The organism is Kutzneria sp. CA-103260 (assembly GCF_018263855.1).
In the GTDB taxonomy this organism is placed as follows: Bacteria; Actinomycetota; Actinomycetes; order Mycobacteriales; family Pseudonocardiaceae; genus Kutzneria.
Genome location: NZ_CP073318.1, coordinates 3,963,679 through 4,019,455, shown reverse-complemented (window position 1 = coordinate 4,019,455; position 55,777 = coordinate 3,963,679). Strand labels below are relative to the sequence as shown.

The following is a 55,777-nucleotide window of genomic DNA, read 5'->3' as shown; positions in this document are numbered from 1 at the left end:
GAGCAGTGCGAGCGCCGGACCGAGCAAGGCCAGGCGCGTGCGGACGGCGTCGGAGGTCAGGTCGACGCGTCCCAGGGCCATGCCGGCGACGACGAACGGCATCCAGGTGATGGCCGGGTAGGTGCCGGTGAGCAGCAGGCCGACCAGGCCGTCGGACGGGTCGGGTTCGAGGGCCGACCGGATCGCGAACGAGGCGAGCGGGCCGGCGATCGCCAGCGTCGCGGCGGTGATCGCCAAGGCCCTCGCGCGCAGCCGGATCAGCGGCAGTGCCAGCAGAAAGTAGACGCCGTAGTAGGCGATGATCACGTCGACCGGCGTGTCGAGCATGGTCAAAACCGTGCCCAGCCCGAGCAGGATGACGGCGCGGATCACGATCCGCGCCATCGCCTGCCGGCCCGCGACACTCGTCCTGGGCTGCTGGCGTCCGGTCATCAACGCCAGCGACACCCCGGCCAGCGTGGCGAACAGGGCGGAGGAGCGGCCGTGGGCGAACTGCATCACCGCGCCGAGGAAGCCGCCCGCGGTCGCGGGATCGGGGCCGACGTGCGCGGCGAACATGCCGAACACGGCCAGTCCGCGGGCGAGGTCGACGCCGGCCAGTCGGGACGTCGACGGGAGGGGAAGCTGTTGCTGTGACACAGCATCAGCATCGTCGGGACGGGCGGTTCGCGACCATCCCTCAGGTGGCCCCGGATTCCCGCCGACCGGATGGAAGATCGACCATCGGCAGCCGCAGCCGGAGGGCGAAGCCGCCGTCGCCGGTCGGGGCAGCGGTCATGGTGCCGCCCAGCAGCGCGGCGCGTTCTTCGAGCCCCACGAGGCCGTGCCGGGCGCTGGGCAGGGTCAGCGTCGGGAGCCGAGGCGGGGTGTTGGAGACGGTGACGGTGAGATCGTTGTCATCACGGGAGAATTCGACGGTGGCAACACTGCCGGGGGCGTGTTTGCGGACGTTGGTGAGGGCTTCCTGCACGGTGCGGTAGATGGTCCGCTGAGCCAGGGCGTCCAATTCGGACGGTGCGCTGCCGACCATCCGGGCCGGGATTCCGCTGCCGTGTACCAGGTGTTCGAGGTCGGACAGGGTGGGCTGCGGACTGAGCTCGCCCCCGGCGGTGCCGGAGGCGCGGAGCAGGTTGACCATGTGGCGCAGTTCGTCGAGGGTGTCCACGGAGAGTTGGCGGATGTTCTCGGCGACGTTCCTGGTGGCGGGTTCGCGGGCGCTGACCTGGAGCGCGCCGGCCTGCACGGCGATGAGGCTGACCTGGTGGGACACGACGTCGTGCATCTCGCGGGCGAGTTGGTTGCGCTCCTTGGCCAGCACGGCCTGTGCGTCGAGTAGCCGTTCGTGCTCGCGGGCCTGCACGATGTCGCGGTGGGCCCGGACGAACTGGCCGAGGAAGATGGGCGCGGCGGCGGTCATCGCGGCGTAGATGACGGCGAGCACGGTGTCGCTGGTGACGATGTTCAGGTCTGGCCCGGGAAAGAGATAGCCCAACGCCCCGAGGACGCCGCAGCCGGCCAGCAGCCAGCGGTCGGAGTTCCGCACGGCGACGGCGTAGAGGGCGACGAGGGTGGCGATGACCGAGCCCACGACGGCCAGCGCCGGCAGGGTCAGCAGGAACACGGCGACCGGCCAGCGGCGGCGGACCAGCAGCGCGAGGACGGCGACCACCACGCTGAGGATCTGCGGCCACGACGCCGAGACGTTGAGGGCCGCGTCGACGGCGGCCAGGCCGAGCGCGGCGGCCTCGCCGGCCAGATACCGGTTCACGGCTGGATTTCCAGCGACAGTCATGCCTGCGGCCCTCCCGGAGTGTGCCGGTCCCCAGTCTCTCCGCCCGCGCGCGGGCCCACCATCCGAGGCCTGGCCGGGGACGCCGACCACCTGGCTGGAAAGGACCCGCCGGGTGGCGGGCATCCCCGGCCGGGCATCCGATGCCCCGACCCGCCGTCGGCGCGGAGCATTGGCGGGGACGGAAGGAGTCCCATGGAGAGCAACGACCAGCAGCTGATCCTCGGACTGGCCGAGCGGCTGCGGCAGGCGCAGCCGGTGCAGAAGGACCCGCAGCCGGCGGAGCTGATCGCCCGGCACATCGCGTCCCAACCGGACGCGGTCTACCTGCTCACGCAGGCCGTGCTGGTGCAGGAGGACGCGCTTCGCGCCGCCCAGGCCCAGATCGCCGACCTGAACGCCCGGCTCGCGCCGCAGCCGCAGCCCGGCGGCGGTTTCCTGGCCGGCATGTTCGGCCGCGGCCAGGCCCCCGCCCCAAACTCAGCCCCTGCGCCGGCATCCGCACCCGCGCCGTATGCCGCACCGGCCGAGGCCCAGCCGGCACGATCCGGTGGCAGTTTCCTCAAGACCGCCGCGGCCGCGGCGGCCGGTGTCGCCGGTGGCGGGCTGCTGTTGCAGGGCCTGACCGGCGCCTTCAGCGGCCATCAGGAAGCCGCGCCGAGCCCGACCCAGCTGGCTGACGCCGAGTGGGAGGAAGAGTCCGACCAGTGGTGAGTGTGATTGCATGGGGATGTGGGGGATGAGCCGCGACACCGCCGGTGGCCGAAACGCGTCCTGATCGCTGGGCTGGTGGCGTTGCTGCTGGCGGTCGTGGTGACGGGCGGAAGCGTGGCGTGGGCCTACACGGCCTCCGCCGGCCATCGCCACGACCCGGCGGACGCGCCCAGCGCACCGGTGGTGATCGTCTTCGGTGCGGAGGTCGGGACGCCGTTCCTCGCCGGGCGGCTGGCGGCGACGGCCAACCTGGTGAAGGCGGGCAAGGCGGCGTCGGTGTTGGTGTCCGGCAACGCCAACGGCACGTCCGGCGACGAGACCAGGGCGATGACCGCCTACCTCACGGCCAACGGCGTCGCCCCGGCCAGGATCATCGTGGACGGCGACGGCGTGGACACGTACGCCACGTGTGCCCGGGCGGTCCAGGTCTTCAAGATCCGACGCGCGTTGCTGGTGACGCAGGCGTATCACCTGCCGAGGGCGGTGGCGCTGTGCCGGAACCTGGGCATGGACGCGGACGGCGTCAAGGCCACCTGTGACTGCGGCGGCCTGCTGCTGTTCCGGAACGAGGTCCGGGAATGGCTGGCCACGGTCCTCGCCGCCAAGAACGCGATCTCGCCCCCGTGACAAAGGGGATCGCCCAGCCGGTGGGGGACCGGCCGGGCGATCGAGTCGGCGGTGCTGCGGGGTGTCAGCGGCCGCCGGGCGTGAAGGCGTAGAACGTGGTGCTGTGCACGCCATGGGGGTAGAACAGGTTCTGGTAGCCGTTGCCCCAGTACACGGTTCCGTCCACCACGGCCGGTCCGGCGTTGGCCGAGCCCTGCCCCTGGTAGTTCCACAGGATCTTGCCGGTCGCCCCGTCCAGCGCGAACATCTTGCCGCTGATCGAGGTGGCGTACATGACGCCGTTGGCCACGGTGACCGCGCCGGGTGTCTCGTTGGCGGACGGATCGGCGGTCTCCCACAGGATCTTGCCGGTCTGCGCGTCCAGCGCGGCGAAGAAGCCGTTGCTGGTGGTCTGTCCGTTCATCAGGGTGAACGGCACGTGGTTGGAGTTGGCCTGGGACAGGTAGATCCGCTTGTTGTCGGTGGCCGAGCCCCACTCCACGCCGCCGTGCAGGCCGGCCGGGCCGACCAAGGTCTGCCACAGCACCTTGCCGGTGCCCGGGTCGACCTGCCAGTAGTCGCCGTTCTTCTGCCCGGCGGTGACCACCTCGTGCGGCCAACCGTCGGGGCCGGTCGGGAACGCGATGTGCATGCCGTCGGCGAAGTCGCTGTCCAGCCCCGGGTTGGGCGGGCAGTTCTGCGGCGGCTGGCCCGGGTTGCACGCGGCGGTCCACGTGTCGAACATCTTGGCCCCGGCCTCCCACACCGGCGTCCCGTCGGACATCCGGAAGGCCAGCATCGAGTCGATGTGGTCGTCGGGCGACAGGCACTGCTGCGGGGTGCCGCCGGCCGTCTGGCAGTCGGACACGCTCTGCGGCACGCTCAGGTTCTGGCCGGAGCCGATGTAGACCAGTCCGCGGTATGGGTCGACCACGGGCTCGCCGCCCCACACGCCGCCGCCGGAGTAGCCGCCGGGCTGGCCGCCGTTGTCCGGCACCGTGTACCGCTGCCACAGGATCTTGCCGGTCGACGCCTGCACGGCGAGCAGGCTGCCGCGGAAGGAACCGAACGGCAGACCGGGAACGGTGGCGGTGGCCGCCTGCTTGGACGAGACGCCCACGTACAGCACGCCGTTGAAGATGGTCGGCGACTGGGTCATCACCGCGGCGAAGTTGCTGTCCGCGGTGGTGATCCACTTCAGCGCGCCGGTGGTGGCGTCCACGGCCATCAGGTGCGTGCCGTTGGAGAAGTTGGCCGCGTTCTGGTCGCCGATGTAGATGGTGTTGCCGTACACCAGCGGGCTGGTCCGGGACAGGCTGCCCGGCAGGCCGTTGTAGTCGCTGATCTGCTTCTGCCAGATCAGCTGCCCGGTGTGCCGGTTGAGCTTGTACAGGTAGCCGGCCCAGTCCGGGAAGATGATCGTGTCACCCACCACCGCCGGCGTGGCCGAGACGTCCCCGTGCGTGGTGAACGTCCATTTCGGGGCCAGGCTGCTCACGTTGCGGGTGTTGATGTCGTGCTCGTACGGGTTGTTCCTGCTGTTGAACAGGTCGTGGCCCGAGTAGGTCCAGTCGGGCGTGCCCAGGTCGAACGCCGCGTAGGGCGGCGGGACCGGGTACCCGTGCGCGGAGGCGGGGGCGAGCATGGTCAGCATGCCCACCGCCGCCGCAGCCAGCACCACGAGTCCCCGGGGTCGACGTCGCCTGCGGCGCGGTACTGACGGGTCGCGCTGCATCAATCCTCCTCTGCCGGTCCGCTCCGGCGCCCAGTCAGGCGCCGACGCGAGAAGATGCTGGCAGTGGGCGATCAAAGCGACATGAATCCGCCGCTGGCGCCTACAGCGGCGGCCATTCGCCGCCCTCGGTGCCGCCCTGCGGCCCGCCCGAGTCCGCCATGGCGACGGTGGCCGAGGGGTGCGTGGCGACCTGCGCCTGGGTCACGGTGGACACCGCCAACAGGGCGAACGCCAGACCGAGCACGATGTTCAGCGGCTTCCACATGGTTGAGGCACCTTTCGTTGCGACAGCCGTCATTCGTTGACACCCGCGATCCACTGGCCGTCGGGTCCCGACCGACCCCGCGCATGGCGGTAGGAAATCTGCAACAGCGTCCACACAACACCGAGCTCGGCCTCGTCACGCGGCCCGAACAGCAGGAACGGGCCGGACGACACACTGGGCTTTCCCCAACCTGCCGTGCTGGCCGCCGACGCGTAGGCCGACGGCAGCGCGATGTGCAGGCTCCCGTCGTAGCTCGGGTGCAGGTGGGCGAACTCGGTCACGGCGATGAACGCCGTGAGGGGTCCCTGCGCCAGCTTCGGGGCCAGGTGCAGCCCCTCACTGCCCGGCACGCAGGCGGTGGCCGGCCGGACCAGCACGCCGCGCAGCCCGCGGGCCAGCAGCATGAGCCGTTCCCGCAACCACCGCGGCGCGTTCTGGGTCAGCTGCTCCTGTCGGCGCTCGTCGGAGACCAGCGGCATCGGGCCCTCGCGTCGGGGCAGCTCGCCCGGCGTCACCGCGGCCTCCTGATGTCGGGTGGTCCCATCCCGTTCTCCCCCGCCTCCGGCCGGTGTCGTGCGAACACCGAGAACAGTGCCGGGCCGTGCTCCCGGTTCGTTCCCGTGCCGATTCCGCCCAGCTCCCGCCGTTACCGGGGACCGGCGCGGTACCGGCACGGGAAGGGCGGCTCGCACGATCGGCGCAGTGACCGGACTCGCCGACCGGAGGAGCTGCCGTGCTGGAATTCACCTTGCTGGGCCCGGTGGGGGTCCATGGCGCCGACCGTCCGGTCCAGCTGACCTCGGCCAAGATCAAGCAGGTCCGCGCGCTCCTGTTGGTGGACAGCCCGCGGGTGGTCGACGTCGGCCGGATCGTCACGGAGCTGTGGCCGGTGCGGCCGCCGAAGTCGGCGCTGAGCACCGTGCACACCTACGTCTATCTGATGCGCAAGCAGCTGGCCGAGCACGTCGAGGACGTCAACCGGCTGGTCGCGACCGTGAGCAACGGCTATGTCATGACAGTCGATCCGCAGGCGGTCGACGCCGGCCGGTTCGAACGGTGTGTCCGCGACGGCCGTGTCCTGCTGGACGGGGGCCGGGCGGCGGAGGCGTCGGTCAGGTTCGACGAGGCGCTGGCCATGTGGCGGGGATCCGCGCTGGCCGACGTTCGTGGGGGACCGATGCTGGACGCCGAGGCCATCCGGCTGGAGGGCCTGCGTGAGGCCGCTCTGGAGTTGCGGGTCCAGGCCCATTGGACGAGGCCCTGGCGCTGTGGCGCGGCGAACCCCTGGTCGGGGTGCCGGGTCCGTTCGCCGACCGGCAGCGGCTGCACCTGGCCGAACTGCACGTCAGCCTGGTCGAGGAACGGGCCGATCTCGACCTCGCCGCCGGGCGGTTTCCGGCCGCCGTGGCGCTGCTGCGTGATCTCGCGGCGGCACATCCGCTGCGTGAGCGCTTGCAAGGGCTGTTGATGCGTGCTTTGCATGGCGCCGGACGGCAGGCTGACGCGCTGGCCGCGTTCCGCGACACCCGGCTTCGCCTGGCCGAGGAGATCGGCATCGAGCCGTGCGCCGAGCTTGCCGCCCTGCACCAACAGATTCTCAGCGGTGAGCTCTCGATTGCCCGACAGGGCACGGACGTTGTCGACGAGCCGCCGGACCGCTGGGCCACGCTGCCGGTTCCGGCCCAGCTGCCGCCGGACATTCCGGACTTCGTCGGCCGTGACGGCGAGATCGACGCCTTGTGCGGCATTCTGACCGACCCCGGGCGAGGTACGCCCGCGGTGGTTGCCATGACCGGCATGGCCGGCGTCGGCAAGTCCTCCCTGGCTCTGCACGCCGCGTACGCGATCGCCGACCGGTTCCCGGACGGCCAGCTGTTCGTCGACCTGCGCGGCCACGTCGAGGGCATGGACCCGCTGGATCCGATGGACGCCCTCGAACAGCTGTTGGGGGCGGTCGGGGTCGGCGGCGACCAGATCCCGGACGAGCTGGCCGCCCGCTCGGCGATGTGGCGGACGCGGATGGCCGGCAAGCGAATGCTCGTGGTGCTGGACGACGCCGTGGGCATCGGCCAGCTCCGCCCGCTGCTGCCGGGCGCGGCCGGCTGCCTGCTGTTGGTCACCAGCCGGGCCCGGATACCGATCTGGACGGCGTGGTGCCGATCTCGCTGCGTCCGATGACCGACGAGGAGTCCGTCGACCTGCTCGGCCGCATCATCGGCAAGGCCCAGGTCACCGAGTCCGCCACCGAGGTCCGTGAGCTGGTCGAGGTGTGCGGGCACCTGCCGCTGGCGCTGCGCATCGCCGCCGCCCGGCTCAAGAACCGTCCGATGTGGACTGTCGAGGACATGGTGCGGCGGCTGCGCAAGGAGGACGACCGGCTGGACGAGCTGGCCACCGCCGATCGCAGCGTGTCGACCACGATCGAGATGTCCTACCAGCGGCTGCCGATCGGCACCCGCCGGCTGTTCCGCTATCTGGCCATGACCTTGGGCACGGACTTCGGCGCGCACGCGGCGGCCGCCATCGCGAACATGCCCCTCGGCCTGACCGGACGGATCCTGGAGGACCTGCTCGACGCCCACCTGTTGCTCCAGGTTCGATCAGGAGCAGGACGCACTGTTCGCGGCCATCGCGCTGGTCGCCGAGCACGGGCTCGACTACCACGGCAGCCACCTGCCCCGCGCGATGGCCAGCTACCTGCAGATCCGCGGCCGCCTGCACAACCACGTCGACATGCTGCGCGTGGCGCTGGTGGCCGCCGCCCTCAGCGGGGACCGCTCCATCGAGGTGATGAACCTCAGCGCGCTGTCCTCCGTGCAGTGGCAGATGGGCAAGGTCGGCGAGGTGTTCGCCAACATGCGGCGGGCGCTGTCGATCGCCGAGGCGTCCGGCGACCGCGAGTCGGAAGCCGTGTGCCTGAGCCGGATCGGCCTGCTGTCGCAGAGCGTCGGCCGGTACACCGAGGCGTTGTCCCATCTCGAACGGGCGCTGGTGGCCCACCGGGAGACCGGCAACCTCTTCGAGGAGGGCGTCGCGCTCAGCACCTTGTGCGTGGTGCACCTGGCCCTGGGCCGTGACCGGGTCGCTCGCGATGTCGGCCGTACAGCCCTGCTTCTGCACGAACAGCTCAACCACGGCGTCTACATGGTGACCACGATGGAGACGATCGCCGCCGCCGAGCTGGAACTGGGCGACTACGCCGCCGCCACCGATGTGCTCGCCCGCGCCATGCGCACCACCCGCGACATCGGCTTCCGCGCCGGCGAGGCCATGGTCCTGATGCGCCAGACCGACGCCGACCGTCGTATGGGCCGGCTGGACGACGCCCTGGAGCACGGGGTGCGGGCGCTGGAACTGCTCTGGACCATTCAGCGCCCTGCCGTCGAGGCCGAGGCGATGAACATTCTCGGTGCCGTGCACCGGGAACGGGGCGAGCTCACCGCCGCGATGTCCCACTATCGCAACGCCGTCGAGCTGGCCGAGCGGATCCAGTGCCGGCTGGAGCTGGGCAAGGCCCTGGCCGGCGTCGGCGATGTCCTGGCCCAGCTGGGCGACCTGGATGAGGCTGCCGAGCAATGGCGTTATGCCCTGCGCCACCACGAGGCCATGGGCACACCGTGGGCGGAGACGTTGCGGGACAAGCTGAATCCGGCCGACCCGGCCGCTGAGCGCGAAGGGGCCTAGGGGAACAGCAGGGCCGCGGCGGTCTCCCACTCGTGCACCAGGTCGACGGCCTCGGGCGTGCGCAGCCACTGGTCCTGCAACCCGTCCATCATCGCGATGATCTGGCGGGCCAGGGTTTCCGGGCGGTCGGTGACCTCGGCGGCCAGCGCCGTGAACGCGGCGAGCGCGTTGCGCTGGCGGTTGGCGAAGTGCTCGTGGGCGGGATGGCTCGGCGTCAGCGATTCGGCCTTGAGCACGGCGAACAGGCGCACGATCTCCGGCTGCGTGGCGTTGCGACGCATGGTGGCCAGGCACAGCTGGCGCAGGTCGACGCCGGCCGGCCCGCCCTCGGACCACTCGTCGGGCATTTCGGCCTCGCTCACGCCCAGGTGCACGCGCAGCGACCGCGCGTCCTCGACGTCCCGATGCTCCAGGACAGCGACGAGTAGCCCGGCCTTGGAACCAAAGTGGCGGAGCACCCCGGGCACGGTCAGCCCACACCGGTCGGCCACGTCCTGCATGGACAGGCCCCAGAAGCCGCACTCGGCGATGACCGCGGCCGTGATCTCCAGGATCTGACGCCGTCGCTCGGCGGCGGGCAGGCGCTGCTGGTCCCGGCGGTAGGACGCGGCCATCGGCCTCCGTTTCGCAGGTGGTCGGTGCGAGCTTACCCGCCGATCCCACCGGGCGGCCGGCGGGATCGGCGGGGCCGGTCAGGGATAGACGGCCGCGAGACGGTCCACAATGGAGGGACGCTGCCAGGTCGCGGCGTTGCGGTTGAGCAGGCCGAACTGGTCGTCGCCCACGCCCAGGGAACCGTTGTCCCACACCATGGTCCGCTGTCCGAACTGCTTGGCGTAGGACTCGATGTGGGTCTCGTAGTTGGCCACCTGGTCGGCGTTGTCCCCGCCGTTGTACGGCTTCACGGTGGCGCCGAACTCCGTCCACACCACGTGGATGCCCCGGCTGGTGAACAACTGGTTGGCGTGGTTGACGTCGCCGTCGGGCAGGTAGTTCATCGAGCCGTCCCACGTCAGGTAGTTCGGCGCGGTGGCCGAGCAGAAGGCCCACGGATTGTAGGTGTGCACCGACACCGCGACGTGACTGTCGTTGGGCACGCGGAGATTGTCCGCGCCGGCGCCGGCATTGGCCCCGTACGGCGTCACCAGCAGCCACCGCGTGGCGTTGGCTCCGCCGGTGGCCCGGACGTCGTTGACGAAGTCCTGGTTCAGCGTGTTGATCGCCGGCCAGTTGTCGGCGGTGCCGCCGCCGTACCGGTTGCCGCCGTTGGCATCCTGCGGCTCGTTCATCGCCTCGAACAGCAGATGCTGGTCGTAGCCGTTGAAGTAGCCGGCGACCTGCCGCCAGATGGCGTTGAACTCCGGCTCCACCTGCGGCATCCGCGAGGCGCTGGGGATCAGCCAGCTGTCGCCGCCGCCGTCGTGGTGCATGTTGACGTCGACGTACATGCCGTCGCCGATCGCCCAGTCCACCACCTGCTTGAGGCGGGCCAGGAAGGCCGGGTCGACGGTGTAGCCCGGGGATCCGGTGGTCAGGTGCGGATACCAGGTGACCGGGATGCGCAGGAAGTTGAACCGGGTGGCCACCCGGTCGATCATCGCCTTGGTGGTGGCCGGGTTGCCCCAACTGGTCTCGGTCGGGGTGGCGTCGAAGGAGTTGCCCAGGTTCCAGCCGGCCTTGAGCTGGCTCCAGATGTCCGTGCCGCCGCCGCTGTCGCCGTTGACCGCCCACTGTTGGTTCGCGGTGCCGCCGCAGGACCAGAGCTGCAGGTACGAGCCGTTGACGCTGCCGTTGGCGTCCAGGCACTTGCCGGACTGGGGGTTGGTGATCGTGCCGTTGGCGACCTGCCACTGCTGGGCCCCGGTGCCGTTGCAGTCGTAGAGCTGCACCCGGGCCCCGTTGGCGGTCGACCCGCCGCTGACGTCCAGGCAGCGTCCGGACTGCGGGTTGGTGATGGTCCCGTTGGCCGCCTGCCACTGTTGCGCGCCGGTGCCGTTGCAGTCGTAGAGCTGCACCGCCGTGCCGTTGGCGACGCCGCCGGACTGCACGTCCACGCAGCGGCCGCTCTGCTGGCCGGTGATCGTGCCGGGGGCCGGCGCCGCCGCCGTCGCGGCGCCGACCCCCATCCACGCCATGGTCGCGGCCATGACGGTGATCGTGACGGCGGCCAGGGCGCGCCGCCTGGGGGAGAAGGGCATGCTGATGTTCCTCCTTGGTTGCAGGGGGAGCCAGGAGGCGTTAGTTAGTAGCTGCTAGCAGGTTACTGACGGAGGCGGGCCCGACCCAGGCGCATCACTCGATCAGCGCAACGGAACGGACTAGGGCTTCTGACCGAGGTAGTGGTCAGCGATCTCGTCGCTGGTGGTGAGCCAGGCGTCGGGCTGGGCGGCCAGGAACTCCAGCGCCTGGTCGAGGTACCTGGCCCGGAAGGCCTGGCCGATCACGAAGGGGTGCAGGGCCAGCGCCAGCACCCGGCCGCTGTGCCGGGAGTCGGCGAGTAGTTGTTCATACTGGTCCCGCACCATCTGCACGAACTCCGGACCGGTGATACCCCGGGGAAACAGCAGCAGGTCGTTGAGCTCCACGGTGTACGGGACGCTGATCATCCCCGGCACGGTCAGCGGATAGGGCTGGTCGTCGTTGGTCCAGTCCAGCAGGTAGCGGTAACCGAGCTCGGCCAGTAGCTCGGGGGTGTGAGCGGTCTCGGTCAGCCCCGGGCCCATCCAGCCCCGTGGACGCTGCCCGGTGCCGTCGGTGATCGTGTCGGTTATCTCCGCCAGCACACGGCTTTCCTCCTCGCGGGAGAGACCGGTGTGCAGCTCCGAGTTGGTGCGGCCGTGGGCGAGCCAGGCCCAGTTCCGCTCCGTGCCGGCCTTGATGATCTGCGGATAGTGCTGCACGGCCAGGGAATTCACCAGTGCGCTGGCCCGCAGGCCGTGCCGGTCGAGGCTGTCGATCACCCGCCAGATGCCGACCCGCGCGCCGTAGTCACGCCAACCGTGGTTGAGGGCGTCCGGCACCAGATCGGCGGTGCCGGACCAGATGCTGGTGGAGGGCAGCCCGGGCACGAAGTACTCGATGTTGAGGCCGACGTAGACCGCGACCTTCTTGCCGTCGGGCCAGGTGATCGGCGAGCGTTCGGTGATCGGGCTGTAGTCGAAGGGCGTCATGGTTCGACGGTACGATCTGACATCAGTGTCAGGTTCAAGCCGTGGGGGTGCGATGCGCATCGGCGAACTCGCCCGGCGCACCGGGGTCAGCGAACGGTCCCTGCGCTACTACGAGCAGCAGGGCCTGCTCACCGCCGACCGCACGGCCGGCGGCCACCGTGACTATCCGGAGCGGGCGGTGGATCGGGTGATCCGGATCCAGGAGCTGTTCGCCGCCGGCCTGCACAGCAAGAAGATCGCCCGCCTGCTGCCGTGCATGCGCGACTCCGACGGCGGTCCCTCCGAGATCGCCACTCCGCGACTCGCCGCCGAGCTGACCGCCGAACGTGACCGCATCGACCGCATGATCGCCGAGTTGGTCAGCTCCCGCCAGGTGCTGGACGACGTCATCGACGCGGCGTCGGCCGAGACCCCGTCCTGAGCCCTCGGCCACGAGCGTTTGGCCAAGAGCCCCGACGGGCATTGGGAGATGTCCGGTGCGCATCGTCCCCAGTGGACTGTCTCAGTCCCGGGGGGTCAGCTCGGCCAAGTGGCGCAACGAGTTGACGAGATGGTCGGGCCCGAACGGCGGGAACTGGATGCCGCGGTCACGGATGTGCTGCGGCACCCCCGACCAGTCGTAGGTGAGAGTGACCTCGGTCCGTGCCGGATCGAGCGACGCCAGGTCGTAGCGCCAGATCCAGCCGCCGAACTCCAGGCTGCCGTCGGCCAGCTCCTGCCCGGTCCGCCAGGCGATGGTCCGTGGCGGGTCGATGGTCTGGATCTGGTTGACCACCCGGTAGTCGCCGACCGGGCGACTGGGGTGGTACATGTCCATCCGGAAGAGCTGTCCAACCCCGGTCAACGGCGTCCGATCGACGGCCTGCCGCACCCACCCCGTGCCGTCGATCGACGCGTGCGTCGTCGGGTCGGCCAGCACCGCGAACACCCGTTCTGAGGGCACGGCGATCGTCAGGACTGCGTTCACGTTCTCGTCGGCCATGGCCGGCACGCTCCTTCTCGTTCAGGGGCCTTACACAGACACGTCGAACGGGCCGACGCCGTTACGACACAGCCGCCGAACTTTCCGGACGCCGTCGTCCAGCGGCCTGCCTACAGGGCTGCCGCGACCGTGCCGATTCCCAGCCATAGGGATCCCCTATACCGTCCGCTGCAATTTCGTCTTTGCTTCTCGCTCGTCGCTGGCCAATGCTTATTTTGTCAATCAGACGGAAAAGTGAGGCGGCATGACCACAATCGAGAACGCGCGAGAGCTCAAGGGAAAGCGGGCCCTGGTCACGGGTGGTTCTCGCGGAATCGGCGCGGCCATCGTGCGTCAGCTGCTGGACGCGGGCGCCGAGGTGCTCACGACCGCGAGGTCGGTCGGCCCGGTGCCGGAGGGGGCCGCCTTCGTGCAGGCCGACGTGCGGACCCGGGCCGGCGTGGCGGCGATCGCCGAGGCGGCGATGCAGGTGGACATCCTGGTGCACAACGCCGGCGGGGCGCAGCCGTTCGAGGGTACGGCGGCCATCCCGGACGAGGAGTGGCAGGAGGCGTTGGATCTGAACTACCTGTCGTCGGTGCGGCTGGACGCGCTGCTGGCCCCGGGAATGCGTGAACGGGGTGAGGGAGTGATCGTGCACATCTCCTCGGCTGCGGTCCTCACTCCGATGGCGCCGTTCCTGCATTACACGGCGGCGAAGGCGGCGTTGGAGAACTACAGCCGGGGGCTGGCCCTGGAATTGGCCCCATTCGGAATCCGGGTCAACACCGTGTCTCCCGGCCGAGTCACCACCCCCGGCGGCGTGCAGACGCGGGAGCAGTGGGCGCGCGTGGACCCGACGCCGGGCGCGAACGCCACCACGCCGCTGGGGCGCGACGGCCGGCCCGAGGACATCGCCAACGCGGTGGCGTTTCTCGTGTCCGACCGGGCCGGCTGGCTGACCGGGAGCAATCTGATCGTGGACGCCGGCGAGTTCCCCCGAAGCTGACGTCAGGACGCCGGTGAGAAGGCCCTGTTCCAGCTCTCCTCGCGCAGGAGTTCGAGCAGGGCCGTCTCGGCCGGCCCCGGGTCGCGCCGGAGCACGGCGACGACGGGCTGGGACACGGCCGGGGACACCGGGCGCACGAGGTGCTCGTAGCCGTCGGGCACCACGGAAGCCGGCACGAGCGTCACCCCCAGCCCGTCGGCGGCCCAACGCACGGCCGTCGCCGTCTGGGACACGCGGGCGGCTGTGGCCGGGGCCAACTCGTTGCCCTGCAACACTTCCAGGAGCACGGCGTCGAGCGCGCTGTCACGGTCGAACCGCACCCACGGCTCCCGTTCCAGCTCCCGCAGCTCGACCCGGTCCGCGGCCAGCAGCCGGTGCCCCGCACCCAGCACCACGACGAACTCCTCGGCACCGAGGTGGTGGGCGTGCTCCGGGGTCCGCTTGCACGTCGGCATCAGCGCAAGATCCAGCACGCCTCGGCGACACAGCCGCTCCAACTCGGCGGAACTCGGCTCCTCGGAGACAGTGACCTCCAGCCGCGGGAAACGCCTACGCAGCGCGCCCAACGAGCCCGGCAGCTGCCGCGTGCCGAAGCCCATCTGCACGGCGACCGTCAGCTCGCCCACCAACTCGTCGACGCCGGCCCGCGCCGTCGCCCACGCCCGCCGCGACGCCTTCACCGCGACCTCCGCCTCCCGCAGGAAGGCGCGGCCGACCACGGTCGGCACCAGCCCGGTCGGCGTGCGGGCGAACAGCGTCACCCCGAGCTCCCGCTCCAGGCTGCGGATCTGCTGCGACATCGACGGTTGAGCGACGTGCAGCCGTTCCGCCGCCGCTGTCACGGAGCCCTCCTCGGCGACGGCCAGGGCGTACTCGTACTGGCGAAGGCTCATCGGCTCCCTATCCGAGACCGTGCACGGTTCTCACGAGGCTAACCGAACGCGACCGCCTGGGGTGCGGTGAGGAAGCGACCGTGAGCGGCTGAGCCGGGACGGGGCGTCGTTGCCGGAGGGGGTCGTGATGGTCGACCCGTACGCCGGGGACAACCTGTCGCCGCGGATGGCCGAGTTCATTCGGTTGCAGTACCAGGAATTCCTCGGGATCGAGAACTACTCGTTCGAGAAGATCACCGCGTCGGCGTTGTACACCGAGATGTACCTCGACACGTGGCGGCCGCAGGCGCTTGGCGTGCCGGCGTTGCTGGTCAAGGCGACGGAGCCGCCACGGACGCCGGCTGGGGAGGAGCCGTTGCGGGACGAGGAGTGGCGGCGGGACTGGCCGTTCACGATTGACGAGGTGACGGTGCCGGGGGATCACTTCACGATCATGAACCGGTACTCGGAGGAGGTTGCTCGGGTGATTGTGGGGTGGTGGGAGGGGATGCGGTGAGTATGTGGGGCGTGTGCCCGCGCCGCGCAGTTGTCGTGGATATGGTGTGAGGGTTTTGGGTGGGGATTTTGGGTGGCTCCGGGTGGATTTTGCGCGGAGCCTCTGGGCGATGGCGTATCGAGGCGTCATCGGGCAGGCTCCGCCTGCCTCGATTCGCGGATCAGCGTATGCCATCGCCCCCCTCCGCGCAAAATCCACCCTCCGATTCGAGTTCTTGTGGGTTCTTGAGTGGGCTGGGCTGGTTTCGCTGTGGAGTGGTCAAAGAACAGGTGGGGCGGGTGGTCAGTATTGGTGGGGGTGGGTGGTGTAGTGGCGGCCCAGTGGGGTGATCCAATGGAGGGTGTTGTCGGAATCCAGGGTGACTGTGTGGTTGCCGTGTTTGAGGTGGTGGTGATGGGCGCAGTAGCCCTTGAGTTGGGTGGCGTTGGTGTCGCCTTGTGGCCAGGGGGTGGTGTGGTCGAGTTCTTGGATGGGGGTGGTGCAGCCGGGGGCGGAGCAGACTCCACCTGCGTTGAGTTCGGCGAATTCCTTGATGCGGGTGGTGGGGCGGTAGGTGTCGGTGCTCAGTTCGGAGGCCCGGCGGTACTGGTCGAGGAGCAGGCCGCGCCAGGGGGCGTGCATGGCCAGTTCGCGGGCGGAGTCGGCGGCGATCGGGCCGTAGCCGTCCAGGAGACCGGGGTCCTCGGTCAGGCCCATCAAGGTTTCCAGCGAGATGGTGACGTGCACCTTGACCTTGCGGTCCACGCCGTAGCCCAGGAAGCGGTCCAGGAAGGCATCCGCTCGCTTCTGGTCGGTGGTGCGGTCGTCCTTGACCAGGGCCCGGGCATCCTGAGTCAGGAGGTCGTAGGCCTGGCGGGCGTCGATGGCCGGCAGGATGATGCTGAGCTGGGTCATACCATCGGGCAGCGGAGTGAACTCCACCCGCCGGTCCTCGCGGGCCTTCAGGCGGCGCTGGTCGTAGCCGAGAGGGTCGGCTTCGGCGACGGCTTTGGTGGTGCGGCGGGCCAACTGGGTTCGGGTCAAGCCTGGGGCGAGATCGACCAGGGCATCCTCAACCTGAGCGACCAGTTCGGGCTTGGCCAGGTGGACCACTCGATCGTCCACGGTCTCCATTCGCCGCAGGTCGATCTCGCCGCGTCGCAGCAGCTCCGCCATCCGAGGTAGCCGGTCGAGCATTGCGCTGCGGTGCTTCTGGTGCACCACCGACTGTTCCGGCTCGTGAATGGCCATGGCGATCTCGGCGGTGTCCTCGACCTCACGCAAGAGGCTGAGCCGGACGTGGTGCAGAGACGCGATAGCCCGGTGAGCCAGGACGAGCGCGGTGAGCTTCTGCTCCTCGGTGAGGGCAGCGGCATCCGCACCCAGAAGCAGATCCACAATGGCCCCCGAGGGCTCCATGGATTCGAGCTCCTGGGTGAGTTCTTTCATGCCTCCAGAATACGCCTATCAAAGACCAAACTCGAATCACTAACGGGTGAATCCGAGTTTCATCCATAATCGCACAACCGGTCGCCAAGTCCGATCTTGTAAAGCCAAAAGTCCTTCACTCTCAGCTTGAGGGTGGATTTTGCGTGGAGGGGGGCGATGGCATAAGCTGTCGGCGATCGAGGCAGGCGCAGCCTGCCCGCTTCTTTGTCTCGATGCCATCGCCCAGAGGCTCCACGCAAAATCCACCCGGGATCAACCCAGAAATCCCTGAAAATCCTCCGTGGAACCATCTCGCCCAATCACTGTCTTCACGCCAAGCCGCCGTCGACTTTCCCTATTTGAGCCGCTGGGCCGGCGGCGTCGCGAAGGCCGCCCCTCAGGCCGCCCCACAGACCGGACCCGGCGGACGTGCCACCCCTGGGTGGACAAGCGCCGGACAAAACCCCTTCACGTGCCCCCGCACCGTAGACGGACCACTGCCACGTCCTCTATAAAACGTTCTAGTACTCGCGACAGGCGGACACGGCACCGTCGCCCCGGTGCCCTTCCCGGACGGTCGCCGAGCGCTGCTGGCCCCTGCCCATCTGACGCCCGAACCCCTGCCCTGGAAGGAAATCCGAGTGCTTCCAGCCCGCAAACCCGCTGCGCGCCATCGCCTCGCGGTCACCGTCTTGGCCGCCACCGGCCTGCTGGGCCTCGCCATCCTCTCCGCCCCGGCGGCTTCCGCCGCTACGGCCGGTGAGATCACGGGCATCGGCGGGAAGTGCATCGACGTCGCCAATGCGCAGACCGTCAACGGCACCGCCGTCCAGCTGCACAGCTGTAACGGTACAGCGGCTCAGTCGTGGACGATCGAGGCCGACAACACTGTCCGGGCGCTGGGCAAGTGTCTGGACGTGACCGGCCAGGGCACCGCGAACGGCACGAAGATCCAGCTCTGGGACTGCAACGGCTCCGGCGCGCAGCAGTGGATCCCGCAGGCCAACGGGCACCTGCGCAACCCACAGTCGGGCCGCGACCTCGACGCCCCCGGCGGCGCCACCGCCGACGGCACCCGGCTCCAGATCTGGGACACCAACACCAACCCGTGGCAGGTCTGGACCCTCCCGTCAGGAACACCGGGATCCTGCACGCCCAGCCTAGGCGAGGGCGAGTACAACACCCCGGTCTCCTTCGCCGGCAAGACGTATCAGGTACTAGTCCATATTCCACATAGGACAAACGCGAAGCTGCCCATGGTGCTGAACCTCCACGGCAGCTCCGGCACCGGCGCGAGCCAACTGAACTACACGGCGATGGCCGCGACCGCCGACGCCGACGGCTTCATCGTCGCCGCGCCCACGGGCGTCGTGCCCAGCGGCAGCGGCTACATCTGGAACGTGCCCTACGTGACGCCGAGCGGCACCCGGGACGACGTCGGCTTCATCCGGCAGGTGATCGACACCCTGACCGCCGGGGCCTGCGTCGATCCGGCGAGGGTGTACGCGACGGGCTACTCCGGCGGCGGCCGGATGACCTCGGCGCTGGGCTGCATGCTGGCCGACAAGATCGCCGCCATCGCGCCGGTCGCCGGGATTCGGGCCGGGCGGCCCGATCCGCAGGACACCAGCCGCCCCGATCCGGCCAGCTGCCAGCCGTCGCGGGCGGTGCCGGTGATCGCCTTCCATGGCCAGCAGGACAACACCAACCCGTATTACGGCGGCGGTGACGGCACGGCCTGGCGGTATTCGGTGCCGGTGGCCCAACAGCGCTGGGCCACCCTCAACAGCTGCACGGCCGGCCCCAACACCAGCCAGGTCACCACACACGTCTCGCTGACGAAGTACACCAACTGCCGCGGCGGCGCCGACGTCCAGCTGTACTCGGTGTCCGACGGCGGCCACACCTGGCCGGGCTCGCCGTACGAGTCGGCCGGCAACGGCACGACCACCCGGGAGGTCAGCGCCAACACCCTGATGTGGCAGTTCTTCCAGCAGCACCCCATGCCGGCGGCCTGACCGTTCGGGACCGCCGGGAACCCCAACCAGAGGAAGTGGTTCGGCATGCGGAGAACACTGGCTGCGGCCACCGGAGCCGCGCTGGCCCTGTCACTGGCCGCATGCGGCGGCAGCGGCGGCGGCTCGTCGCAGGCGGCGCCGTCGCCGACCGACCCGTCGCAGGTCTCCGGCACGATCACCGTGCTCACCAACCGCACCGACCAGGTGCAGGACGGCACCCTGGACGGCTATGCCAAGCGGTTCAACCAGAGCTACCCGCACGTGACGGTGAAGTTCCAGGGCCTCACCGACTACGAGGGCGACGTCAAGATCCGGATGAACAGCGCGAACTACGGCGACGTGCTGTCCATCCCGAACTCGGTGCCGCTCAAGCAGTATCCGACGTTCTTCGCCTCCCTCGGCTCAGCCGCCGACCTGTCCAGGACCTATGACTTCACCGACCACGCCACCGTGAACGGACAGGTCTACGGCATCGCCAACATCGGCACGGCCAACGGCTTCGTCTACAACAAGGCCGTGTGGCGGCAGGCCGGCGTCACCGACTGGCCGACCACGCCGCGCCAGTTCCTGGACGACCTCCAGGCGATCAGGGCGAAAACCGGCGCGACCCCGTACTACACCAACTACCACGACGGCTGGCCGCTGACCAACTGGGGCAACGTCCTCGGTTCCCCCAGCTGCGACCCGGCGGCCAACGACAAGCTGGCCGACACCGACCAGCCCTGGGCGGCCGGCCAGGACCTCAACACCACCGACACGCTGCTGTACGACATCGTGCACGACAAGCTGTCCGAGGCCGATCCCAACACCACCAACTGGGAGAACTCCAAGAACCTGATCGCCACCGGCAAGGTGGCGACGATGTGGCTGGGTTCCTGGGCCGTGGTGCAGATGCGGGCGGCCGCGAAGACCGCCGGCGCCGACCCCGACGACATCGGGTTCATGCCCTTCCCTACCCAGAAGGACGGCCACTTCTGCACCGTGGTCCGCCCGGACTACCAGTACGCGGTCAACATCCACTCGCCGAACAAGGCGGCAGCCCGGGCCTGGTTGGACTGGTACATCACGAAGTCCGGTGACGCCCAGGCGGCGCTGTCGATCTCCTCGGTCAAGGGCACGCCGCTGCCGTCGGAGCTGACCCCGTTCCAGGACAGGGGCGTGAAGTTCGTCCAGCTGACCAACGCCAAGACCTCGCAGGTGGACGAGATCGACAAGGCGTCCGAGATCGGCCTCAACGCCCAGGACTACCCGCAACACATCGTCGACGTGGCCCGCGGGGCCGCCGCCGGCGACCTGACCAGTGTGCTCAACGACCTGAACACCAAGTGGTCCAAGGCCAAGGGCACGGTCGGATGAGCCCACCGCGAACCGCGAGCCGCATCGGTCCCCAGTGGTTCACTCCGTGGCTGTACCTGCTGGTTCCGCTGGCGTTGTTGGTGACCTTCACCTACCTGCCGGTGGCCGACATGATCTCCTACAGCTTCACGGACTGGGACGGCCTCAGCCCGGTCAGCGACTTTGTCGGCCTGGGCAACTACGTCGACCTGTTCACCCGGCCCGAGCTGTTCCAGGTGTTCACGGTCAGCCTGTGCTACCTCGCCGGCTCGGTGGTGCAGATCGGCGTGGCCCTGTACTTCGCCACGGTGCTCAGCTTCAACACCCGGTTCCGCAACCTGTTCAAGGGCATCCTGTTCTTCCCGTACCTGATCAACGGCGTCGCCGTCGGCTTCGTGTTCCTGTACTTCTTCCAGCCCGGCGGCACGCTCGACACCGTGCTGCACTGGTTCGGCGTCGGACCGCAGTTGTGGCTGGGCAACCCGGATCTGGTCAACTGGTCGCTGGCCGGGGTGTCGGTGTGGCGCTTCATGGGCCTGAACATGGTGCTGTTCATCGGAGCCATCCAGTCCATCCCGCCCGACCTGTACGAGGCGTCCGCTTTGGACGGCGCCAGCCGCTGGCAGCAGTTCCGGCACATCATCGCGCCCAGCATCCGGCCGATCATCAGTCTCAGCGCGATCCTGGCGGTCTCCGGCTCGCTGGCGGTGTTCGAGATCCCGTTCATCATGACCGGCGGCTCGAACAACAGCGAGACCTTCGTGATCCAGACCATCAAGCTGGCCTTCAACTTCGACAAGACCGGCCTGGCCTCGGCGGCGGCCGTGGTGCTGTTGTTGATCGTGCTGGCCGTCACCTGGGCGCAGCGCCGGCTGTTCCCGGAGGGGGCGTCGTGACCAAGGCGGCGAAGTACCTGTCCTTGGTGCTGGGTTGCGCGGTGGTCCTGGTGCCGCTGGCGGCGATCCTGCTGACCTCGTTGCGCACCAGCACGGAGATGGCCGGCGCGAGCCCGCTGGCCGCTCCGGACGACTGGTTCAACCTGCACAACTACGTGGTCGCGTTCACCGACGGGCACATGCTGCGGGCGCTGTGGAACACCTCGTTCATCCTGGTGCTCTCGGTGACCGGCACGGTGCTGATCGGATCGATGACCGCCTACGCCGTCGACCGGTTCCAGTTCCGGTTCAAGCGGCTGGTGCTGGGGCTGTTCCTGATCGCCTCGCTGGTGCCGAGCGTGACCACGCAGGTCGCCACCTACCAGATCGTCAACGGCCTCGGCGCGGTGGACACCCGCTGGGCCCCGATCCTGCTCTACCTCGGCACCGACATCGTCTCCATCTACATCTTCCTCCAGTTCGTCCGGTCGATCCCGGTCGCGCTGGACGAGGCGGCCCGGTTGGACGGGGCGAGGTCGTTCACCATCTACTGGCGGATCATCCTGCCGCTGCTGCGGCCGGCCGTCGCCACCGTCGTGATCATCAAGGGGGTCGCGATCTACAACGACTTCTACATCCCGTTCCTCTACCTGCCCGACGACAGCCTCGGCACGATCTCCACGTCGCTGTTCCGGTTCAAGGGGCCGTACGGGGCGCACTGGGAGGTCATCTCGGCCGGCGCCGCGCTGGTGATCATCCCCAGCCTGGTCGTGTTCCTGGCCTTGCAGCGATTCGTCTACAACGGACTGTCGGCCGGCGCCGTCAAGTGAGAGGACAACGATGAAGGTCCACACCCCGCTCGACCGCGACTGGACGCTGCGGCTGGACGGCTCGCGCCATCTGCCGCCGCAGGCCCCGGCGGAGCTGCTGGACGCCGGCATCGCCGCCGACGTGCCGGGCTGCGTGCACACCGATCTCCTGGCGGCCGGGCTCATTCCGGATCCCTTGCTGGACCGCAACGAACTCGCCGTCGCCTGGGTGGGACGCGGTGACTGGCACTACGGCACGCGGCTGCCGGCGGAAAGCCACGGCCATGAGCGGACCGATCTTGTGTTCGACGGCCTGGACACGGTCGCGAGCGTCACCGTCGGTGGCCAGCCGTTGGGCTGGAGCCGGAACATGCACCGGTCCTACCGCTACAACGTCACCGATCTGGTGGGCCAGCCGCTTGACGTCCGGTTCACGTCCGCCTATGTCGAGGCGGACCGCCTGCGCACACTGTTGGGGGACCGCCCGAACTCCTACCCCGAGCCGTTCAACTTCATCCGCAAGATGGCCTGCAACTTCGGCTGGGACTGGGGTCCGACGCTGGTCACCGCCGGTATCTGGCGCGAGGTCCGCCTGGAGCACTGGTCCACCGCCCGGCTGGCCGAGGTGCGGCCCGTCGTGTCGGCGGACGGTCATGTCGCACTGCACCTCAAGGTCGAGCGCGCCGACAGCGGTGCGGAGAGAACCTTGCGAGCGACGGTGATGATCGCGGGGGAGGAGGCGCACGTCGACCTCCCGCAGGGACAGGACTCGGTGCTCCTGGAGATCACCGTTCCCGACGTCGAACTGTGGTGGCCGCGAGGATACGGCGAGCAGGCCCTGTACGACTGCCGGGTGTTGCTGGCGGCCGACGGGCAGACACTGGACCTCTGGACCCGCCGCATCGGGTTCCGCCACATCGAGCTCGACACCAGCGCCGATGAACACGGCAGCGGCTTCACCCTGGTCGTCAACGGCACGCGCGTCTTCGCCCGCGGCGTGAACTGGATCCCGGACGACGTCTTCCCCAGCCGGATCACGGCGTCCCGGTATCGGCGACGTCTGGAGCAGGCTGCGGCGGTTGGAGTCGACCTGATCCGGGTGTGGGGCGGCGGGATCTATGAGGACGAGGACTTCTACACCGCGTGCGACGAGCTGGGACTTATGGTGTGGCAGGACTTTCTGTTCGCCTGCGCCGCCTACCCGGAGGACGAGCCGCTGCGCTCGGAGATCGAGGCCGAGGCGCGGGAGAACGTCGTCCGGCTGATGCCGCACCCGTCACTGGTGCTGTGGAACGGGAACAACGAGAACCTGTGGGGCTTCGTCGACTGGGGCTGGAAGGAGGAGTTGGCCGACGCGGCGTGGGGCGAGGGCTACTACCTGGGCCTGCTGCCCCGTGTTGTCGCCGAGCTCGACCCGAGCCGGCCGTACTGGGCCGGAAGTCCCTGGTCGGGCTCGTGGCGTTGGCATCCGAACGATCCCGACCACGGCACCGCGCACTCCTGGGAGGTGTGGAACCGCCGTGACTACGTCGGCTACCTGGAGGACGTGCCACGGTTCGTGGCCGAGTTCGGCTGGCAGGCCCCGCCGGCCTACGCCACGCTGCGCCGAGCCGTCGGCGACGACCCGCTGCGGCCGGACTCGCCGGGCATGCTGCTGCACCAGAAGGCCGAGGACGGCAACGGCAAGCTGGAGCGGGGCCTGGCGGCGCATTTCCCGCCACCGGAGGACTTCGACACCTGGCACTACCTGACCCAGGTCAACCAGGCCCGGGCCATCGCCACTGGAGTCGAGCACTGGCGTTCGCACTGGCCCCGTTGCGCCGGCACGATCCTCTGGCAGCTCAACGACTGCTGGCCGTCGGTGTCGTGGGCTGCCATCGACGGCGACGGCCGGGAGAAACCGCTGTACCACGAGCTCAAACGCCTGTACGCGGACCGGCTGCTGACCTTCCAGACCCGCGACGACGAACTCGTGCTGGTGGCGGTCAACCAGAGTGCCGCGCCGTGGATCTGCCCGATCGAGCTCCGCCTGGTCGACGCCGACGGCACAGTGTTGGCCCGGGAACACACCACTGCCCAGGTGGCGCCGCGCGGCGTGACCCTGGTCCAGTTGCCGGGACGGATCGACGATCCGCGCCGGCAGTTCTGGGTCGCCGACGGGGACGGGCTGCGAGCCCTGCACTTCGCCGCCACCGACACCGAATTCGACTATCCCAAGCCCGATCTCCGGATCGAACTGTCCACATCGAACTCAGTCACCGTCACCGCGCACACTCTCGTGCGCGACCTGCTGCTCCAGGCCGACCGCCTGGATCCGGGCGCGCACACCGACCTCGGACTGGTCACCCTGCTCCCCGGCGAGCAGGTGACGTTCCAGGTGCACGACTGGCCGAACCCCAACCCCGCCGCCCTCCCGGCCGTGCTTCGTTCTGTCGGATCGAACGCACAGGAAAGGTTCGCATGAAACCACTGAAACTCGGGGCGGCGGCGTTGTTGGCCGTGGCCCTGTCCGCGGCGCCGGCGTTCGCCACCGGACCGTCCACACGGGACAACGTGATCGCCTTCCTGCGCCAGATCACCGGCAACCATACGGTCAGCGGCGTGCACAACAAGGAGCCGCTGAGCAACCCGTCCCAGTACACCGCCCAGGCGCACGCCATCACCGGCAAGTGGCCGGGCCTGTGGGGCGGCGAGCTCGGCTTCACCTCGACGGACATCGCCAACCGGCAGACCATGGTCAGCCAGGCCAGGACCGAGTGGGCCAACGGCTCCCTGGTCAACCTGACCTGGCACATGTGCCGGCCCGACGTGGCCACCTGCCAGTTCGACGGCGGCGTCAACGGCAGCCGGCTGTCCGACTCGGAGTGGAGCCAGCTGATCACCAACGGCACCACCCTGAACAACGACTACAAGGCCAAGCTCGACACCGCGGTGCCGTACTTCCAGCAGCTCAAGGACGCCGGTGTCCCGGTGTTGTTCCGGCCGCTGCACGAGATGAACGAGGGCTGGGCCTGGTGGGGCGGCCGGCCCGGCGCGAACGGCAGCGCCAAGCTGTTCCAGATCACCCACGACTACCTGCTGTCCAAGGGCCTGACCAACATCGTCTGGGTCTGGAACGTCAAGGACACCGACGCCAACAACGGTTCCGCCGGCGCCGCCGGCTTCTACCCGGGCGACAACTACGTCGACGTGGCCAGCCTCGACCCGTGGGACCACGGGTTCCCCACCAGCGACTGGTATCAGGCCATCGTGAACGTCTCCCACGGCAAGCCCGTCTCGCTGGCCGAGGTCGGCACCGTGCCCTCGCCGTCCCAGTTGGCCGCGCAGCCCAACTGGACCTGGTTCATGATCTGGTCCGATTACCTGACCTCAGCCAACAGCCCCGGCGGCCTCCAGGCCACGTTCAGTTCCGCACGGGTGCTCAGCCAGGGCCAGTTCACCATTCCGGCCGGCGGGGGCACGCCCGGCGGCGGGCAGATCACTGGTGTCGGCGGGAAGTGTGTCGATGTGGCCGGTTCCCAGACCGCCAACGGCACCGCGGTGCAGCTCTACACCTGCAACGGCAGCAGCGCGCAGTCCTGGACCGTGCCCGGTGATGGCTCCCTGCGCGCCCTGGGCAAGTGCATGGATGTCACCGGTCAGGGCACGGCCAACGGCACGAAGATCCAGTTGTGGGACTGCAACGGTTCTGGCGCTCAGCAGTGGGTGGCGCAGTCCGACGGCCGCCTGAAGAACCCGCAGTCCGGTCGTGTCCTCGATGTGCCCGGTGGGTCCACAACGGACGGAACCCAGTTGCAAATCTGGGACGCCAACGGCAACGCCTGGCAGCTCTGGCACCTGCCTGCCTGATCACGACAAGAAAGGACTCTCTCATGTCCCTGCCCATGAGGGTTGTGGCGGCGGCGCTGGCCATCGGCACCCTGCTACCCGCCGCGACCGCCGCCGCGGCTCCGCCCGGACCGGCCGGCGTCACCGCGACCGACGAGATCGCCTACCTCAAGAGCCTGACCGGAAACCACGTGCTGTCCGGGCAACAGGGCGGCGCCAACAGCGATCCAGCCCAGTGGGTGCGCAAGGTGCACGACATCACCGGCGACTACCCGGCCATCTGGAACGGCGACTTCGGCTTCAGCCAGAACGACATCGACAACCGGCCGACCGTGATCAACGAGGCCAGGGCGGAGTGGGCCAGCGGCTCGTTGCCCGGCCTGATGATGCACGCCTGCCGGCCCGACGTCGCGACCTGTGACTTCACCGGCGGCTCCAACCCGGTCCAGGGCAGCAAGCTGTCCGACTCCGAATGGAGCCAGCTGATCACCAACGGCACCACCCTGAACAACGACTACAAGCGCAAGCTCGACCAGTTCGTGCCGTACTTCCAGCAGCTCAAGGACGCCGGCATTCCGGTGCTGTTCCGACCCCAGCACGAGATGAACGAGGGCTGGGCCTGGTGGGGCGGCCGACCCGGTGCCAACGGGAGCGCCCGGCTGTTCCAGATCACCCACGACTACCTGACGTCCAAAGGCCTCGACAACATCATCTGGGTGTGGGCGCTCAAGGACGTCTCCGGCGGCGCGGGCAACGCCGCGAGCTACTACCCCGGCAACAGTTACGTCGACGTTGTCGGCCTGGATGTCTGGGTGAACAAGTTCCCGTCCACCGACTGGTACAACGCGATGCAGAACATCGCCGGCAGCAAGCCCATGGCCCTGGCCGAGGTCGGCAGCGTCCCGCAGCCGGCCCAGCTTTCGTCGCAGCCCAAGTGGGTCTACTGGAACGTGTGGGCCGACTATCTGACCAACCCGAGCTACAACTCCACGGCATCGGTCAAGGCCGGCTACTACGACTCACGGGTGCTGACCCGCGGCGGCGTCCACATCCCCACTGGTGGCACGAATCCGCCACCCAGTGGTGGGCCGATCACCGGTGTCGGCGGGAAGTGTGTCGATGTGGCCGGTTCCCAGACGGCCAATGGCACCGCGGTGCAGCTCTACACGTGCAACGGATCCAGTGCCCAAGCCTGGACCGCGCCGGGCGACGGGACGTTGCAGGCTTTCGGTAAGTGCATGGACGTGACCGGTCAGGGCACAGCCAATGGCACGAAGATCCAGCTCTGGGACTGCAACGGTTCTGGCGCTCAGCAGTGGGTGGCCCAGTCCGACGGTCGCCTGATGAACCCGCAGTCCGGCCGGGTGCTCGATGACCCGGGTGGGTCCACAACGGACGGTACCCGGTTGCAGGTCTGGGACGCCAACGGCAACGCCTGGCAGGTCTGGCACCTGCCCGGCTGATGGGCCCGGGGCCGGCCGGGTGTGGCGACGGCCCCGGCGCGGAGCCCGGCGGGTCGGGGTTGCCCTTGCCGGGCAACCCCGACCTCGGACCTGCCCGGTATCGCCTCGGCCACGCCTGGGAGCACCGTCACCTACACCTGGTGAACTCAAACGGTTTAGTATGGGATTCGTGAAGGCGGCAGGCAGCGGACACAAGGTCACCATCAAGGACGTCGCCCAGGCCGCGGGTGTGTCGCCCTCGGCCGTCACCCTGGCCGTGCACGGCAAACCCGGGGTCTCGGCCGCCACGAGGGACCGGATCCTGCGGGTGGCCCGCGAGCTGGGCTGGAGCCCGAACCAGGCGGCCCAGTCGCTGTCCGGCCGGGCCATCCACTCCGTTGGCCTGGCCATCGCGCGGCCGGCCCGGCTGCTCGGCCGGGAGCCGTTCTACATGGAGTTCATCGCCGGCATCGAGAGCGTGCTCAGCGTCAACTCGTGCTCCCTCCTGCTCCGGCTGGTCGAGCCGGAGCAGGAGATCGCCGTGCAACGGGAATGGTGGGGCGCCAACCGGGTCAACGGCAGCATCCTGGTCGACCTGCGGACCGACGACCCCCGCGTGCCGGCCCTGTCCGCGCTCGGCCTGCCCGCTGTCGTGGTCGGCCACCCATCGCTGGCCGGCCCGTTCACGTCGGTGTGGACCGACGACGCGACCGCCATGAACGAGGCCGTCCGTTACCTGGCGGCGATCGGGCATCGGCGCATCGCCAGGGTCAGCGGCCCGGCCGAGTTGGGGCACAGCGCCATTCGCACCGAGGCGTTCGCCAATGCCGCCCGGGACCTGGGTCTGCAAGCCCAGACCATCGTCGCCGACTTCTCCGCCGACCAGGGGGCCCGGGCCTGCCGGTCGCTGCTGCTGGCCGCCGAGCGACCCACCGCCATCGTCTTCGACAACGACATCATGGCGGTCACCGCGCTCGGCGTGGCCGCCGAGTTCGGGCTGTCCGTGCCGGGTGATCTGTCGCTGTTGGCCTGGGACGACTCGGAGCTGTGCCGACTGACCCGACCCACCCTGTCGGCCATGCAGCACGACATCTTCGCGTTCGGCGCGGACGTCGCGCAGACCCTCTTCGACGTCATGAACCACCGGGAGGCCGCCTCGCACGCCGCCCAGGTCCCCGCGCTTGTGCCCCGTGGTTCCACCGCCGCTCCCGGTGTACCAATGGTACAGTGACCTTCGTGGCCGACCTGACCGAGCTCTACCAGGACCTGCACCGCAACCCCGAGCTGTCGCTCCAGGAGTCCCGAACGGCCCGGGTGCTGGCCGAGGAGCTGCGGCCGCTCGGCTTCGAGGTGACCACCGGCGTCGGCGGCCACGGCGTGGTCGGCCTGCTGCGCAACGGGGACGGCCCGGTCGTGATGCTGCGGGCCGACATCGATGCGTTGCCGGTGCAGGAGAAGACCGGCCTGTCGTACGCGAGCACCGCCCGTGGGACCGATCTCGCCGGCAACGACGTGCCGGTGATGCACGCCTGCGGCCACGACATGCACGCCACCTGCCTGGTGGGCGCGGCCGCACAGCTGGCCGACGCCAAGGATGCCTGGTCGGGCACGCTGCTGGTGGTGTTCCAGCCGGCCGAGGAGCTGGCGCGCGGGGCCCGCGCCATGGTCGAGGACGGGCTGTTCGAACGGTTTCCGAAGCCGAATATCGTGCTGGGCCAACACGTCACGTCTCTGCCGGCCGGTGTCATCGGCTACGGCACCGGTCCGATGCTGTCCGCCATGGACGCGGTCCAGGTGACCTTGCACGGTCGCGGCGGCCACGGGTCGATGCCGGAGAAGACCATCGACCCGGTGCTGATGGCGGCCAACGTCGTCACCCGGCTGCAGGGGATCGTCGCCCGCGAGGTCGCGCCGGCCGACACCGCCGCGGTCACGGTCGGCCGCCTGCAGGCGGGAGCCAAGGACAACATCATCCCCGACACCGCCGAGCTCGGGATCAGCATGCGGACCTACTCCGCCGAGACCCGGGATGTCGTGCGCGGCGCGATCGAACGCATCGTCCGCGCCGAGGCCGCCGCCGGCGGGGCCGAGCGCGACCCCGAGTTCGACTGGACTGTGAGCACCCCGGTCCTCGTCAACGACGCCGACGCCACCGAGACCACCATGGCCACCTTCGTCCGGCACTTCGGCGAGCAGCGGGTGACGCGGATGCCCCGCCAGGCCGCCAGCGAGGACGTCGGCGTCTACGGCGAGGTGGCCGGCGTGCCGACCGTGTTCTGGTTCTGGGGCGGCTTCGAGTCGGCCGACTCGTTGCCCAGCAACCACTCCCCGGAGTTCGCCCCGGTCATCGAACCCACCCTCAGCACCGGCGTCGAGGCGCTGGTCCTCGCCGCCCGCACCTGGCTCGATGACCGCGCCTGAGGACCCCACCCCGCGCGACAAGCTCCTGCACGGCGCCCGGCAGCTGCTCGACCAGCGCGGCCGGCTCAGCGACCTCACCCTGCGCAAGCTGGCCGAGGCTCTGGGCACCAGCCACCGCATGCTCATCTACCACTTCGGCTCCCGCGACGGCCTGCTGGCCGCCCTGCTCAGCCAGATCCGCCGCGAGCAGCAGCAACGGCTCCTCTCGCTCAGCACCAAGGCCGCCTACCAGGACGGTCTCCAGTTGCTCGACCAGATGTTCCTGGACCAGGCCGACAGCCCCCACAACGCCGCCTTCTTCTATGTGCTCGGCCTCGCCGTGCAGGACCCCGACACCTACCGGGAATTCCTCGACACCCTCGACGACTGGACCACCGTCTTCACCACCCTCGGCGTCCGCGAAGGCCTCCCCGAACCCGCCGCCCGTGCCCGCGCTCACGCCTTGCTGTGGTCCCTGCGCGGCCTCCTCGTCAAGGCCGTCACCACCGGCGACTCGGCCGCCGCCCGCCAGGAACTCCGCGAGGTCATGGGCCAACTGGGTTACTCCGTCAGGTAGTTAGGCGCGACCCGCCTCGACCGTGTGGCCGGAGTGCCAGGTGGCGTGCAGGCGTGGTGCGAGTTCCACGGCCTGCCGGGTCCCGGCGTGATAGGCCGGCTGCCAGGCCGCCCGCTGGTACAGATCGGATCCGAACGCGGCCACCGCCGACGGATCCGGGTTGATCACAGCCAGGGCATCCGCCGCGACGGCAGCGAGTTCCTGGCGCAGCGGTTCGCGGGGAAACAGATGGGCCAGCGGCTCGATGACGACCAGTGTGCTGGCGCCGGCGGCGAGATCGGCGTTGGTGCCCGACCACAGTCCGCCGTCCATGTAGCGGCGGCCGTTGACGGTGATGGGCGGGGACGCGACGGGGAAAGCCATGCTCGACGCCACGGCGGGCACGAGCGGCACACCGCTGGCGCGGTCCCACGTGTGGCGTTGTCCGGTTTCGGTGTCGACCGTGGTGATCAGCAGACGACGTTCCGGCCACTCCCGCGCGGTGATCAGTGCTTCCACCCGGGCGAGCTGAGCCGGTTCGGCCATTCCGGCGGCCGCGGCGAGGCAGCCGACCTGACGGCGGGCCGTGTTCGGATCCAGGGTGGGATCACCCAACACGGCAAACACCTCGCCGAGGCGGTCCGGGTTCGGCGCAGGCGGGGCGTGCCTGGTGTCGGGCGGTGTGGCGAGCGGGCCCAACTCCTGGCCGGTGGCCAGCATCGCGCCGATGATCGCGCCGGCCGAGGTGCCCACGACCAGGTCGGCCTCGGCGAGATTCACACCGTGGTCACGAAGCCCGGCGACGAGCCCGGCCATCCATGCCGTGCCGACGACTCCGCCGGCGCCCAGCACGACCGCCCGTCCGCCGAGCTCATGAAGATCATCCATGCGGGCCACGCTACGAGTTCGACAAAGGTGGAGGTCAATGGGCCACAGGCGCTCGCGCTGCCGTGGCGATCACCGCCGCTGCCATTCCTCGGCGAGCAGCTCGTAGGACCGGACGCGGTCGGCGTGGTCGTGGGTGATGGTCGTGACGATGAGCTCGTCGGCGTCGGTGGCGTCCCGCAGCTGCTCCAGTCGATCGGCGACTTGTGTTGGCGTGCCGACGAACTGGGTGTCGACGCGGTCGGCGACCAGGTCCCGGTCGGCGTCGCTCCACACGTGCGCGCGGGCCTCGTCCGCCGTGGGGAAGGGAATGGCGTTGAGGCCCGTGCGGATGCTGCGCACCCACAGCCCGTAGCCGGTGGCCAGTTCTCGGGCCGCCGCTTCGGTTTCCGCGACGACGACGTCGGCCGACACGCTCACGTACGGGCGGTCGAGGTCCGCCGACGGCCGGAAGGCCGCGCGGTAGCCGGCGACCGCTTCCAGCACGGTGGCCGGACTGACGTGGTAGTTGGCCGCGAACCGCAGGCCACGGTGGCCGGCGACGGTCGCGCTCTCGCCGCCGCTGCTGCCCAGGATCCACAACTCCAGCGCAGCGCCTTCACCGGGCACGACATGGGCCTCCGCGCCGTCCAACTGGTAGGTGCCGCCGAGCAGAGCGAGGACGTCGTCGACCTGCTCGGTGTAGTCCTGCGGTTCGGCGTTCGGCAGTTGTAACAGGCGGCGCTGGAGCGCGACGCGCGGCGACGCCAGCAGTTGCGCGAACGAGAATCTCGGTGGAATCAGCAGACCGTTGGCCGGCGGCGACGCCGGTTCCAACACCGGCGCCGGGTCGCGTGGCCGGCCGCCGGAGCGGCCGAGGCCGAGATCGAAACGGCCCGGGTGCACGGCGTCGAGCAGTCCGAACTCCTCCACAGTGGACAGTGCGGTGCGATGCCCCATCTGCACCGCGCCGGACCCGAGCCGGATGGTCGACGTCGCGGCGGCGGTCAGCGCCAGCACGACGGCCGGCGACGTGCCGGCGACACCGGGATTGAGATGGTGCTCGGCGAACCAGTAACGCGCGTAACCGAATCGTTCGGCGTGCCGGGCCAGGTCGACGCTGTTGCGCAGCGCCTGGGCGGCGGTGGAGCCGGACGAGATCGGCACGAGGTCGAGCACCGCGAGCGGGGTGGTGGCCATGGGCGCCTCAGTTCCTCTCAGCCGCCGGCCACGGCGGATCCGGGATGTCCTTGCGCAGTAACGGGGCGATGTCCCGCTGGAACAGCTCCAGCGATTCCCGGTGCTGGGCGTCGGTCAGCCCGCCGGCTTCGGCGTGCAGGTGCAGGACGGTGTGGCCGAACTGCTCGTGGTAGCGGTGCACCTTGTCGATGACCTGCTCGGGGCTGCCGATCAGGGCCGAGCTGCGTTCGGCGAAGTCCTCGACCGAGGTGAAGACCGGGGTGAGCCCCAACTTCTGTTGCATGGCGCGGCCGGCCTCGAACACCGGCCGGTAGGTGTCGATCGCGTCCTGGGACTTCGGCGTGGCGTAGTAGCCGGCGGTGCCGGCCCCGACGACCGCGGCCGCCGGGTCGTGCCCGTAGAACTCCCACCGCTGCCGGTAGTGCCGCACCAGCGCGGCGTACGGCTCGATCGGATTGGTCACGTTGGCCGAGAACAGCGGATCACCATAGCGGGCGGCCAGGTCGACCGACTCCCGGCTGGTCGCGCTGCCGTGCCACACCCGGATCGGGCGCTGCAACGGCTCCGGCCACACCTCGGCGTCGACCAGCGGCGGCCGGAACCGGCCGCTCCAGGTGACCCTGTCCTCCCGCCACAGCCGGCGGAACAGCTCGTAGCTCTCGGCGTTGCGGTCCCACTGGTCGTCCTCGGTGACGTGGAACAGCTGCCGCTGCGCCGACCCGTTGCCCTTGCCGATGATCAGCTCCAGCCGGCCGCCGGACAGGTTGTCCAAGGTCGCGTAGTCCTCGTAGGCCCGCACCGGATCGAGCAGGCTCAGCGTCGTCACCGCCGTGAACAACCGGATTCGCGAGGTGAGCGCCGCGATGTGGCTGAGCACCACGGGCGGCGAGGAGGAGATGAACGGCCGCTCGTGCCGCTCGCCGACCCCGAACCCGTCGAAACCCAGCTCCTCGGCCAGCACCGCGTTGTCCAGGACCTCCTGGAAGCGCAGCCGAGTCGGTTTCTGGTCGGGGGCGTGCACGATCAGCGTGATCGCCAGGAACTTCACGACGCCCGCTCCGCCAGGCCGTCCCGGCGCGTCAGCGGAGGCCGCAGGCCGAGATGCTCGCGTAGCGTCGCGCCGCTGTAGGAGGTGCGGTACACGCCGCGTTCCTGGAGCTCGGGCACGAGCAGGTCGACGATGTCGTCGAGGCCGTCGGGAATGATGTACGGGGTGATGTTGAACCCGTGCACCGCGCCATGGCGGGCGAAGCGGGTGAACTTGTCGGCGAGGCCGACGGGAGTGCCGACGTGGCCGCGTTGGGGACCGAGGGCGATGGCGGTCTCGCGCAGGGACCAGCGGTTGGCCTCGGCCTGAGCCCGCCACTGCTCGATGACGGCGCGGGGATCGGCGACGCGGCGGGCCCCGAAGGCGCCGGTGTTCTCGGCGATGACGGGATCTTCCTTGGGCAGCGGGCCATCGGCGTCGCGGTCGGACAGGTCGAAGCCCCATACCAGGCTGGCGATGTTCAGCGCGGTGGCCGGGGTGACCTGCTCCAGCCGGATCCACCGGGCCTTCTCCCGCGCCTCGGCCTCGGTCGCGCCGATGATGATCTCGGTGCCGGGCAGGATGCGCAGGTCGTCCTCGGGCCGGCCAGCCGCGCGCAGCCGCCGCCGGATGTCCTCGGCGAAGGCCAGCGCGTCGTCGAAGTCGTTGCCGTGCGCGGAGAAGATGACGTCGGCGTTGCGGGCGGCGAAGTCGCGGCCGTCCGCCGAGTCGCCGGCCTGGAAGATCACCGGATGGTCCTGCGCGCTGCGGGGGAGCGTCGGCACAACCTCGATGTCGAACTGGCTGCTGCGCTGCCGCACCGGCGTGGCGATCGTGTCGTCGGTCCAGCCGTCCCAGATCGCCCGCGCGGCGGCGAGGAACTCCTCGGCGCGGCGGTACCGGTCGGCGTGGTCGAGATAGCCGCCGCGGCGGAAGTTCGCGCCGGTCCACGCGTTGTCCGTGGTCACGACGTTCCAGCCGGCCCGGCCCTCCGACAAGAGGTCCAGGCCGGACAGCCGCCGGGCCAGGTCGGCCGGCTCGTTGAAGGTGGTGTTGGAGGTGCTGACCAGCCCGATCCGGTCGGTCACGGCGGCCAGCGCGGCCAGCTGGGTGATCGCGTCCGGGCGGCCGGCGACGTCCAGGTCGTGGATGCGGCCGTCGACCTCGCGCAGCCGCAGGCCCTCACCGAGGAAAAACGCGTCGAACAGGCCGCGCTCGGCGGTCTGGGCCACCCGGCGGAACGAGGCCGGGTCGATCTGCGAGCCGCTGTCCGGGGCCGACCAGATGGTCCAGTGGTTGACACCCTGGAAGAACACGCCGAAGTGCAGCGTGGCGTCGGGGTAGGGCACGTCCTCGTCGGTCATCGGGCAGTCTCCTGGAAGCGGCTGGCCGGCCGGGCCAGCCCGAGGGTGGTGCGCAGCGAGGCGCCGGGAACGGGCCGTGCGGCGATCCGGCTGCGCAGCAGGGCCGGCACGACCAGGCGGGACAGCACGGCGAGGTCTTCGTCCAGCACCAACGGGTGCAGCCGCGCGCCGTCGACGGCGCCGGCCAGGTCGGTGAGCAGCTTGATCAGGCCGTCGGCCGGCCCGGTGTAGCGGAGCCGGCCGCGGTCCGGCCACGGCCCGAGGTCGGCGATCCGCTGGGCTGCCGTCGCCGAACCGGTGTCCAGGGCGACCTCGATCTCCGTGAACGTCAGGGGAGTGGCGGCGCGGGCAGTGGCGTTGGTGAGGGTCACGTCGACGAGATCAGCCGGCAGCAGTCCCTCCGGGGCGAACACCACGAGCTGGCCCTGCGGCGGGCGAGGCACGATCGCCGGCCCCTTCACGGCGAACGTCTCGCCGGTGAAGTCGATGTAGTGCAGGCGATCGCGGTCCAGGTAGCGGCTGGTGGCGACGTCGCGGATGACCGCGTCGTCCTCCCACGAGTCCCACAGGTCACGGACCACGCGGGTCGAGTCGCGGGCCTCACGGGCGCGGTCCTCGACCAGTGGCCGGCCCCAGGCCCGGGCCGCCGCCGCGCCCGCGCTCTGGCTGACCGCCCAGCCCGCGCGCCCGGTCGAGATGTGGTCGATCGAAGCCAGCTGCGAGGACACGTGGAACGGCTCGGTGTAGGTCGTCGACACGGTCGGCGCGACGCCGAGCGTGCTGGTCGCGGCGGCGATGAACGCGGCCCGCTCCACCGCGCCGATCCGGCCGGCCGGATTCGGGCCGTCGCCGGGCGGCAGCAGGTCATCGTCCACAGTGGCCAGTGTGAAGCCGGCGTTCTCCGCGATGGTGGCGACCGAGCGCACCCGCCGCGGAGTCAGCAGTTGGTCGGGCGCGTGGGCGGCACGACGCCACGCCGCCGGATGTGCGCCGTCCCCGTCGACCTCGATGGCCAGGTACAGGCCGGAATTCGACATGGGCCAACCGTATGCCGCGGAAAATTTCTCGGCTCGGACGTCCACACCGTGGAACACGTTGACGGTTGACCGGTGGCGCGGCCCATGATGACGCGGTGACCCGTTCGAGCGAGGCGCAGACAATCGTTGCGCGGCAAGAAGAATCGGTGTCCGACAGAAGTGTGTCGGACACCGAGCTGTTGTCCGCGCGACTGGTCCCGCTGCGGCGGCCGGGGCAGTGGGTCTCGGCCGCGGTGGTGATCGTGTTGCTGGCCATGGTGGTGCACACGCTGCTCACCAACCCGCGCTTCCAGTGGCCCATCGTGTGGAGTTACTTCACCACCGGGCCGGTGCTGCGTGGCCTGTTGTTGACACTGTGGCTGACCGCGGCGGTGATGGTCTGCGGCTACCTCCTCGGCGTCGTGCTGGCGGTGATGCGGCTGTCCCGCAATCCCGTGCTGCGGTCGGTGAGTTTCGGCTACGTGTGGCTCGTGCGGTCCGTGCCGCCGCTGGTTCAGCTGCTGTTCTGGTACGAGCTGGCGTCGCTGTATCCGCAGCTCTCGCTGGGCATCCCGTTCGGGCCCGCCTTCATCACGGTGCAGACGGCGCACCTGTTCACCGGCTTGCTGGCGGCGTTCGTCGGCCTGACCCTGGACGTGGCCGCCTTCTCATCGGAGATCGTCCGGGGCGGCATCCTGTCGGTTGAGGCGGGCCAGGTCGAGGCGGCGCAGGCGCTGGGACTGGGGCCGTGGCGGATATTCCGGCGAATCGTGCTGCCGCAGGCGATGCCGGCGATCGTGCCGGCCTCCGGCAACATGCTGATCGGCATGCTCAAGGCCACCTCGATCGTGAGCGTGATCGCCGTGCAGGACCTGCTGTACTCGGTGCAGCTGATCTACAACCAGAACTTCCTGATCATCCCGCTGCTGCTGGTGGCGACGATCTGGTACATCCTGCTCACCACGGTGTTGTCGGTGGGGCAGTACTACGTGGAGCGGCACTACGCGCGCGGCAGCCGCCGGGGCGATCCCCGTGGCCTGTGGGCGATCACGCGGGCGAACATCCCGCTGTTCCGGAACCTGGCGGGTGTGTCATGAGTCCGTTGGTGCGAATCCGGGGGCTGCGCAAGAGTTTCGGCGCCAACGTCGTGTTGGACGGCGTCGACCTGGACGTCCGCGAGGGCGAGGTGGCCGTGCTGCTCGGGCCGTCCGGAGCCGGCAAGAGCACGCTGCTGCGGTGCGTCAACCATCTGGAGAAGCCGGACGCAGGGTTCGTTGAGGTCGGCGGCGACGTGATCGGCTACCGGTACGCCCGCCGGCGGCTGCACGAGCTGCGGGCCCGGGCGATCACCCGGCAGCGGGCCCGGATCGGCATGGTGTTCCAGCAGTTCAACCTGTTCCCGCACCTGACGGTGGTGGAGAACATCGTCGAGGGCCCGGTCGCCACCGGGCGTCTGTCCAAAAAGGATGCCGACCGCACGGCCCGGGAGCTGGTGGAGCGGGTCGGTCTCGGCGGCCGGGAGCACGCCTACCCGCGGCAGCTGTCCGGCGGCCAGCAGCAGCGGGTGGCCATCGCACGGGCGTTGGCGATGCAGCCGAGGCTGATGCTCTTCGACGAGCCGACGAGCGCACTGGACCCCGAACTGGTCGGCGAAGTGCTCGCCGTCATGAAGGACCTGGCCGCCAGCGGCATGACGATGCTGGTGGTGACCCACGAGATCGGCTTCGCCAGCGAGGTCGCCGACACGGTGGTGTTCCTGGACGGCGGCCGGATCGTCGAGTCCGGCCCGCCGGCCGAGGTGTTGGCCAACCCTCGCCACGACCGGGCGCGTGCGTTCCTGTCGGCGGTGCTGTGAGAACTGAAAGGACTTTCTCCGTGTTCAGATCAGGGGTTCTGGCCCTGTCGTTGGCCGTCGCGGCGCTCGCGCTGACCGCGTGCGGCGACGCCACCGCCGCCGACCCGGCCTCGCCGACCACAAAGGTGGCGTATCCGACGCAGGACGTCGTTTCGGCCGTCCAAACCGATCCCACGCTGCGGGCCGAACTTCCGGCGTCGACGACGTCGCTCACACTGGGCACCACCCTGTCGCCGGGCACCTCCGGGCTGCCGCATTCCGGTCAGGTGGACGGCAAGTACGTCGGCCTCGATGTCGATCTGCGTGACGCCGTGGCCAAGGTGCTCGGCGTCACCTGGACCGTGCAGAACGGCACCTTCGAGACCATCATTCCCGGTGTGCAGAGCGGGAAGTACGACGTCGGCCAGGACAACTTCGGCGTCACCGCCGCGCGGGAGAAGGTGGTGGACTTCGCCACCTACCTCAGCGACGGGCAGTCCTTCCTCGGCCCCGCCGACCGCGGGCCGAGCAGCGTCAAGACGCTCGACGACCTGTGCGGGCTGACCGTGGCCACCAGCCCGGGCTCGACGTTCCAGCAGATTCTCACCAGCGGCGCCGACAAGTGCGCCGCCGCCGGCAAGAAGCCCTACACCGTGCAGCTGTTCTCCGATTCCGCGCCGATCTGGCTGGGGTTGGCCAACGGCAAGGTCGATGTCTACTTCGGACCGACGCTGAGCCTCAAGTACGACGAGACCCACGTGCCCAACACCAAGTTCCTCGGCCAGTTCAGCGCCACGCCGGTCGGCTTCGTGACGGCCAAGGGCTCGCCGGTGGCCAAGGCGGTCAGCGACGCGGTCAACAAGCTGATCAAGGACGGCGACTACGGCAAGATCCTCGCCAAGTGGGGCGTGGAGAGCACCGGCATCCAACAGTCCGCGGTCAACCCCGCGCCCACGCTCTGACCGGTCAGCTCTCGGCCGTGCGCAAACGGTCCCGGGTCAGCTGGTCTCTGGTACGAGACAGGGCGCTGGCCATCGTCCGGGTTGGCGGTCAGGCCGGCAGCAGGCCGCTGCGGCGGGCCAGTGCGCGGCCGCGTTCGCCGGCCTCCCGCATCAGCCCGGCGACATGCAGCTCGGTGGCGCGGGTGAACAAACCGTTCTCCAGCAACAACTCGCCGTCCACCATGACGTGCCGGGCATCGGTGCCGCGCGCGGCGTGCACGAACGTCGACAGCGCCCGGTGCACCGGCCCGGCGTGCAGGGTGTCCAGGTCGAAGACGGCGATGTCGGCTGCCTTGCCGACCTCCAGCGTGCCGATCCGGTCGGCCGCGCCGACGGCCCGGGCCCCGTCCTCGGTGCCCATCGTGAGCAGCCGTTCCAGGTCGATGGACGCGGGCACGTGGTGCAGCTGGTTCTGCATCAGGCGGGTCCACTTCAGCTGCTCGACCATGTCGTTGGTCAGATCGACCATCGGGCCGTCGGTGCCGATGGCCACCCGGATTCCGTTGTCCAGCATGCGTTTCACCGGCGTGATGCCGCCGCCCCGGGCAGCCTCGGAGCTGGGCGTGTGCGCGACCGTGGCGCCGGCGGCGGCGATCAGGTCGAGGTCGTTGTCCCTCGGGTTGATCGTGTGGGCCAGGATCCAGCGGTGGTCGAGCACGCCGAGTCGGTGCAGGAACTGGGGATCGGTGCGGCCGGTCTCCAGCACGAACCGGAGATAGCCGCTGTCGCGGGACATCGTGCCGCCAGCGATGTGCGAGGTGACGAAGGTGTCCTGCTCCACCGCGAGCGCGTGGCCGCCGAGCACCATCTCCTCGGTGCAGGTGCCCATCGCCACCCAGTGCGCGGTGGCCTCCAGCACGAAACCGACCCGGATCCGACCGTTGGCCGCGCCGTCCCACGTCTCGGAGGCCTCGCGGGCACTCTCGTAGCGGGTGGCGTGATCAGCGGGCCGGATGGCCTTGGCGAAGAATTGGCGGACCCCGACGTCGGCCACCGGCGCGAGGATCGCTCGGTCCTCGGCCGCGCTGGTCTCCGTGACCAGGTGGTTGACCGAGCTCGTGGTGCCGCCGCGCAGCATGTCCAGCGCGGCCAGCTCGCTGGCCACCCGCAGGTCGTCCACGGTCAGCCGGGTCTTGAGCGGGAACAGGCAGTCGGTGATCCACTGCTCCAGCAGCAGGTTGCCGCCCAAGCCCTTGCCGTACAGGTACCAGTCGTGCTGGTGGGTGTTGACCAGGCCGGGGATGACGATGCCGCCGGCGGTGTCGACGACCTTGTCGACCGGCTCGGCCGCCAACGAGCCGGCCGGGCCGAGGGCGGCGATGTCCGTGCCGTCGACCAGCACGTCCCCACCCGCCGCCAGCTCGGGCCGCCCCTTCGCGACGACACTTCCGCCGGTGAACAGCGTCCTCATTGCTTGTTCCTTCCTGTCTGGGTGCCGGCCCAGGGTGAAGTAGGTGGCGAGCAGACCGCCCTGCGACAGCGAAAAGCCCGTGTTTCAGCCGTGCGTCACCCCCGTCCAAGATCAAGGGACCTTCGCTGACGTTCAACGTCATGAAGGACCCCTTCACCACGATCAACGTCAGTAAAGGGCCCTTCATGACGAAAAGGGAGCGCCAGCGCTCCGGCCGGTGAAACACGACCTGGGCCCCAGGCCGTGGCGGAGCGGCGGAGAGGGAGGGTTGTGCTCATGAGCGCCTCCTCGGAGCAAGGTCCGAATGCGGGCGATTGCACACGCTAAATCCCTGGCAGGAGCCAGGTCAACGCTCAATCGTGTGGTGATTTTGACACCTGAGATGCAATCGATTGCAGAATCGAGGATGGGCGTCCCTTGGTTGGTGAGCGGCCAGCGGCGGGCGGCCCCGCCGTGGCTGGCGGCCGCCCCGGGTCCTGCTGTCAGGGTATCTTACAGTCACGCCTGTGTATAGTCACTAAAAATGACTAACTGGCGAGGTGCGAGAAGTCGTTGGCCGCGAACAAGTTCACCGGGTGGCCGGCCGTGACCCCGGTTCGATCCGGCGAGTGGCGCAGCTGGTCGGTCAGATCACCGACCGTCCGGGTGTGCTCCGGGTCGACTCCGGCGCCGAGCCCCTACGTGGCACCGCCGAGCAGTGGGCCCAACTGCTGGACCCGGCTGGCCACCGAGCAGCCGTTCACGGACTTTGTGTTCTGGCCCGAGGAGGCGACTGTGCAGCAGATCACGGCGTTCGGGCGAGAAGTCGCGCCGATGGTGTCATAGCGCCGTCAGTCCAGACAGAACTCGTTGCCCTCGACGTCCTGCATGTTGATGCACGACTCGTTCTGGTCGTCAGACACCAGCACCTGCGTTTCGACGGCGCCGAGGGCGACCAGCCGTGCGGATTCGGCCTTGAGGGCGGCGAGGCGCTCCGCGCCCGCGAGCCCGACGCCGGCCCGGACGTCGATGTGCACCCGGTTCTTGGCGACCTTGCCTTCGGGCACGCGCTGGAAGTACAGCCACGGGCCCACGCCCGTGGGATCGGAGCAGGCGAACCACGAGCCCCGGCTCTCGGGCGGCAGCGTAAGGTTGAAATCAGCCCAGGACGAGAACCCCTCGGGTGGCGACGGGGCGACGTACCCCAGGACCTCGCACCAGAACCGAGCGACACGCTCAGGTTCGGCGCAGTCGAAGGTGATCTGGACCTGCTTGACCGAAGGCATTCGCCCACCCTACTGGCGGGTGGGCGGCGCCGCCTGCGATTTCACCGATCGTCGACCAACCCGCTGGCCATGACGTCGGCCACGGTCAGCGTGGTCGGGCCGGGGGCATGACGGTTGCGCAGGTCGATGACCGTGGCCAGGTCGGCGCTGGTCAGCCGGGCGTCCGGCACGAGCCCCTGCCGTGGATCGGCCAGCGTTTCGAGGTGGCGGGCGGCGGTCGCGCCGGTGAGGCCGAGGCGGCGCTCGACGGCGTCCAGGGTGATCTTGTCGTGTCGACCGGCGACGATGTCTCGCGCGGTGGTGGAGACGACGTCGAGCAAGGTTCGGAGGTGGTCGTCGATGCCGTCTCCGGTGGCGGCGAGCACCGTGCCGACGTAGGGGCCGATGGTGGTGACGGAGGCGACCCGCTGTGCGCCATGGTCCTCGGCCAGCAAGTCGTTGCCGGCGTTGAGGATGGTGCCGTCGATCGCCCCGTCGATCAGGGCCCGGGCCCGGCGCGGGGTCGCCCCCAGGGCCGCCACGCGGTAGTCCACGTCTCTGGTCAGCCCGGCGCGGGCGAGCAGTTCGTAGCTGATGAAGGCGAAACCGGAGCCCGGCACGTCGACCCCGAAAGTGCCGCCTCGCACGGTGTCTGGGCCCCGAGTGAACAGGGCCAGGCCCAGGCCTCGGTCAACGGCCCCGAGGATGCGGACGTCGCCGGTCCGGCCGAGCGGATTGGTCGGGACACAGCGATAGGCGAGCACGTTGTCCGGATTGGTGAAAACGGCGTCGAGCCGGCCGTCGAACAGGTCGGTGAACTGCTGCGCCGAGGTTCGGGCCGGCGTCTCGGCGACGTCCAGGCCGGCGGCCGCGAGGGCACCGGTGACCGTGGCCACCGCCAGCAGCACGGAGGGGCTGAACGTGCCGAGTCTGATCGTGTGCACCGGGCCGCCCTTCGCGATCGATGTTGTTCGTTCGCACGTGTGGATCCTGTTGCTATCACTTGACTTCACCGTAGCTGATGTGCAGTCTGGATGCAATCGATTGCAAATCGGAGGTGGGCGACATGGCTACGCCCAGCATCGGGTGGATCGGCGCGGGCCGGATGGGCGCCGAGCTGGTGAAGCGGTTGTTGGCCGCCGGGTATGACGTGGCGGTGTACAACCGGACGCGGGCCAAGGCCGAGGCGCTGGCCGGGCGGGGTGCGGCGGTGGTGGGGCGGCCGGTGGAGTTGGCCGGTCGGGACATCGTGTTCACGATGGTGGCCGCGTCGGCGGATCTGGAGCAGGTGACCTCGGGTGTGGACGGCCTGTTCACCGATCCGCAGGCCGCGCCGGGGGTGTTGGTCGACTCCTCGACGGTGTCGCAGGAGGCCTCGGCGGCGGTGCGGGTGGCGGCGGGCAAGCGGGGCACGGAGTTGTTGGCCGCGCCGGTCAGCGGGAATCCGAAGGTGGTGGCGGCGGGCAAGCTGACGTTGGCGGTGTCGGGTCCGCGGCCGGTGTTCGACGAGGTGGAGCCGGTGCTGCGGGTGTTGGGCCGGGGTGTGACCTATGTCGGGGAGGACGAGGTGGCGCGGTTGGTGAAGATCGCTCACAACGTGTTTCTGGGGGTGGTGATCCAGTCGTTGGCCGAGATCACGGTGTTGGCGGAGAAGGGTGGGGTGAGTCGGGCGGCGTTTCTGGAGTTCCTCAACGACTCGGTGCTGGGTTCGGTGTTCACCCGGTACAAGTCGCCGGCGTTGGTGAATCTGGATTTCACGCCGACGTTCACGATGCCGTTGCTGCGTAAGGACTTCGATTTGGGGTTGGCGGCGGCGCGGAGTTTGGAGGCGCCGATGCCGGTCGCGTCGGCGACCGCGCAGTTGGTGGCGTCGGCGGTCGGGGCGGGGCACACGGAGGAGGACTTCGCGACGCTGGTGCTGGAGCAGGCCCGCCGCGCCGGCCTGACGCTGGAGCCGGAGCACGCGGCGGTCGATGACGGGCTGACCCCCGATGAGTGAGCGGCCGATCCCCGCGCCGGGGCACGGTGCCGTCGACTTCGAGCAGCGGGTGGACTTCGACCGGCTGCGCCGCCACCGCCTGGCCCGGGCCAAGGAGTCCCTGGCCGGCAGCGAGTGCGGGGCGTTCCTGCTGTTCGACTTCTACAACATCCGCTACACCACACAGACCTGGATCGGCGGCGCGCTCGGCGACAAGATGACCCGGTACGCCCTGCTCACCCGGGACGGCGAGCCGATGCTGTGGGACTTCGGCTCCGCAGCGCGGCACCACCAGCTGTATTCGCCGTGGCTGGCACCCGAGAACTGCCGCGCCGGCATGCTGGGCCTGCGTGGGGCGATCGCGCCCGAGGCCGGCCTGATGCGCGAGGCCGTCACCCAGATCAAGGACCTGCTGACCCAGGCCGGCGTGGCCGACGCGCCGGTGGGCGTGGACATCGTGGAGCCGCCGTTCCTGTTCGAGATGCAGCGGCAGGGCCTAACGGTCGTCGACGCCCAGCAGTTGATGCTGGACGCCCGCGAGATCAAGTCGGTGGACGAGATCACCCTGCTGTCCCAGGCCGCCGCCATGGTCGACGGCGTGTACCAGGACATCGTGGAGGCCCTCAAGCCCGGCGTCCGGGAGAACGAGATCGTGGCGCTGGCCAACAAACGGCTCTATGAGATGGGGTCGGACCAGGTCGAGGCGATCAACGCGGTGTCGGGGGAGCGCTGCAACCCGCACCCGCACAACTTCTCCGACCGGCTCATCCGGCCGGGCGACCAGGCCTTCTTCGACATCATCCAGTCCTACAACGGGTATCGCACCTGCTACTACCGGACGTTCGGGGTGGGCAGCGCGACGGCGGCCCAACGCGACGCCTACCGGGTGGCGCGGGAGTGGATGGACGCGGCGATCGACGCGGTGCGGCCGGGCGTGGGCACCGATGACATCGCGCGGGTGTGGCCAGCGGCGACGGAGTTCGGGTTCGCCGATGAGATGGCGGCGTTCGGGTTGCAGTTCGGGCATGGACTGGGGTTGGGGCTGCACGAGCGGCCGATCATCTCGCGGCTGAACAGCATGAGCAATCCGGTGGAGATCAGGCCGGGCATGGTGTTCGCGCTGGAGACGTACTGCCCGGCCGCGGACGGCTTCTCGGCGGCGCGGATCGAGGAGGAGGTCGTGGTGACCGAGGACGGTGCGGCGGTGCTGACCAAGTTCCCGGCGCAGGACCTGTTCATCGCCAACCCCTACTGAGGAGAATTCCGTGAAGTATCCCGGAGAGCTGTTCATCGGCGGCGAGTGGCGCGCGGCGTCCGACGGCGCGCGGATCACGGTCCTCGATCCGGCGACCGAGCAGACCCTGGCCACGGCGGCGGACGGAACCGTCCAAGATGGACTGGCCGCCGTTGACGCGGCCGCCGCCGCGCTGCCGTCCTGGGCGGCGACCGCGCCCCGGGCCCGGTCCGACGTGCTCCGCCGAGCCTTCGAACTGATGCACGAGCGGGCCGACGAACTGGCGGCGCTGATCGTGCGGGAGAACGGCAAGGCGCTGCCGGACGCCAAGGGCGAGCTCACCTACGCCGCCGAGTTCTTCCGTTGGTACGCCGAGGAAGCCGTGCGCGTCGCCGGCACCGTGCAGACCGCGCCCGGCGGGGCGAACCGCATTGTCGTGCTGCGCCAGCCGATCGGTGTGAGCGTGCTGGTGACGCCGTGGAACTTCCCGGCGGCGATGGCCACTCGCAAGATCGGTCCGGCGCTGGCCGCCGGCTGCACCGTGATTCTCAAGCCGGCCAGTGAGACACCGCTGACCGCTCTGGCGATCGCCGCCATCCTGGACGAAGCCGGTGCGCCGGCGGGCACCGTGAACGTGGTGCCGTCCACCCGGTCCGGCGCGGTGGTGTCGGCGATGCTGGCCGATCCCCGCGTCCGCAAGCTGTCCTTCACCGGCTCCACCGAGGTCGGCCGAACCCTGTTGGCCACGGCCGCCCAGAGCGTTGTGAGCACTTCGATGGAACTGGGCGGCAACGCGCCGTTCCTCGTCTTCGACGACGCCGACATCGACGCCGCGATCGAGGGTGCGATGATCGCCAAGATGCGCAACGGCGGCCAGGCCTGCACCGCCGCCAACCGGTTCTTCGTCCAACGCGGCATCGCCGACGAGTTCGGCCGGCGACTGGCCGAGCGCATGGGCGCGCTGCGGGTTGGCCCCGGCGTCGATCCGGCGGTCGAGTTGGGACCGCTGGTGAACGCCGCCGCCGTGGACAAGGTCAGTGAGCTGGTCGAATCGACGGTCTCCGCCGGCGCGCGGACGCTGATCGGCGGCGAGCGGCCGGACGGCACCGGCTTCTATTACCCGGCAACGGTTCTCGCCGACGTGCCGATCGGCGCGGCCATCCTCGGCGAGGAGATCTTCGGCCCGGTGGCCCCGATCGTCACGTTCGAGGACGAGGCCGAGGCCGTGCGGTTGGCCAACGACACCGAACATGGCCTGGTGTCCTATGTGTACACCGGTGACCTGGCGCGGGGCCTGCGGGTGTCGGAAGCCTTGGAGTCCGGCATGGTCGGCCTCAACCGTGGTCTGGTGTCCGAGCCGGCCGCCATCCTGCCGTTCAACTGGCCGCCGTTGCACTTCACCAAGAAGTCCGCGCCCGCGCTCGCCGCCGGCAACACGGTGGTGGTCAAGCCGGGGGAGCAGGCGCCGCTGGCCGTGTTGCGCCTCGTCGAGATCGTCAACCAGGTGCTGCCGCCCGGCGTGGTCAACGCCGTCGCCGGGCTGCCGGCCGGGCCGGCACTGTCCGGGCATCCCGTGGTCGAGCGGATCACGTTCACCGGGGCGACCGTCACCGGCCAGCACGTGCTGCGGTCCGCGGCCGAGAACCTCACCTACGCCACGCTCGAACTCGGCGGCAAGAACGCCCTGCTGGTCCTGGACGACGCCGACATGCGGACGGCTGTCGACATCTCCATCGAGGGCATGTTCTACAACCAGGGCGAGGCCTGCACGTCGACCTCGCGCATCCTCGTGCACCGCTCGCGCTACGACGAGTTCGTCGAACGGTTCGTCGCCGCCGCTGCTCGGCTCACCGTCGGCGACGGGCTGGACGCCGCCACCGACATCGGGGCGATGGCCGACGCCAGGCAGCAGCGGAAGGTGCTCGGCTACATCGACACCGCCGTCGCCGAAGGCGCGAAGATCGCCTTCCAGGGTCAGGCCCCCACCGACCCGCGCCTTCGCGACGGCTTCTGGGTTCCGCCCACCGTGCTCGTCGGCGTCGAGCCGCACCACACCGTCGCCCAGGAGGAGATCTTCGGGCCCGTCGCCTCGCTGCTCGTGTTCGACACCGACGACGAGGCCGTGGCCATCGCCAACGGCACCAGCTACGGCCTGACCGCCGCCGTCATCACCGAGGACCACTTCCGCGCCAGCCGCCTCGCCTCGCGCCTGGCGGCCGGCATGATCTTCGTCAACAACTACCTGCGCCGCTCCTTCCTCGGCTCCCCCTTCGGCGGCGTCAAGGGCAGCGGCTTCGGCCGCGAGAACTGGTCCGAGACCCTGCACGAGTTCGTGCGGGCCAAGAACGTCCGCTTCCCCTCCGGCCGCGCCCCCGTCCCGGTCTGGCCGCCCGTGGACTGAGTGATCCCATGTCCAAATGTCTGACATTCGGTCTATGCTGGTGGCCATGAGGGGCGAGAACCTGGCAGTGCCGCGGCGGACGGCGAGCTTGTCGGCGCAGCTGGTGGACAGTCTGCGGGCGCACATCGCGGGCGGGGCGTGGCCGGTGGGCACCCGGATACCGCCGGAGCACACCCTGGTCGAGCAGCTCGGGGTGGGCCGCACGACGCTGCGGGAGGCGCTGGGGGCGCTGGTGCACCTCGGTCTGCTGGAGGCCAGGGTCGGCGACGGCACCTACGTGCGGGCCACCGACGAGCTCCAATCCGTCCTCGAACGCCGCGCCGGCGCCGCCCGTCGGGCCGAAGTGCACGAACTACGGGCGGTGCTGGAGGAGTACGCCTCCGGGGCGGCGGCGTCCCGCCGTACCGAGAAGGACCTGGCCGAGCTGCGCCAACTGCTGGCCGAGGCGGATGACGCGCACCGCAGCGGGGACATGGCCCAGGTCGCCGACGTCGACGGGCGATTCCACCGCGCGGTGGTGCACGCCAGCGGCAATGCGCTGCTGACCGAAGTCTACGAGTACCTGGGCAATGCCCTGACCACCGCGCTTGACGGCCAGACGATGACCGAGGAGACCGTCGCCGGCCACACACGGCTGCACGGCAGGTTGGTCGCGGCGATCGAAGCCGGTGATGCGGCCAGAGCCCGCCGCGCCGCCGCCGCGATCGTCCATTTCACACAGGACAACGACCGGTGAGCGCGGCAACTGCCCGGGCGGGCACGGCCGTCGGCTTAGTCATCGGGGTCGTGTTGGTGGCGGCCAACCTGCGGGTCACGTTGACCGGGGTCGGCTCGCTGCTGCCGGAAATCGAGCGCGGCAGCGGCCTGTCCCCGGCCTGGGGCGGCTTGCTCACCACGTTGCCATTGCTGACGTTCGCGGCCACCTCGCCGTTGGTCGGCCGCGTGTCGCACCGGTTCGCTCCGGCCCGGCTGCTGGTGATCACCCTGATCACGCTGGCCGTCGGCACGATCATCCGGTCGCTGCCCTCAGTGGTGTGCCTGTTCGCCGGCACGGTCGTGCTGTCGGCGGCCATCGCGTTCGGGAACGTGTTGCTGCCGGCGATCATCCGGCGTGGCGTGTCGCCGCAGCGCATCTCGACGGTCAGTGCGCTGTATGTCACGGTGATGGGGCTGACCGCCGCGATCTCGTCGGGTGTTTCCGTTCCGCTTGCCCGTGTCCTGCCGGGCGAATGGCGCGGGGCGCTCGCGTGGGGAATCGTCCTCGTCTTCGTCGCGCTCGCGGTGTGGCTGCCGCGAACGCGGGGCGATCGGCCGATGGGGGAGTCGGGCGTCGCCCGCAGCCGGATGCCGCTGCGGTCCGGCTTGGCCTGGCTGGTCAGCTTCTACATGGGCTTGCAGTCGCTCGCGTTCTACAGCGTGATCGCGTGGCTGCCGAGCATTCTCGCCGAGCACGGCGCCAGCGCTGCGGCGGCCGGCTGGATGCTGTTCTACTACCAACTGGTCGGGATCGTGGCCAGCGGTGTCGTGCCGCTGCTGACCCGTGGCCGGCACGACCAGCGCTACATCGCGGCGGCTGTGTCGCTGATGAACGGTGCCGGCTTCGTGCTGCTGCTCGTCTGGCCCGGTCTGTCCATTGTGGCCTGTACGTTGCTCGGGCTCGGCGGCGGCGCGTGTCTGGTGCTGGCGTTGACGTTCCAGAGCCAGCGTGCCGGCAGCGCGGGCGGCGCCGCGGCACTGGCCGGCATGGCCCAGTCCGTCGGATACCTGGTCGCCGCCGCGGGTCCGGTGCTGCTCGGCGTGCTCCGGGAGAGCACTCACCGGTGGACCGTCCCGCTCGCCGTGCTCGCGACGCTGAGCCTGGTCATGACCATGGCCGGCTACGGCGCCGGTCGGGACCGCCACGTCGTCGAGCCGGCGCGCGATCACGTGTGCGTGGCAGACTCCGGCCGTGACATCTGAGGCCGCCTCCGCGGGAACAAGGTGCTGCGCCGGGCAGTCGAGGCAGGCGTCAATCACATCGACACGGCCGCCTTCTACTTCTCCTCGCTGCGGTCGGCGAACGAGCTGATCGACTCGGCTCGACGTGATTCACCGGGAACTATCAATCGGATAGTATCCGGGGCATGGAACGTAGCGTCTACTCCGCGGCTTGCCCGACGCGTGAGGTGCTGGACCGAGTGGCGGACAAGTGGACGAGCCTGATCATCGGCGTGCTGGCGCAGCGGCCGCACCGCTACGGGCAGATCGCGCGGGCGACGGAAGGCGTCAGTCCGCGGGTGTTGTCGCGGACCCTGCGGGACCTGGAGCGTGACGGCCTCGTGCTGCGCACGCTGCTCACCGTCACGCCGCCGGCGGTGGAGTACGAGCTGACCCCGCTGGGGCGGACTCTGGACCAGGTCATCGCGCCGCTGCGGGACTGGGCGGAGCAGAACGTGGACCAGATCTACGCCGCCCGCCGCACCTTCGACGACGAGCTGGAGGGGGCGGACCGCACGCCGTGGCAGCGCGGCCGCCCGCTCCCCGAGCTCTCGTAGCCGGTCAGTACGCGACGTGCAGGCGGGCGCGGCGGTGCGCCGGGCGCTCGATCTCGTCGGCGAAGGCCTTGGCCAGGTCGCCGGCGGACAGCCGGGAGTTGCCCTCCGCGTCGGTCAGCAGCACGTCGCCGCCGATGCGGAAGGTGCCGGTCGTCTCGCCCGGCGCGTACGAGCCGTAGCCGGCGGCCGGGCTGACGTAGAACCAGTCGACGCTCTCGTCGGTCTGGCGCAGGGCGTCGAGCACCGCCTTGTGGGCCAGTGCCTCGCCCTTGAACTGGTCCGGGAAGTCCGGGCCCTCCACCAGCAGCGGGCCGCCCTCGGCCACGTGCAGACTGCCCGCGCCGCCCATGAAGCCGATCCGGGCGCCGCTGGTCGCCTCCAGCAGGCCGGGCAGGTACTCCCGCATCTCCTTGGCACCCGCGCTGGCGTGCACCGCGACGACCACCACGTCCGCGCCCTTGGCCAGGTCGGCCACCTCCGCCGCGTCCTCCACCGAACCGCGCACCAGCCGCACGCCGTCCTTGGTCACGTCGGGTTCGGCTGTGCGGCTCACGCCCGTCACCTGGTGCCCCCGTCGGGCGAGCTCGGCGGCGATGGCCTCTCCCGAGTACCCAGTCGCGCCGAATACGACAACCGTAGCCATGACTTGCATTCCCTTCAGACGCTGTTCACCGGGCCGCTCGGCCCGGTAACAGCATCTCCCGGAAACTATCCGATGAATAGTAGGGACTTCGGTGTCCCTAGTGGCCGGGGCAGGATGGGGGCATGACGAAGATCGAAGTCCGGCCGGCCCGTCCCGCCGAGTTCGAGGCTGTCGCCGGGTTGCGCTGGCACTGGGTAGCTGAGCGCTACGGCCTGCCCGATGCCGGCCGTGAGGCGTTCATACGGGAGTTCGCCGTGTGGGCACGGGAGAACACGGCCACGCACCGGTGCATGGTCCTGGTGCGCGAGGAGCAAGTGATCGGCATGGCGTTCCTCGCCATCGCCCCGCGCGTGCCGTCGCCGCGGGCGTTCACGCGGGCCTCCGGTGACGTGCAGTGTGTCTACGTGGTGCCAGAAGCCCGCGACCAAGGCCTCGGTGGCCAGCTGATCGACGCGGTTCTGGGCCTGGCCAAGGAACTCGGGCTGGAGCGGGTCACCGTGCACTCCTCGGAGCGTGCGGTGACTGCGTACGAACGGCACGGGTTCGCCGTGTCGCCTTGCCTGTTGCAGGCCGAGGTGGTGCCGGTTCAGTCGGCGGCCGGCCAGGGTTCGGCGGTGGTGCCGCCGGGAACGAGGCCGTAGCGTCGAAGGCTGTCGGCTTCCTCGGCTTGGTCGGACTGGCGGAGCAGGTGGGTGAGCCGTTCCAGGCCGCTCGGGTTGCCAGCCTCGACAACCCTGCGGTACCAACGGATAGCCTCCTCCGGGCGGCCACTGCGTTCCGACAGTTCGGCGGTCAGGCGCAGTGCGGTGGTGTCGCCGGCGTCGACCCGGCCGCGTAGCCACGCGAGGATCTGGTCAGTCTGGCCGTTGCGCTCGGCCAGCAGCGCGGCCCGGATCAGGGCGTGTGTGTCGCCCTCCTCAGCGAGGCGACGGTAAAGGGCGATGGCGTCATCGACACGGCCGGCGTTCTCGAAATGTGTGGCGATGTCGAGTCGCCGGTCCTTGGCCTCGCCTCGGCAGGGACCATGCAGCCACTCAAGTGCCTCGTTGAGCCGGCGATCGTCGATGAGTACGTCGACGACGCGGTCAAAGGCGACCTGGGCACCCGCCCGGGCGAGTGGGGTGAGCAGCGCGATCGCCTCGTCGAGCCGGCGGTCCCCGATCATCAGGTCGATCAGCCGGTCGCGGGAGATCTGGTCGCCGGCCTCGGCGAGTGGGGTGAGCAGGGCGATCGCCTTGCCCTGCTGATCGCCGTCAGCCAGCACTACGGCGAAGGTCCGGCGAACGGCGGCGTCTCCGGCGTCGATCCGCTGCTCGATCCACGCCTTGATCTCGGCCTGCCGATCGTGGCGGAAGGCGAACTCCAGCAAGCCGTCCATGGCCGCGTCGCTGCCGGCGGCGATCGCACTCTGGTAGCCGGCGATCGCCTCGGTGATCCGGTCAGCGGCGAGAAGCAGTTCGACGTGGGGTAGCCGGCTGTCCGGATCGGCATCGGTGACGCACCCGGCCAGCCAGTCGAGTGCTGCGTCGGTGCGGCCGATCTGGTGCATCAGTTGGGCGGCTCGACGGTGCGGGGTGTAGTCGACGGCCGGTTCCTTCAGCCGGGTAGTGAACCGCCTGAAAGCCCTGGTGACGTACCACGTGGTGCGGGGCACTTCAGCCGCGCGTTGGTACCAGTCGATGGCTTCGTCCGCGCGGCCGACGTCGGCCAGCAGACCGGCGTAGGGCATCAGCGCTCCGTCCTCACCGCCGTCGATCATCCGGCGCAGCCATTCGATGCCCTGGACCCTGCGGTTCTGCTCTTGGAGCGCCTTCAGCGTCTCGAACACTGCCCGCTCAGTGATTTCGGTGACGGACGTTGCCCGGTCGTGCTGCACTTCCGCCGCTGGCTTGGCCAGTTCGACCGATTTCTGGAAGGCGTCGAACGCCTCGTCCGGTCGCCCTTCCGTGGCCAACCTGAGTGCTATGAGAACGTGCACGTTCAGAGCTGCATTAGCCTCGGATGTGGACGGGTCGGCATCTAGGTCGGGGTCCTCGTCGGTGGAAGCCGGTTCGATGACCACCCGGAGTTGGGACTCGGCGAGCACTCGGGCGAGGTTCGCGGCGACACGATTGCCTTCGTCAGCAAGGGATCGCAGCCAAATTGCCGCATCGTCGGAACGGCCGGCGCCGACCAGGTGCTGGGCATAGCGCCGCGTCGCCATGGCGTCACCGGCTTCGCCGGCCCGCTGGTACCAGTCCGCGGCGTCGTCGGTGAGGCCCGCTCGCTCGAAGGCCTGAGCCGCCAGCCTGGACGCGGCCGCATGACCATCCACGATCACTTGGTGCAGCCACATGTTGGCCTCGGGCGAACGTCCGTCGTTGAGCAGGACCTCGACGGCGAGCGGGATGCCGGGCTCGATGCCCGCCTCTGCGGCCCGCCGGCAGTACGGCTCGGCCTCCGGGAGACGTCCGCAACGGTGGAGTAGCAGTCCCCGCCGGAGGGCGGCGTCGTCGTCGCCGGCTCGACCGTAGAAGCGAAACGCCAACGAGTACAGGCCGCGTTGCTCGGCGGCCGCGCCGATGGCCATGGAGTCCTCGGCGGACGCTTCGGCCAGCAGCGTCTCCCACACCGCGGCCGGCGGCGGGATCGTCGCCCTGGTCCGGCGGCCGGTCTGTTCCAGGTAGTCGGCCAGCCGCAGCCGTCCCTGCGCGGGCACGTCCTGTCCGGGCTTGGGTCGAACCCGAACCAACGGCCTTGTTCCGCCTGGGCACGGGGTTTCCACGTACTGGAGACCGGCCGTCAGCCAGTCGTCGGGCAGTTGGTCCCACTGGGACTGGGTCAGATACGACGGGGCCGCGGCGGCCAGCAGGTCGACCGACAGGAACAAGCCGTGGCCCAGCCGTCGGGCGTCTATCGCCGCCGAGAGCAGGGCGCGCGCCGCGGGCGGGGCGTGCTGATACCGCTCCACCAGGGCCGGCGCGCCGGCCAGGTACTGGGTCACCTCGCCGTCCTGGGCGTGGTTGACGGCGAGGATCAGCCGCTCGTCCTTGGTCAGCCGGGCGGTTCGCATCTCGGCTTCGGTGAACATGTCCGGCACGGTGATGCTCATGCCGGTCAGCAGGGCGCGGGCCTGGGCATGCGGATCCTCCGCGCCGCCGGGCGGCACCTGGGCCAGCAGGTTCCAGTACTCGGGCCACAGCGTGCCCAGCACCAGCACCGGCCGGCGAGCCGGATCCCGCAGCAGCTCCCGCACCCCGGCCGCGACCCGTTCCCCGAGATCACTGCCCGGGGTGCGCAGGTAGTGATGGGTCTCGTTGAGCCACACCACCGTTGCGGGGGAAATACCCGCCAGGTCGGCCAGCACGGCCTCGGGCCGGCCCGGGTTGATCGGATGCCACAGCCGCCAGTCGACGGCCAGGGCTTGGATCGCCTCCCAACAGGCGCGGGTTTTCCCCGTCGACGAACCGCCGACCAGCACCGCCATCGCGCTGTGGCCGGCGGCCGCGGCGGCGACGACGCTGTCCAGGCGCTGATCGTGGGCGCGCTGGATGTAGGCGGGTAGCGCGGCAGGGGTCTCGGCCTCGCCGACGTTGGCCGCGCGATGGACTTCCAGGTCGTACGGGGAGCACTCGGACAGCGGCCGGCCGGGCGCGACCGGGGACGCTTCAGGAGGAGTCTGGTAGATCGATATCTGGCCGGCGGAGCCGACCTGCACCACGTTCGCGGCCGACCCCTGGACCGAGTTGTCGACGCGAGCGGCGTCCTCAGGATCTCGTTCGGCGGGCCCCTCCACCACCACGCGAGCATAGGCCAACCGGCCGCACTCCGGCGATCACTTGAGCTGGGTGAGGGCGGCGGTGGCGAAGGAGACGTAGTTGGCGACGACGCGGGGGCGGGGGATGTCGGGGTTGTGCAGCCACCAGCGGCCGAGTTGTTCGCCGGCGCCGGAGATGAAGTGGGCGTAGGCGGCGATGGCCTCGGGGGAGGCGGTGGGGGCGAAGCGGGCAGCGATGGCGGCGATGCGGTCGATGGTGCGGGCGCGGAGGGCATAGAGGTCTTCGGCGATGGGGCCGGTGAGCACGGTGGTGCCGCCGTAGACGAGGGACCAGCGCCGGGGGTCGCGTTCGACGATGGCGAAGAACGCGTCGGCGGCCTGCTCGATGGCGGCGGTGGCGGTGGGGGCGGTGCCGGCGGCGTCGATCAGGGCGGCCTCGAACTCGTCGCGGATGCGGCGCAGGCAGGCGAGGTAGATGCCGTCCTTGCCACCGAAGTGGTCGTACACGACAGGGCGGCTGACCTGGGCGGCCTGGCAGAGGTCCTCGATGGAGAACCCGGCGTAGCCGTTGTCCATGAACAGCTGTTCGGCCAGGTCGAGCAGCTGCTGTTCACGGACCGCGCGGGGGACGCGGCCGTGCTTGTACCCGGCGACCCGGCTCGCGGTGGTGGTTTTCGGAGTCATCGGTTGACGAGGTTACATCCCGTAGCCTACGGTCCGGCACTGACACGCCGTAACCTACAGCGTGTAAGGCTCCAGCGTGGGAGGCCCCTTGTCTACTGTCGTGTCGTTTTTCCGGCGTCGGGGCCTCGCGGTGGTGGCCGCGCTCGGCACGCTGCTGGCCACCTCCTCAGCGGTGGCCAGCGCGGCCGAGGAGCCGCTCAACTCCGAGTACGTGGCGTTGGGCGACTCGTTCGCCGCCGGCCCGCTGCTGCTGCCGCAGGACGGGTACCACCTGGACCCGTGCTTCCAGTCCAGTGTGGACTACGCCCACCTGGTGGCGAAGGCGTTGAACGCCAAGACCTTCCGTGACGTCACCTGTAGCAGCGCGACGACCGACAACATCCTGACCACGCCGCAGAAGCCGTACCTGCCGACCAGTCCCAGTGTTCCGCTCCAGATCGGTGCGGTGACGCCGTCCACCACGCTGGTGACGATCTCCATCGGCGCCAACGATCTCGGGCTGGCCACCCTTGCCCTGACCTGCCTGAACGTCCTGCCCGAACCGCACGGCACGTCGTGCAAGGACACCGAGACCGCCGGCGGTGTCGACCAGGGTGCGGAGGCGGTCGCCGCGGAGGCCCCGCGCCTGGCCAACGTGCTGGACGTGGTGCACCAGAAGGCCCCGCACGCCCGCATCCTGATCACCAGCTACGCCAACTACATCCAGCCCGGCGGCTGCTACCCGCTCCAGCCGGTGTGGGCGCGCGACGCCGACTACATCCAGGGCCTGGTCAACCAGTTGGGCCAGGTGACCAAAACCGTTGCCGCGCAGCACAACGCCGAATACGTCGACTTCATCGCGCCCGGCGTCGGCCACGACGGCTGCCACCTCACCCAGAACTGGGTCAACGTCGTCGTGCCCGGCACCACGCTGGGCATCGTGCCGCTGCACCCGACCTGGCTCGGCGAGCAGAACTTCGCCCGCATCGTCGAGGAACACCTCGCCGGCGCCAACTGATCCTGGGCGGTGCCCGGCCGACGCGCCGGGCACCGCCGTCGATCGTTACGCCCGCGGCAGCGGACGGGTGTGCTCGATCCGCACCGCCTGCAAGGTGTTCGGGTTGAGCCCCAACAGGGTGAGGATGGTGGGGGCGATCTGCGTCGTGGTCACGGGCGCGTCCACCGTCTGGTGGTCGCACACGCCAGCGCCGGAGACGACCAGGGCGACGTCGCGGTCGTCGGGAGCGGCCCCGCCGTGCTCGGCGATCTTCGACTTCTTGCCGGTGTAGACCACGCCGTACTGGGCGACGCCGACGAGATCAGGCACGCGAGGATCGCCGGCCGCGGTGTGGAAGTAGGACGGTCCCGTGTGGACGGACGCCAGGCCGGAAGCGGTGAACGGCTTGGCCGCGCCGGTGATGCCGTTGCCGGTGCCGTTCTGCGCCAGCAGGTAGCGCTGCGCGAAGTCGAACGCGCCGGCCGAGCGGTCGTTGAGCCACAACAACATCGCGTCGTCATCGGTGGAGTACGCCACCAGGTCGCCGCTGCCCGGATGCGCGGCCTTCCACGCTGCGTTCAGACCGTCCAGCAGGGGACCGTCGGCGATGCGGGTGA

53 protein-coding genes and 1 pseudogene (2 of these 54 running past the window's edge) are annotated in these 55,777 nt (G+C 69.8%); 31 read left to right on the top strand and 23 right to left on the bottom strand.

From position 1 onward, the window contains the following. Nucleotides 1-639, bottom strand: the 5' portion of a protein-coding gene (locus JJ691_RS17205; RefSeq protein ID WP_249227992.1) for a DUF418 domain-containing protein. 474 nt of this gene lie to the left of the window's left edge; only the first 639 of its 1,113 coding nucleotides appear in the window; the start codon lies at nucleotides 637-639; its stop codon lies beyond the left edge, outside the window. Nucleotides 640-679: 40 nt separating this feature from the next. Beyond that, complete coding sequence (locus JJ691_RS17200) at nucleotides 680-1,792, bottom strand: sensor histidine kinase (protein ID WP_211769762.1); 1,113 nt, start codon at nucleotides 1,790-1,792, stop codon at nucleotides 680-682. Nucleotides 1,793-1,984: 192 nt separating this feature from the next. On the opposite strand from JJ691_RS17200, the gene JJ691_RS17195 reads away from it, so the two are divergent. Continuing rightward, complete coding sequence (locus JJ691_RS17195) at nucleotides 1,985-2,503, top strand: DUF2076 domain-containing protein (RefSeq protein WP_211769761.1); 519 nt, start codon at nucleotides 1,985-1,987, stop codon at nucleotides 2,501-2,503. Between the two features lie 75 nt (nucleotides 2,504-2,578). Beyond that, a complete protein-coding gene (locus JJ691_RS17190) occupies nucleotides 2,579-3,130 on the top strand; it encodes a SanA/YdcF family protein (RefSeq protein WP_249227991.1) in 552 nt (183 codons plus the stop codon). Nucleotides 3,131-3,194: 64 nt separating this feature from the next. Here JJ691_RS17190 and JJ691_RS17185 read toward each other — a convergent pair whose 3' ends face one another. From JJ691_RS17185 to JJ691_RS17175, 3 genes are all read right to left on the bottom strand, one after another. Further along, nucleotides 3,195-4,787: an outer membrane protein assembly factor BamB family protein gene (locus tag JJ691_RS17185; protein ID WP_211769759.1), complete on the bottom strand. Its 1,593-nt coding sequence runs from the start codon at nucleotides 4,785-4,787 to the stop codon at nucleotides 3,195-3,197. A 157-nt stretch (nucleotides 4,788-4,944) separates the two neighbouring features. After that, entirely contained in the window at nucleotides 4,945-5,109 is a 165-nt protein-coding gene (locus JJ691_RS17180) for a hypothetical protein (RefSeq protein WP_211769758.1), read from the bottom strand. A gap of 29 nt (nucleotides 5,110-5,138) precedes the next feature. Continuing rightward, complete coding sequence (locus tag JJ691_RS17175) at nucleotides 5,139-5,624, bottom strand: luciferase domain-containing protein (protein ID WP_211769757.1); 486 nt, start codon at nucleotides 5,622-5,624, stop codon at nucleotides 5,139-5,141. Nucleotides 5,625-5,842: 218 nt separating this feature from the next. On the opposite strand from JJ691_RS17175, the gene JJ691_RS53380 reads away from it, so the two are divergent. From JJ691_RS53380 to JJ691_RS17160, 3 genes are all read left to right on the top strand, one after another. Further along, nucleotides 5,843-6,577, top strand: a complete 735-nt coding sequence (locus tag JJ691_RS53380) for an AfsR/SARP family transcriptional regulator (RefSeq protein ID WP_211769756.1) — start codon at nucleotides 5,843-5,845, stop codon at nucleotides 6,575-6,577. Further along, entirely contained in the window at nucleotides 6,514-7,287 is a 774-nt protein-coding gene (locus tag JJ691_RS17165) for a BTAD domain-containing putative transcriptional regulator (RefSeq protein WP_442912777.1), read from the top strand. Before JJ691_RS53380 ends, JJ691_RS17165 begins: the two co-directional genes overlap by 64 nt. Nucleotides 7,288-7,794: 507 nt before the next feature. Continuing rightward, entirely contained in the window at nucleotides 7,795-8,793 is a 999-nt protein-coding gene (locus tag JJ691_RS17160) for a tetratricopeptide repeat protein (RefSeq protein ID WP_211769755.1), read from the top strand. Here JJ691_RS17160 and JJ691_RS17155 read toward each other — a convergent pair. The 3 genes from JJ691_RS17155 to JJ691_RS17145 all read right to left on the bottom strand — a co-directional run bounded on the left by JJ691_RS17155 (nucleotide 8,790) and on the right by JJ691_RS17145 (nucleotide 11,963). Beyond that, entirely contained in the window at nucleotides 8,790-9,407 is a 618-nt protein-coding gene (locus tag JJ691_RS17155; RefSeq protein ID WP_211769754.1) for a TetR/AcrR family transcriptional regulator, read from the bottom strand. The genes JJ691_RS17160 and JJ691_RS17155 overlap by 4 nt on opposite strands. A gap of 78 nt (nucleotides 9,408-9,485) precedes the next feature. Further along, a complete protein-coding gene (locus tag JJ691_RS17150; RefSeq protein WP_211769753.1) occupies nucleotides 9,486-10,991 on the bottom strand; it encodes a glycoside hydrolase family 5 protein in 1,506 nt (501 codons plus the stop codon). A 120-nt stretch (nucleotides 10,992-11,111) separates the two neighbouring features. Next, nucleotides 11,112-11,963 (bottom strand): polysaccharide deacetylase family protein, encoded by an 852-nt coding sequence (locus JJ691_RS17145; RefSeq protein ID WP_211769752.1) that lies wholly within the window; start codon nucleotides 11,961-11,963, stop codon nucleotides 11,112-11,114. Between the two features lie 52 nt (nucleotides 11,964-12,015). Here JJ691_RS17145 and JJ691_RS17140 point away from each other — a divergent pair, with 52 nt between their 5' ends. After that, nucleotides 12,016-12,384 carry a MerR family transcriptional regulator gene (locus JJ691_RS17140; protein ID WP_211769751.1) on the top strand — a complete coding sequence of 123 codons (369 nt, stop codon included), beginning with the start codon at nucleotides 12,016-12,018 and terminating at the stop codon, nucleotides 12,382-12,384. Between the two features lie 81 nt (nucleotides 12,385-12,465). Here the strand turns inward: JJ691_RS17140 and JJ691_RS17135 are convergent, their stop codons facing one another. Next, nucleotides 12,466-12,945 carry an SRPBCC family protein gene (locus JJ691_RS17135; RefSeq protein WP_211769750.1) on the bottom strand — a complete coding sequence of 160 codons (480 nt, stop codon included), beginning with the start codon at nucleotides 12,943-12,945 and terminating at the stop codon, nucleotides 12,466-12,468. Between the two features lie 244 nt (nucleotides 12,946-13,189). On the opposite strand from JJ691_RS17135, the gene JJ691_RS17130 reads away from it, so the two are divergent. After that, a complete protein-coding gene (locus JJ691_RS17130) occupies nucleotides 13,190-13,933 on the top strand; it encodes an oxidoreductase (protein ID WP_211769749.1) in 744 nt (247 codons plus the stop codon). Nucleotides 13,934-13,935: 2 nt separating this feature from the next. On the opposite strand, the gene JJ691_RS17125 is transcribed toward JJ691_RS17130, so the two are convergent. Continuing rightward, nucleotides 13,936-14,826: a LysR family transcriptional regulator gene (locus JJ691_RS17125; RefSeq protein WP_211769748.1), complete on the bottom strand. Its 891-nt coding sequence runs from the start codon at nucleotides 14,824-14,826 to the stop codon at nucleotides 13,936-13,938. A 127-nt stretch (nucleotides 14,827-14,953) separates the two neighbouring features. Here JJ691_RS17125 and JJ691_RS17120 point away from each other — a divergent pair, with 127 nt between their 5' ends. Further along, nucleotides 14,954-15,322: a hypothetical protein gene (locus JJ691_RS17120; protein WP_211769747.1), complete on the top strand. Its 369-nt coding sequence runs from the start codon at nucleotides 14,954-14,956 to the stop codon at nucleotides 15,320-15,322. Nucleotides 15,323-15,604: 282 nt separating this feature from the next. Here the strand turns inward: JJ691_RS17120 and JJ691_RS17115 are convergent, their stop codons facing one another. Continuing rightward, nucleotides 15,605-16,750: a DUF222 domain-containing protein gene (locus JJ691_RS17115; RefSeq protein ID WP_211769746.1), complete on the bottom strand. Its 1,146-nt coding sequence runs from the start codon at nucleotides 16,748-16,750 to the stop codon at nucleotides 15,605-15,607. A gap of 539 nt (nucleotides 16,751-17,289) precedes the next feature. On the opposite strand from JJ691_RS17115, the gene JJ691_RS17110 reads away from it, so the two are divergent. The 10 genes from JJ691_RS17110 (at nucleotide 17,290) to JJ691_RS17065 (ending at nucleotide 30,013) form a co-directional block, all read left to right on the top strand. Further along, a complete protein-coding gene (locus tag JJ691_RS17110; protein ID WP_211769745.1) occupies nucleotides 17,290-18,747 on the top strand; it encodes an extracellular catalytic domain type 1 short-chain-length polyhydroxyalkanoate depolymerase in 1,458 nt (485 codons plus the stop codon). Nucleotides 18,748-18,792: 45 nt separating this feature from the next. Next, nucleotides 18,793-20,103 carry an ABC transporter substrate-binding protein gene (locus tag JJ691_RS17105; protein ID WP_211769744.1) on the top strand — a complete coding sequence of 437 codons (1,311 nt, stop codon included), beginning with the start codon at nucleotides 18,793-18,795 and terminating at the stop codon, nucleotides 20,101-20,103. Then, nucleotides 20,100-20,978, top strand: coding sequence for a carbohydrate ABC transporter permease (locus JJ691_RS17100; RefSeq protein WP_211769743.1), 879 nt, complete (start codon nucleotides 20,100-20,102; stop codon nucleotides 20,976-20,978). The genes JJ691_RS17105 and JJ691_RS17100 overlap by 4 nt, the downstream gene beginning before the upstream one ends. Further along, entirely contained in the window at nucleotides 20,975-21,787 is an 813-nt protein-coding gene (locus JJ691_RS17095) for a carbohydrate ABC transporter permease (protein WP_211769742.1), read from the top strand. The genes JJ691_RS17100 and JJ691_RS17095 overlap by 4 nt, the downstream gene beginning before the upstream one ends. 10 nt (nucleotides 21,788-21,797) lie before the next feature. Beyond that, complete coding sequence (locus JJ691_RS17090) at nucleotides 21,798-24,230, top strand: glycoside hydrolase family 2 protein (RefSeq protein ID WP_211769741.1); 2,433 nt, start codon at nucleotides 21,798-21,800, stop codon at nucleotides 24,228-24,230. Continuing rightward, nucleotides 24,227-25,615 carry a glycosyl hydrolase gene (locus JJ691_RS52360; RefSeq protein WP_249227989.1) on the top strand — a complete coding sequence of 463 codons (1,389 nt, stop codon included), beginning with the start codon at nucleotides 24,227-24,229 and terminating at the stop codon, nucleotides 25,613-25,615. Before JJ691_RS17090 ends, JJ691_RS52360 begins: the two co-directional genes overlap by 4 nt. A gap of 23 nt (nucleotides 25,616-25,638) precedes the next feature. Continuing rightward, nucleotides 25,639-27,057 (top strand): glycosyl hydrolase, encoded by a 1,419-nt coding sequence (locus JJ691_RS52355; protein WP_249227988.1) that lies wholly within the window; start codon nucleotides 25,639-25,641, stop codon nucleotides 27,055-27,057. A 169-nt stretch (nucleotides 27,058-27,226) separates the two neighbouring features. After that, a complete protein-coding gene (locus JJ691_RS17075) occupies nucleotides 27,227-28,267 on the top strand; it encodes a LacI family DNA-binding transcriptional regulator (RefSeq protein WP_211769740.1) in 1,041 nt (346 codons plus the stop codon). A gap of 5 nt (nucleotides 28,268-28,272) precedes the next feature. Next, complete coding sequence (locus JJ691_RS17070) at nucleotides 28,273-29,457, top strand: amidohydrolase (RefSeq protein WP_249227987.1); 1,185 nt, start codon at nucleotides 28,273-28,275, stop codon at nucleotides 29,455-29,457. Further along, nucleotides 29,444-30,013 (top strand): TetR/AcrR family transcriptional regulator, encoded by a 570-nt coding sequence (locus JJ691_RS17065; protein WP_211769738.1) that lies wholly within the window; start codon nucleotides 29,444-29,446, stop codon nucleotides 30,011-30,013. The genes JJ691_RS17070 and JJ691_RS17065 overlap by 14 nt, the downstream gene beginning before the upstream one ends. On the opposite strand, the gene JJ691_RS17060 is transcribed toward JJ691_RS17065, so the two are convergent. The 5 genes from JJ691_RS17060 to JJ691_RS17040 all read right to left on the bottom strand — a co-directional run bounded on the left by JJ691_RS17060 (nucleotide 30,014) and on the right by JJ691_RS17040 (nucleotide 35,484). After that, nucleotides 30,014-30,880 (bottom strand): patatin-like phospholipase family protein, encoded by an 867-nt coding sequence (locus JJ691_RS17060; RefSeq protein ID WP_211769737.1) that lies wholly within the window; start codon nucleotides 30,878-30,880, stop codon nucleotides 30,014-30,016. Between the two features lie 69 nt (nucleotides 30,881-30,949). Further along, complete coding sequence (locus JJ691_RS17055; protein ID WP_211769736.1) at nucleotides 30,950-32,056, bottom strand: LLM class flavin-dependent oxidoreductase; 1,107 nt, start codon at nucleotides 32,054-32,056, stop codon at nucleotides 30,950-30,952. 7 nt (nucleotides 32,057-32,063) lie between these two features. Continuing rightward, entirely contained in the window at nucleotides 32,064-33,104 is a 1,041-nt protein-coding gene (locus JJ691_RS17050) for an LLM class flavin-dependent oxidoreductase (protein WP_211769735.1), read from the bottom strand. Beyond that, nucleotides 33,101-34,447 (bottom strand): NtaA/DmoA family FMN-dependent monooxygenase, encoded by a 1,347-nt coding sequence (locus tag JJ691_RS17045; RefSeq protein ID WP_211769734.1) that lies wholly within the window; start codon nucleotides 34,445-34,447, stop codon nucleotides 33,101-33,103. The genes JJ691_RS17050 and JJ691_RS17045 overlap by 4 nt, the downstream gene beginning before the upstream one ends. Next, entirely contained in the window at nucleotides 34,444-35,484 is a 1,041-nt protein-coding gene (locus JJ691_RS17040) for an LLM class flavin-dependent oxidoreductase (RefSeq protein WP_211769733.1), read from the bottom strand. The genes JJ691_RS17045 and JJ691_RS17040 overlap by 4 nt, the downstream gene beginning before the upstream one ends. Nucleotides 35,485-35,630: 146 nt before the next feature. On the opposite strand from JJ691_RS17040, the gene JJ691_RS17035 reads away from it, so the two are divergent. The 3 genes from JJ691_RS17035 to JJ691_RS17025 are packed head-to-tail and all read left to right on the top strand — an operon-like array spanning nucleotide 35,631 to nucleotide 38,259. Beyond that, complete coding sequence (locus JJ691_RS17035; protein WP_249227986.1) at nucleotides 35,631-36,560, top strand: amino acid ABC transporter permease; 930 nt, start codon at nucleotides 35,631-35,633, stop codon at nucleotides 36,558-36,560. Then, nucleotides 36,557-37,318: an amino acid ABC transporter ATP-binding protein gene (locus JJ691_RS17030; RefSeq protein WP_305874801.1), complete on the top strand. Its 762-nt coding sequence runs from the start codon at nucleotides 36,557-36,559 to the stop codon at nucleotides 37,316-37,318. Before JJ691_RS17035 ends, JJ691_RS17030 begins: the two co-directional genes overlap by 4 nt. A 20-nt stretch (nucleotides 37,319-37,338) precedes the next feature. Further along, on the top strand, nucleotides 37,339-38,259 hold the full coding sequence (locus JJ691_RS17025) for an ABC transporter substrate-binding protein (protein WP_249227985.1): 921 nt from the start codon (nucleotides 37,339-37,341) through the stop codon (nucleotides 38,257-38,259). A gap of 88 nt (nucleotides 38,260-38,347) precedes the next feature. Here JJ691_RS17025 and JJ691_RS17020 read toward each other — a convergent pair whose 3' ends face one another. After that, complete coding sequence (locus JJ691_RS17020; RefSeq protein ID WP_211769732.1) at nucleotides 38,348-39,709, bottom strand: amidohydrolase family protein; 1,362 nt, start codon at nucleotides 39,707-39,709, stop codon at nucleotides 38,348-38,350. Nucleotides 39,710-40,294: 585 nt separating this feature from the next. Here JJ691_RS17020 and JJ691_RS17015 point away from each other — a divergent pair. Then, nucleotides 40,295-40,534: a hypothetical protein gene (locus JJ691_RS17015; RefSeq protein ID WP_211769731.1), complete on the top strand. Its 240-nt coding sequence runs from the start codon at nucleotides 40,295-40,297 to the stop codon at nucleotides 40,532-40,534. 5 nt (nucleotides 40,535-40,539) lie between these two features. On the opposite strand, the gene JJ691_RS17010 is transcribed toward JJ691_RS17015, so the two are convergent. Next, a complete protein-coding gene (locus tag JJ691_RS17010) occupies nucleotides 40,540-40,974 on the bottom strand; it encodes a VOC family protein (protein WP_211769730.1) in 435 nt (144 codons plus the stop codon). Between the two features lie 41 nt (nucleotides 40,975-41,015). Beyond that, entirely contained in the window at nucleotides 41,016-41,897 is an 882-nt protein-coding gene (locus JJ691_RS17005) for an ABC transporter substrate-binding protein (RefSeq protein ID WP_211769729.1), read from the bottom strand. A 77-nt stretch (nucleotides 41,898-41,974) separates the two neighbouring features. Here JJ691_RS17005 and JJ691_RS17000 point away from each other — a divergent pair, with 77 nt between their 5' ends. The 7 genes and pseudogenes from JJ691_RS17000 (at nucleotide 41,975) to JJ691_RS16970 (ending at nucleotide 49,100) form a co-directional block, all read left to right on the top strand. Then, nucleotides 41,975-42,952: an NAD(P)-dependent oxidoreductase gene (locus JJ691_RS17000; protein ID WP_256449397.1), complete on the top strand. Its 978-nt coding sequence runs from the start codon at nucleotides 41,975-41,977 to the stop codon at nucleotides 42,950-42,952. Continuing rightward, nucleotides 42,945-44,186, top strand: coding sequence for a M24 family metallopeptidase (locus tag JJ691_RS16995; RefSeq protein WP_211769727.1), 1,242 nt, complete (start codon nucleotides 42,945-42,947; stop codon nucleotides 44,184-44,186). Before JJ691_RS17000 ends, JJ691_RS16995 begins: the two co-directional genes overlap by 8 nt. Before the next feature lie 10 nt (nucleotides 44,187-44,196). After that, nucleotides 44,197-46,566 (top strand): aldehyde dehydrogenase family protein, encoded by a 2,370-nt coding sequence (locus tag JJ691_RS53375; RefSeq protein ID WP_211769726.1) that lies wholly within the window; start codon nucleotides 44,197-44,199, stop codon nucleotides 46,564-46,566. A 46-nt stretch (nucleotides 46,567-46,612) separates the two neighbouring features. Continuing rightward, a complete protein-coding gene (locus tag JJ691_RS16985) occupies nucleotides 46,613-47,302 on the top strand; it encodes a FadR/GntR family transcriptional regulator (RefSeq protein ID WP_211769725.1) in 690 nt (229 codons plus the stop codon). Continuing rightward, nucleotides 47,299-48,525, top strand: coding sequence for an MFS transporter (locus JJ691_RS16980; RefSeq protein ID WP_211769724.1), 1,227 nt, complete (start codon nucleotides 47,299-47,301; stop codon nucleotides 48,523-48,525). The genes JJ691_RS16985 and JJ691_RS16980 overlap by 4 nt, the downstream gene beginning before the upstream one ends. A 21-nt stretch (nucleotides 48,526-48,546) precedes the next feature. Next, nucleotides 48,547-48,660, top strand: a pseudogene (locus JJ691_RS16975) (aldo/keto reductase); the annotation flags it as partial. A gap of 29 nt (nucleotides 48,661-48,689) precedes the next feature. Next, on the top strand, nucleotides 48,690-49,100 hold the full coding sequence (locus tag JJ691_RS16970) for a winged helix-turn-helix transcriptional regulator (RefSeq protein WP_211769723.1): 411 nt from the start codon (nucleotides 48,690-48,692) through the stop codon (nucleotides 49,098-49,100). A gap of 4 nt (nucleotides 49,101-49,104) precedes the next feature. On the opposite strand, the gene JJ691_RS16965 is transcribed toward JJ691_RS16970, so the two are convergent. Further along, complete coding sequence (locus tag JJ691_RS16965) at nucleotides 49,105-49,743, bottom strand: NAD(P)-dependent oxidoreductase (protein WP_211769722.1); 639 nt, start codon at nucleotides 49,741-49,743, stop codon at nucleotides 49,105-49,107. Between the two features lie 122 nt (nucleotides 49,744-49,865). Here JJ691_RS16965 and JJ691_RS16960 point away from each other — a divergent pair, with 122 nt between their 5' ends. Then, entirely contained in the window at nucleotides 49,866-50,384 is a 519-nt protein-coding gene (locus JJ691_RS16960) for a GNAT family N-acetyltransferase (protein WP_211769721.1), read from the top strand. Here the strand turns inward: JJ691_RS16960 and JJ691_RS16955 are convergent. After that, on the bottom strand, nucleotides 50,330-53,521 hold the full coding sequence (locus JJ691_RS16955; RefSeq protein WP_211769720.1) for a tetratricopeptide repeat protein: 3,192 nt from the start codon (nucleotides 53,519-53,521) through the stop codon (nucleotides 50,330-50,332). The genes JJ691_RS16960 and JJ691_RS16955 overlap by 55 nt on opposite strands. Nucleotides 53,522-53,557: 36 nt before the next feature. Next, complete coding sequence (locus tag JJ691_RS16950) at nucleotides 53,558-54,184, bottom strand: TetR/AcrR family transcriptional regulator (RefSeq protein WP_211769719.1); 627 nt, start codon at nucleotides 54,182-54,184, stop codon at nucleotides 53,558-53,560. A gap of 88 nt (nucleotides 54,185-54,272) precedes the next feature. Here JJ691_RS16950 and JJ691_RS16945 point away from each other — a divergent pair, with 88 nt between their 5' ends. Next, on the top strand, nucleotides 54,273-55,181 hold the full coding sequence (locus JJ691_RS16945) for an SGNH/GDSL hydrolase family protein (protein WP_211769718.1): 909 nt from the start codon (nucleotides 54,273-54,275) through the stop codon (nucleotides 55,179-55,181). Nucleotides 55,182-55,226: 45 nt separating this feature from the next. Here the strand turns inward: JJ691_RS16945 and JJ691_RS16940 are convergent, their stop codons facing one another. After that, nucleotides 55,227-55,777, bottom strand: the 3' end of a protein-coding gene (locus tag JJ691_RS16940; protein WP_211769717.1) for an alkaline phosphatase family protein. It continues 1,033 nt past the right edge of the window; only the last 551 of its 1,584 coding nucleotides appear in the window; its start codon lies beyond the right edge, outside the window — the gene reads right to left on this strand; the stop codon is at nucleotides 55,227-55,229.

What these genes read in the sequence shown, in the direction of transcription:
- JJ691_RS17180 (WP_211769758.1), bottom strand. Translation starts at nt 5,109, where the DNA reads ATGTGGAAGCCGCTGAACATCGTGCTCGGTCTGGCGTTCGCCCTGTTG.
- JJ691_RS17155 (WP_211769754.1), bottom strand. Translation starts at nt 9,407, where the DNA reads ATGGCCGCGTCCTACCGCCGGGACCAGCAGCGCCTGCCCGCCGCCGAG.
- JJ691_RS17150 (WP_211769753.1), bottom strand. Translation starts at nt 10,991, where the DNA reads ATGCCCTTCTCCCCCAGGCGGCGCGCCCTGGCCGCCGTCACGATCACC.
- JJ691_RS17120 (WP_211769747.1), top strand. Translation starts at nt 14,954, where the DNA reads ATGGTCGACCCGTACGCCGGGGACAACCTGTCGCCGCGGATGGCCGAG.
- JJ691_RS17100 (WP_211769743.1), top strand. Translation starts at nt 20,100, where the DNA reads ATGAGCCCACCGCGAACCGCGAGCCGCATCGGTCCCCAGTGGTTCACT.
- JJ691_RS17040 (WP_211769733.1), bottom strand. Translation starts at nt 35,484, where the DNA reads ATGTCGAATTCCGGCCTGTACCTGGCCATCGAGGTCGACGGGGACGGC.
- JJ691_RS17060 (WP_211769737.1), bottom strand. Translation starts at nt 30,880, where the DNA reads ATGGATGATCTTCATGAGCTCGGCGGACGGGCGGTCGTGCTGGGCGCC.
- JJ691_RS17130 (WP_211769749.1), top strand. Translation starts at nt 13,190, where the DNA reads ATGACCACAATCGAGAACGCGCGAGAGCTCAAGGGAAAGCGGGCCCTG.
- JJ691_RS17135 (WP_211769750.1), bottom strand. Translation starts at nt 12,945, where the DNA reads ATGGCCGACGAGAACGTGAACGCAGTCCTGACGATCGCCGTGCCCTCA.
- JJ691_RS17010 (WP_211769730.1), bottom strand. Translation starts at nt 40,974, where the DNA reads ATGCCTTCGGTCAAGCAGGTCCAGATCACCTTCGACTGCGCCGAACCT.
- JJ691_RS16950 (WP_211769719.1), bottom strand. Translation starts at nt 54,184, where the DNA reads ATGACTCCGAAAACCACCACCGCGAGCCGGGTCGCCGGGTACAAGCAC.
- JJ691_RS17200 (WP_211769762.1), bottom strand. Translation starts at nt 1,792, where the DNA reads ATGACTGTCGCTGGAAATCCAGCCGTGAACCGGTATCTGGCCGGCGAG.
- JJ691_RS17090 (WP_211769741.1), top strand. Translation starts at nt 21,798, where the DNA reads ATGAAGGTCCACACCCCGCTCGACCGCGACTGGACGCTGCGGCTGGAC.
- JJ691_RS17000 (WP_256449397.1), top strand. Translation starts at nt 41,975, where the DNA reads ATGTGCAGTCTGGATGCAATCGATTGCAAATCGGAGGTGGGCGACATG.
- JJ691_RS52355 (WP_249227988.1), top strand. Translation starts at nt 25,639, where the DNA reads ATGTCCCTGCCCATGAGGGTTGTGGCGGCGGCGCTGGCCATCGGCACC.
- JJ691_RS16985 (WP_211769725.1), top strand. Translation starts at nt 46,613, where the DNA reads ATGAGGGGCGAGAACCTGGCAGTGCCGCGGCGGACGGCGAGCTTGTCG.
- JJ691_RS17065 (WP_211769738.1), top strand. Translation starts at nt 29,444, where the DNA reads ATGACCGCGCCTGAGGACCCCACCCCGCGCGACAAGCTCCTGCACGGC.
- JJ691_RS17145 (WP_211769752.1), bottom strand. Translation starts at nt 11,963, where the DNA reads ATGACGCCCTTCGACTACAGCCCGATCACCGAACGCTCGCCGATCACC.
- JJ691_RS52360 (WP_249227989.1), top strand. Translation starts at nt 24,227, where the DNA reads ATGAAACCACTGAAACTCGGGGCGGCGGCGTTGTTGGCCGTGGCCCTG.
- JJ691_RS17045 (WP_211769734.1), bottom strand. Translation starts at nt 34,447, where the DNA reads ATGACCGACGAGGACGTGCCCTACCCCGACGCCACGCTGCACTTCGGC.
- JJ691_RS17125 (WP_211769748.1), bottom strand. Translation starts at nt 14,826, where the DNA reads ATGAGCCTTCGCCAGTACGAGTACGCCCTGGCCGTCGCCGAGGAGGGC.
- JJ691_RS17160 (WP_211769755.1), top strand. Translation starts at nt 7,795, where the DNA reads ATGGCCAGCTACCTGCAGATCCGCGGCCGCCTGCACAACCACGTCGAC.
- JJ691_RS17030 (WP_305874801.1), top strand. Translation starts at nt 36,557, where the DNA reads ATGAGTCCGTTGGTGCGAATCCGGGGGCTGCGCAAGAGTTTCGGCGCC.
- JJ691_RS16970 (WP_211769723.1), top strand. Translation starts at nt 48,690, where the DNA reads ATGGAACGTAGCGTCTACTCCGCGGCTTGCCCGACGCGTGAGGTGCTG.
- JJ691_RS17055 (WP_211769736.1), bottom strand. Translation starts at nt 32,056, where the DNA reads ATGGCCACCACCCCGCTCGCGGTGCTCGACCTCGTGCCGATCTCGTCC.
- JJ691_RS16995 (WP_211769727.1), top strand. Translation starts at nt 42,945, where the DNA reads ATGAGTGAGCGGCCGATCCCCGCGCCGGGGCACGGTGCCGTCGACTTC.
- JJ691_RS17105 (WP_211769744.1), top strand. Translation starts at nt 18,793, where the DNA reads ATGCGGAGAACACTGGCTGCGGCCACCGGAGCCGCGCTGGCCCTGTCA.
- JJ691_RS16965 (WP_211769722.1), bottom strand. Translation starts at nt 49,743, where the DNA reads ATGGCTACGGTTGTCGTATTCGGCGCGACTGGGTACTCGGGAGAGGCC.
- JJ691_RS16960 (WP_211769721.1), top strand. Translation starts at nt 49,866, where the DNA reads ATGACGAAGATCGAAGTCCGGCCGGCCCGTCCCGCCGAGTTCGAGGCT.
- JJ691_RS17115 (WP_211769746.1), bottom strand. Translation starts at nt 16,750, where the DNA reads ATGAAAGAACTCACCCAGGAGCTCGAATCCATGGAGCCCTCGGGGGCC.
- JJ691_RS17020 (WP_211769732.1), bottom strand. Translation starts at nt 39,709, where the DNA reads ATGAGGACGCTGTTCACCGGCGGAAGTGTCGTCGCGAAGGGGCGGCCC.
- JJ691_RS17195 (WP_211769761.1), top strand. Translation starts at nt 1,985, where the DNA reads ATGGAGAGCAACGACCAGCAGCTGATCCTCGGACTGGCCGAGCGGCTG.
- JJ691_RS17140 (WP_211769751.1), top strand. Translation starts at nt 12,016, where the DNA reads ATGCGCATCGGCGAACTCGCCCGGCGCACCGGGGTCAGCGAACGGTCC.